This window comes from Herbaspirillum sp. LeCh32-8, assembly GCF_017814915.1.
In the GTDB taxonomy this organism is placed as follows: Bacteria; Pseudomonadota; Gammaproteobacteria; order Burkholderiales; family Burkholderiaceae_D; genus Herbaspirillum.
In genome coordinates this window covers 1-57,420 of sequence record NZ_JAGIPZ010000016.1, presented here as the reverse complement: position 1 = coordinate 57,420, position 57,420 = coordinate 1, and the positions used below count along the sequence as shown (strand labels likewise).

Annotated in this window: 50 protein-coding genes (1 of these 50 only partly in view); 24 read left to right on the top strand and 26 right to left on the bottom strand. The window is 64.4% G+C overall.

Annotation, left to right across the window (positions count from 1 at the left end):
• Together J8I26_RS20795 and J8I26_RS20790 are read right to left on the bottom strand one after the other, a co-directional pair.
• A protein-coding gene (locus J8I26_RS20795; RefSeq protein ID WP_209609021.1) for a pirin family protein crosses the window boundary here: on the bottom strand, positions 1 to 169 show its start. Its footprint begins 686 nt before the window's first position; the window shows 169 of its 855 coding nt (coding positions 1–169); it begins with the start codon at positions 167 to 169; its stop codon lies off the left edge, out of view.
• A gap of 78 nt (positions 170 to 247) precedes the next feature.
• Positions 248 to 643 (bottom strand): DoxX family protein, encoded by a 396-nt coding sequence (locus tag J8I26_RS20790; protein WP_209609020.1) that lies wholly within the window; start codon positions 641 to 643, stop codon positions 248 to 250.
• Between the two features lie 232 nt (positions 644 to 875).
• Between J8I26_RS20790 and J8I26_RS20785 the strand changes: the two genes are divergently transcribed.
• Positions 876 to 1,796 carry a LysR family transcriptional regulator gene (locus J8I26_RS20785; protein WP_209609019.1) on the top strand — a complete coding sequence of 307 codons (921 nt, stop codon included), beginning with the start codon at positions 876 to 878 and terminating at the stop codon, positions 1,794 to 1,796.
• 18 nt (positions 1,797 to 1,814) lie between these two features.
• Here the strand turns inward: J8I26_RS20785 and J8I26_RS20780 are convergent, their stop codons facing one another.
• Together J8I26_RS20780 and J8I26_RS20775 are read right to left on the bottom strand one after the other, a co-directional pair.
• Positions 1,815 to 2,861, bottom strand: coding sequence for a GlxA family transcriptional regulator (locus J8I26_RS20780; protein WP_209609018.1), 1,047 nt, complete (start codon positions 2,859 to 2,861; stop codon positions 1,815 to 1,817).
• Between the two features lie 51 nt (positions 2,862 to 2,912).
• Positions 2,913 to 4,190: an MFS transporter gene (locus J8I26_RS20775; RefSeq protein WP_209609017.1), complete on the bottom strand. Its 1,278-nt coding sequence runs from the start codon at positions 4,188 to 4,190 to the stop codon at positions 2,913 to 2,915.
• Between the two features lie 134 nt (positions 4,191 to 4,324).
• On the opposite strand from J8I26_RS20775, the gene J8I26_RS20770 reads away from it, so the two are divergent.
• The 5 genes from J8I26_RS20770 (at position 4,325) to J8I26_RS20750 (ending at position 8,594) form a co-directional block, all read left to right on the top strand.
• Positions 4,325 to 4,855, top strand: a complete 531-nt coding sequence (locus J8I26_RS20770) for an isochorismatase family protein (protein WP_209609016.1) — start codon at positions 4,325 to 4,327, stop codon at positions 4,853 to 4,855.
• Positions 4,856 to 5,025: 170 nt separating this feature from the next.
• Complete coding sequence (fnr, locus tag J8I26_RS20765; RefSeq protein WP_209609015.1) at positions 5,026 to 5,808, top strand: fumarate/nitrate reduction transcriptional regulator Fnr; 783 nt, start codon at positions 5,026 to 5,028, stop codon at positions 5,806 to 5,808.
• 76 nt (positions 5,809 to 5,884) lie between these two features.
• Positions 5,885 to 6,646 carry a phosphatase PAP2 family protein gene (locus J8I26_RS20760; RefSeq protein WP_209609014.1) on the top strand — a complete coding sequence of 254 codons (762 nt, stop codon included), beginning with the start codon at positions 5,885 to 5,887 and terminating at the stop codon, positions 6,644 to 6,646.
• Between the two features lie 62 nt (positions 6,647 to 6,708).
• Positions 6,709 to 7,713, top strand: a complete 1,005-nt coding sequence (locus J8I26_RS20755) for a diacylglycerol kinase family protein (protein WP_245200436.1) — start codon at positions 6,709 to 6,711, stop codon at positions 7,711 to 7,713.
• On the top strand, positions 7,713 to 8,594 hold the full coding sequence (locus J8I26_RS20750) for a metallophosphoesterase family protein (protein ID WP_209609012.1): 882 nt from the start codon (positions 7,713 to 7,715) through the stop codon (positions 8,592 to 8,594). Before J8I26_RS20755 ends, J8I26_RS20750 begins: the two co-directional genes overlap by 1 nt.
• Here J8I26_RS20750 and J8I26_RS20745 read toward each other — a convergent pair.
• Both J8I26_RS20745 and J8I26_RS20740 read right to left on the bottom strand, forming a co-directional pair.
• On the bottom strand, positions 8,536 to 9,957 hold the full coding sequence (locus J8I26_RS20745) for a PepSY-associated TM helix domain-containing protein (protein WP_209609011.1): 1,422 nt from the start codon (positions 9,955 to 9,957) through the stop codon (positions 8,536 to 8,538). The genes J8I26_RS20750 and J8I26_RS20745 overlap by 59 nt on opposite strands.
• Positions 9,958 to 10,166: 209 nt before the next feature.
• Positions 10,167 to 10,391, bottom strand: a complete 225-nt coding sequence (locus J8I26_RS20740; RefSeq protein WP_209609010.1) for a hypothetical protein — start codon at positions 10,389 to 10,391, stop codon at positions 10,167 to 10,169.
• 218 nt (positions 10,392 to 10,609) lie between these two features.
• Here J8I26_RS20740 and zigA point away from each other — a divergent pair, with 218 nt between their 5' ends.
• From zigA to J8I26_RS20725, 3 genes are all read left to right on the top strand, one after another.
• On the top strand, positions 10,610 to 11,830 hold the full coding sequence (gene zigA, locus J8I26_RS20735; RefSeq protein ID WP_209609009.1) for a zinc metallochaperone GTPase ZigA: 1,221 nt from the start codon (positions 10,610 to 10,612) through the stop codon (positions 11,828 to 11,830).
• On the top strand, positions 11,827 to 12,753 hold the full coding sequence (folE2, locus tag J8I26_RS20730; protein ID WP_209609008.1) for a GTP cyclohydrolase FolE2: 927 nt from the start codon (positions 11,827 to 11,829) through the stop codon (positions 12,751 to 12,753). Before zigA ends, folE2 begins: the two co-directional genes overlap by 4 nt.
• A gap of 108 nt (positions 12,754 to 12,861) precedes the next feature.
• Positions 12,862 to 13,830 carry a succinylglutamate desuccinylase/aspartoacylase family protein gene (locus tag J8I26_RS20725; protein ID WP_209609007.1) on the top strand — a complete coding sequence of 323 codons (969 nt, stop codon included), beginning with the start codon at positions 12,862 to 12,864 and terminating at the stop codon, positions 13,828 to 13,830.
• Between the two features lie 432 nt (positions 13,831 to 14,262).
• Here the strand turns inward: J8I26_RS20725 and J8I26_RS20720 are convergent, their stop codons facing one another.
• From J8I26_RS20720 to J8I26_RS20695, 6 genes are all read right to left on the bottom strand, one after another.
• Positions 14,263 to 14,748: a GNAT family N-acetyltransferase gene (locus tag J8I26_RS20720; RefSeq protein WP_209609006.1), complete on the bottom strand. Its 486-nt coding sequence runs from the start codon at positions 14,746 to 14,748 to the stop codon at positions 14,263 to 14,265.
• Between the two features lie 53 nt (positions 14,749 to 14,801).
• Positions 14,802 to 15,215: a GNAT family N-acetyltransferase gene (locus J8I26_RS20715; RefSeq protein WP_209609005.1), complete on the bottom strand. Its 414-nt coding sequence runs from the start codon at positions 15,213 to 15,215 to the stop codon at positions 14,802 to 14,804.
• A 128-nt stretch (positions 15,216 to 15,343) separates the two neighbouring features.
• Entirely contained in the window at positions 15,344 to 16,123 is a 780-nt protein-coding gene (locus J8I26_RS20710) for an enoyl-CoA hydratase (protein ID WP_209609004.1), read from the bottom strand.
• Positions 16,124 to 16,151: 28 nt separating this feature from the next.
• On the bottom strand, positions 16,152 to 17,312 hold the full coding sequence (locus J8I26_RS20705) for an acyl-CoA dehydrogenase family protein (protein WP_209609003.1): 1,161 nt from the start codon (positions 17,310 to 17,312) through the stop codon (positions 16,152 to 16,154).
• A gap of 273 nt (positions 17,313 to 17,585) precedes the next feature.
• Positions 17,586 to 21,191, bottom strand: a complete 3,606-nt coding sequence (locus J8I26_RS20700; protein ID WP_209609002.1) for an indolepyruvate ferredoxin oxidoreductase family protein — start codon at positions 21,189 to 21,191, stop codon at positions 17,586 to 17,588.
• 262 nt (positions 21,192 to 21,453) lie between these two features.
• Positions 21,454 to 22,800 (bottom strand): amidohydrolase, encoded by a 1,347-nt coding sequence (locus J8I26_RS20695; protein ID WP_209609001.1) that lies wholly within the window; start codon positions 22,798 to 22,800, stop codon positions 21,454 to 21,456.
• A gap of 676 nt (positions 22,801 to 23,476) precedes the next feature.
• On the opposite strand from J8I26_RS20695, the gene J8I26_RS20690 reads away from it, so the two are divergent.
• Complete coding sequence (locus tag J8I26_RS20690; protein WP_245200435.1) at positions 23,477 to 24,421, top strand: sensor domain-containing diguanylate cyclase; 945 nt, start codon at positions 23,477 to 23,479, stop codon at positions 24,419 to 24,421.
• Between the two features lie 278 nt (positions 24,422 to 24,699).
• Positions 24,700 to 25,590: a PhzF family phenazine biosynthesis protein gene (locus tag J8I26_RS20685; RefSeq protein WP_209609000.1), complete on the top strand. Its 891-nt coding sequence runs from the start codon at positions 24,700 to 24,702 to the stop codon at positions 25,588 to 25,590.
• 16 nt (positions 25,591 to 25,606) lie between these two features.
• Here the strand turns inward: J8I26_RS20685 and J8I26_RS20680 are convergent, their stop codons facing one another.
• Complete coding sequence (locus tag J8I26_RS20680) at positions 25,607 to 26,530, bottom strand: LysR family transcriptional regulator (protein ID WP_209608999.1); 924 nt, start codon at positions 26,528 to 26,530, stop codon at positions 25,607 to 25,609.
• Between the two features lie 182 nt (positions 26,531 to 26,712).
• Between J8I26_RS20680 and J8I26_RS20675 the strand changes: the two genes are divergently transcribed.
• From J8I26_RS20675 to J8I26_RS20650, 6 genes are all read left to right on the top strand, one after another.
• Positions 26,713 to 27,489 (top strand): SDR family oxidoreductase, encoded by a 777-nt coding sequence (locus J8I26_RS20675; RefSeq protein ID WP_209608998.1) that lies wholly within the window; start codon positions 26,713 to 26,715, stop codon positions 27,487 to 27,489.
• Positions 27,490 to 28,121: 632 nt separating this feature from the next.
• A complete protein-coding gene (locus J8I26_RS20670; protein WP_245200440.1) occupies positions 28,122 to 28,898 on the top strand; it encodes an ABC transporter substrate-binding protein in 777 nt (258 codons plus the stop codon).
• Complete coding sequence (locus tag J8I26_RS20665; RefSeq protein WP_209608997.1) at positions 28,895 to 32,008, top strand: EAL domain-containing protein; 3,114 nt, start codon at positions 28,895 to 28,897, stop codon at positions 32,006 to 32,008. The genes J8I26_RS20670 and J8I26_RS20665 overlap by 4 nt, the downstream gene beginning before the upstream one ends.
• Positions 32,009 to 32,017: 9 nt before the next feature.
• Positions 32,018 to 32,722: a glutathione S-transferase N-terminal domain-containing protein gene (locus tag J8I26_RS20660; protein WP_209608996.1), complete on the top strand. Its 705-nt coding sequence runs from the start codon at positions 32,018 to 32,020 to the stop codon at positions 32,720 to 32,722.
• Between the two features lie 134 nt (positions 32,723 to 32,856).
• On the top strand, positions 32,857 to 33,909 hold the full coding sequence (locus J8I26_RS20655; protein ID WP_209608995.1) for a PHB depolymerase family esterase: 1,053 nt from the start codon (positions 32,857 to 32,859) through the stop codon (positions 33,907 to 33,909).
• 64 nt (positions 33,910 to 33,973) lie between these two features.
• Positions 33,974 to 34,129, top strand: coding sequence for a hypothetical protein (locus tag J8I26_RS20650; RefSeq protein WP_209608994.1), 156 nt, complete (start codon positions 33,974 to 33,976; stop codon positions 34,127 to 34,129).
• Positions 34,130 to 34,232: 103 nt separating this feature from the next.
• Here the strand turns inward: J8I26_RS20650 and J8I26_RS20645 are convergent, their stop codons facing one another.
• On the bottom strand, positions 34,233 to 34,634 hold the full coding sequence (locus J8I26_RS20645; RefSeq protein WP_209608993.1) for a YXWGXW repeat-containing protein: 402 nt from the start codon (positions 34,632 to 34,634) through the stop codon (positions 34,233 to 34,235).
• 167 nt (positions 34,635 to 34,801) lie between these two features.
• On the opposite strand from J8I26_RS20645, the gene J8I26_RS20640 reads away from it, so the two are divergent.
• Positions 34,802 to 35,623: an AraC family transcriptional regulator gene (locus tag J8I26_RS20640; protein ID WP_209608992.1), complete on the top strand. Its 822-nt coding sequence runs from the start codon at positions 34,802 to 34,804 to the stop codon at positions 35,621 to 35,623.
• 82 nt (positions 35,624 to 35,705) lie between these two features.
• On the top strand, positions 35,706 to 36,086 hold the full coding sequence (locus J8I26_RS20635) for a cupin domain-containing protein (RefSeq protein WP_209608991.1): 381 nt from the start codon (positions 35,706 to 35,708) through the stop codon (positions 36,084 to 36,086).
• A 57-nt stretch (positions 36,087 to 36,143) separates the two neighbouring features.
• On the opposite strand, the gene alaC is transcribed toward J8I26_RS20635, so the two are convergent.
• The 8 genes from alaC to J8I26_RS20595 form a co-directional block, all read right to left on the bottom strand.
• Positions 36,144 to 37,421 (bottom strand): alanine transaminase, encoded by a 1,278-nt coding sequence (gene alaC, locus J8I26_RS20630; protein ID WP_209608990.1) that lies wholly within the window; start codon positions 37,419 to 37,421, stop codon positions 36,144 to 36,146.
• Positions 37,422 to 37,699: 278 nt separating this feature from the next.
• A complete protein-coding gene (locus J8I26_RS20625; RefSeq protein ID WP_209608989.1) occupies positions 37,700 to 38,971 on the bottom strand; it encodes an AMP-binding protein in 1,272 nt (423 codons plus the stop codon).
• 23 nt (positions 38,972 to 38,994) lie between these two features.
• Positions 38,995 to 39,852, bottom strand: a complete 858-nt coding sequence (locus tag J8I26_RS20620) for an ABC transporter ATP-binding protein (protein ID WP_245200434.1) — start codon at positions 39,850 to 39,852, stop codon at positions 38,995 to 38,997.
• Positions 39,853 to 39,932: 80 nt separating this feature from the next.
• Complete coding sequence (locus J8I26_RS20615) at positions 39,933 to 41,255, bottom strand: ABC transporter substrate-binding protein (RefSeq protein WP_209608988.1); 1,323 nt, start codon at positions 41,253 to 41,255, stop codon at positions 39,933 to 39,935.
• 100 nt (positions 41,256 to 41,355) lie between these two features.
• A complete protein-coding gene (locus tag J8I26_RS20610) occupies positions 41,356 to 42,432 on the bottom strand; it encodes a branched-chain amino acid ABC transporter permease (RefSeq protein ID WP_209608987.1) in 1,077 nt (358 codons plus the stop codon).
• 170 nt (positions 42,433 to 42,602) lie between these two features.
• Entirely contained in the window at positions 42,603 to 43,517 is a 915-nt protein-coding gene (locus tag J8I26_RS20605; protein WP_209608986.1) for a branched-chain amino acid ABC transporter permease, read from the bottom strand.
• A gap of 58 nt (positions 43,518 to 43,575) precedes the next feature.
• Positions 43,576 to 44,469 carry an ABC transporter ATP-binding protein gene (locus tag J8I26_RS20600; protein ID WP_209608985.1) on the bottom strand — a complete coding sequence of 298 codons (894 nt, stop codon included), beginning with the start codon at positions 44,467 to 44,469 and terminating at the stop codon, positions 43,576 to 43,578.
• 66 nt (positions 44,470 to 44,535) lie between these two features.
• Positions 44,536 to 46,497, bottom strand: a complete 1,962-nt coding sequence (locus tag J8I26_RS20595) for an AMP-binding protein (RefSeq protein WP_209608984.1) — start codon at positions 46,495 to 46,497, stop codon at positions 44,536 to 44,538.
• 260 nt (positions 46,498 to 46,757) lie between these two features.
• Here J8I26_RS20595 and J8I26_RS20590 point away from each other — a divergent pair, with 260 nt between their 5' ends.
• On the top strand, positions 46,758 to 47,414 hold the full coding sequence (locus J8I26_RS20590) for a Crp/Fnr family transcriptional regulator (protein ID WP_245200433.1): 657 nt from the start codon (positions 46,758 to 46,760) through the stop codon (positions 47,412 to 47,414).
• Between the two features lie 82 nt (positions 47,415 to 47,496).
• Here J8I26_RS20590 and J8I26_RS20585 read toward each other — a convergent pair whose 3' ends face one another.
• From J8I26_RS20585 to J8I26_RS20570, 4 genes are all read right to left on the bottom strand, one after another.
• Entirely contained in the window at positions 47,497 to 47,973 is a 477-nt protein-coding gene (locus J8I26_RS20585; protein WP_209608982.1) for a response regulator, read from the bottom strand.
• Positions 47,974 to 48,341: 368 nt separating this feature from the next.
• Complete coding sequence (locus tag J8I26_RS20580) at positions 48,342 to 48,992, bottom strand: response regulator transcription factor (RefSeq protein WP_209608981.1); 651 nt, start codon at positions 48,990 to 48,992, stop codon at positions 48,342 to 48,344.
• 2 nt (positions 48,993 to 48,994) lie between these two features.
• Positions 48,995 to 50,458 (bottom strand): ATP-binding protein, encoded by a 1,464-nt coding sequence (locus J8I26_RS20575; RefSeq protein WP_209608980.1) that lies wholly within the window; start codon positions 50,456 to 50,458, stop codon positions 48,995 to 48,997.
• Positions 50,459 to 50,524: 66 nt separating this feature from the next.
• Entirely contained in the window at positions 50,525 to 52,309 is a 1,785-nt protein-coding gene (locus J8I26_RS20570; RefSeq protein ID WP_209608979.1) for a CHASE3 domain-containing protein, read from the bottom strand.
• Positions 52,310 to 52,862: 553 nt separating this feature from the next.
• Here J8I26_RS20570 and J8I26_RS20565 point away from each other — a divergent pair.
• The 4 genes from J8I26_RS20565 to J8I26_RS20550 all read left to right on the top strand — a co-directional run bounded on the left by J8I26_RS20565 (position 52,863) and on the right by J8I26_RS20550 (position 57,099).
• Positions 52,863 to 53,330 (top strand): spore coat U domain-containing protein, encoded by a 468-nt coding sequence (locus J8I26_RS20565; protein WP_245200432.1) that lies wholly within the window; start codon positions 52,863 to 52,865, stop codon positions 53,328 to 53,330.
• Positions 53,331 to 53,585: 255 nt separating this feature from the next.
• Entirely contained in the window at positions 53,586 to 54,314 is a 729-nt protein-coding gene (locus J8I26_RS20560; RefSeq protein ID WP_348635351.1) for a fimbria/pilus periplasmic chaperone, read from the top strand.
• Between the two features lie 53 nt (positions 54,315 to 54,367).
• Positions 54,368 to 56,605: a fimbria/pilus outer membrane usher protein gene (locus J8I26_RS20555; RefSeq protein WP_348635350.1), complete on the top strand. Its 2,238-nt coding sequence runs from the start codon at positions 54,368 to 54,370 to the stop codon at positions 56,603 to 56,605.
• A gap of 23 nt (positions 56,606 to 56,628) precedes the next feature.
• Positions 56,629 to 57,099, top strand: coding sequence for a spore coat U domain-containing protein (locus tag J8I26_RS20550; RefSeq protein ID WP_209608976.1), 471 nt, complete (start codon positions 56,629 to 56,631; stop codon positions 57,097 to 57,099).
• Positions 57,100 to 57,420: the final 321 nt, after the last annotated feature.

Below are 57,420 nucleotides of genomic sequence, written 5' to 3'. Positions count from 1 at the left end.
CCAGGTAGTCGCTGGGCTCGTCGGAGTGGAAGGCGTCCAGCATCAGGAACGGGTCCAGGCGGCGTTGCAGGTCATGGGTCAGCACGCGGGTGAGGCTGACGCCGGCGCCATCCTGGGTGGGGATGCCGTTGACCAGGCGTTCGATCTGGCGGGTGTAGGTGGTGCTCATGCTTATCTCCTTGGTTTGGCCCGCTCCTTGTGGGAGCGGGCCCGGGGGTGATTCGATATCGTTATTGCACAGCGAGGATCAACGGCGTTGTTCCGGCTCGGCTTCGGCGTCGATGGCCGACACCAGCAGCAAGGCGCCGATGATCGACACGTTCTTCAGGAAGTGGGTCAGCTGCGCTTGCGCGGCGGCGCCGTCCAGGGTCCAGAAGTGGTGGGCCGACAACGTCGCGCCGACCGTGAACAGCGCGATGATCAGCGCCACCGGCTTGACGCCGCGACCGGTCATCAGCAGCAGGCCGCCGCCGACTTCCACCAGGATGGTGACCAGCACCGCGACGGTAGGCGCCGGCAGGCCCAGGCTGTCAAAGTAACCGACGGTGCCGGCAAAGCCGATGACCTTGAAGATGCCGGAAATGACGAACAGCGACGCCAGCAGGACGCGGCCGATGCGGAAGATATTGGTGTTGGTGATCATGATGTGCCTCTCTCTTTCGTAAGTGGGTATGAAGTGTTCCTTCGATTTGTCTTGTACTGCCGCTTTTGTATTGCCTGTGTTCAACTGCGCCGGCTTTTGCTGTTTTGCTGATGTCGTTTGCGCATTTCGCTGAGCCAGTGACGACAGAATAGGCAAAATCGTCGAGACAAAAAACTGATTATCTTTTTATAATCAATATCTGATTATTAGATAGTGTTTGGATCAGCCCGCCATGAATATCGAACGCCTCTCGCTGGACCAGCTCCGCGTCTTCGTCCAGGTCGCCGACAGCGGCAGCTTCCTGGCCGCCGCCCGCAAGCTCACGCGCGCGCAATCGGCCGTGAGCTATGCCATCGCCGCGCTGGAAGACCAACTGGGCGTGCTGCTGTTCGACCGCAGCGGTTACCGGCCGCAACTGACCGACCCGGGCATGGCGCTGCTGGCCGACGCACGCCAGGTGCTGGACCATGTGGATTCGCTGCAGGTGCGGGCCAACTCCTACGCCAAGGGGCAAGAGCTGGAGGTGGCGCTGGCGGTGGACGTGTTCTTCCCTACCGGCTGCCTGGTGGATCTGCTGCAGCGCTTTCGCGACGCCTTCCCGGCGGTCACGGTACGGCTGGAAATCGAGGCGCTGGGCGCAGTGGCCGAGCGCGTGCTGGACGGGCGCGCCATGCTCGGCATCCTCGGCACGCTGCCGACCACGCCGCCCAACCTGTTGCGCATTTCGCTGCCAAGCGTACGGCTGGTGGCGGTGGTGGCGCCGCATCACGCGCTGGCCAAGGTCAAGGGTCGGGTATCGGAAAAACTGCTGTCGCAGCAGACGCAGCTGGTGCTGTCGGACCGCAGCGAGCTGACGGCGCGCCAGGACTTCTCGGTGCATTCGCGCCTGACCTGGCGCATGAGCGACCTCGGCACCAAGCACGCGCTGCTGCGCGCCGGCATGGGTTGGGGCAACATGCCGCTGCACGTGGTGAAGGACGATCTCGAGGCCGGCCGGCTGGTCACCATCTCCACCACCCACCATCCGCCGCAGGGCTCGGACCTGCCGGTGCAGTGCGTCTACAAGCCGGATCACAAGGCCGGGCCTGCGCTGTCGTGGTGGCTGGATTCGCTGGCGGAATTGAAGTCGCTGGATCAGGCGCTGCGCGCCTGACGGCTCGGGCGCACCGCTTCAATGCGCCGAAAAGCGCTCGCGATATTGCGCCGGACTGACGCCCAGCTGGCGCTGGAATACGCGGCGCAGGTTTTGTTCTTCTCCATAGCCGGCGGCGCTGGCGATGCGCTTCAAGGGCAATGAGGTTTCCTCCAGGGCGCGCCGCGCCGCTTCCAGCCGCATCAGCTCGACCGTGCGTGCCGGGGTACGTCCGGTCTCGGCCACGTACAGGCGGGCGAAGCTGCGCGGGCTCATGTTGACGCGGCGCGCCAGGCTTTCCACGCGGAGGTCTTCTCCCAGATTGGCGGCAATCCAGGCGTGCAGTTCTGCGAAGCGGCCTGCGCCGGCGCTCTGCGACGCCAGCGGCGTACTGAACTGAGACTGCCCGCCCGGACGCTTGATGAACATCACCAGCTGGCGCGCAGTGGCGATCGCCGCCTTGTGACCGAGGTCTTGCTCCACCAGCGCCAACGCCAGGTCGATGCCCGCAGTCACGCCGGCCGAGGTCCAGATCCGGCCCTGGCGGATGAAGATGGGGTCGGCCTCCACCTGCAGTTGCGGATAGTGGCGCCGCAGCTCGTCGGCCCAGTCCCAGTGCGTGGTCACGCGCAAGCCATCCAGCACGCCCGCCTCGGCCAGGTGGAAGGCGCCGGTACAGACCGAGCACACCCGCTGCGCCTGCGGCGCACGACGGCGTATCCACCGCACCAGCGCCTGGTCGAGAGTAAAACTGTCGCCCACGCTGCCGCCGGGCGAGATCAGGGTATGGATGGCCGCTTCGTCCTGCGCCCGTCCCTCCTGTGAAGCGTCCAGCAGCATGTCCAGCGCGGCCAGCGACTCGGTCGCCACCGGCAGCCCGGCGTTGGTGAGAATGCTGCCCCCATGCGCCGACGCCACATGCAGCTGGTACGGCGGGAGAGCCTGCGGCCCTGACGCCTCCCCCTGCAACCGGTTGGTGGTGGCGAACACCTGCAGCGGACCCGACAGGTCGAGCAGGTTCATGCCGTCATAGGCCAGCAGCACGATGCGGCGCGCCGCCCTGGCCGGGGATCGTTGCGGGTTCATGCGTCGCGCCCCGGGTCGGAATGATTCGGATAGTGGACCATGGCAGCCATGTTATCCCATGCTCCCCGCAGCCTGCGCCCGGGCCGCGCGCTGCCCCAGCATCCAGCGCGCGGTGGCCAGCGCGGACAACAGCAGGATCGGCAGGATCGCGGCATTGAGCGTCTCCCAGCCGAAACGCGCCAGCAAAGGGCCGGCGCCCAGCGTGGCCAGCGCTGTGGCGGCATAGCGCAGCAGCTCGGAGAAGCCCTGGGTCTTGGCGCGTTCGGAGGGCGTATAGGACTGCGCCAGCAAGGTGGTGCCGCCGACGAACATGAAATTCCAGCCGATGCCCAGCAACAGCAGCGCCGCATAAAAAGCCGGCAGGCTGGGCGAGGCCATGGCGATCAGCGCGCAGCCCAGGTTCAGGCCGAGGCCGGCCAGCAGCACCGGCCCCAGGCCGATCCGCCTGATCAGCGCGCCGGCGAAGAAGGATGGCGCATACATGCCCACCAGGTGCCACTGGATGATGGCGGCGCCGTCGTCGATGCCGTGGTGGCAGGCCACGGCGGCCAGCGGCGCGGCGGTCATGATGAACATCATCACCATCGAGCCGGCCACATTGTTGGCCACCGAGGCCATGAACACCGGCGTGCGGGCAATGGCGCCCAGCGGACGCGGCGGGGACGCGGCGACGCTGGCGTCAGCCGTTGCCTGCGGCGCATCGAGGTCGCGATAGAAGGCCAGCAACACCAGCACCGACAACAGGCCCATCGCAGCCACCACCAGATAGGCGCCGGCGAACAGCGCCGTCGGGAACAGGTCGCGGCTCCAGGACGCCAGCGCCGGCCCGACAATCGCTGCAATCACGCCGCCGGCCAGCACAGTGGAGATGGCGCGGCTCTTGAATTGCTCGGCGACCGCATCGGCCGCCGCCAGCCGGTAATATTGGGCGAAGGCCTGGAACACCCCGACCATTGCGGTGCCGACGCAAAAGCTCCAGAAATGCGCGTTGAATACCGACCACACCGACACCAGCCCGCCCACGCAGCAACTGCCCGCGCCCAGGGCGAAAGACAGGCGGCGGCCGAGGCGCTGGATCAGGAAGGCGGCGAACCAGGTCACCACCGCGCCGGCCACGGTGATGAGGGCAAAGGGCAAGGTTGCCAACGCCTTGTCCGGCGCCAGCTGCCAGCCGGTCAGCGCGGTCAGCGTGAGGTCGATGGAGATGGCGCAGGTGAACAGGCCCTGGCACACCGCCAGCACGGCGGCATTGCGCTGGCCGGCGACGGCAGAGGCATAAGCCTGCGGTAAGGAAGCGGTCTTATCATCGTGGCCTTGCAAGCTCGACATGTTTTTCCCCGGAAGATTTGGCGATGGAAAAATTGTCGAATTGGCGCAAAATGGCGTCAATGACACAAACCGGTCAATTCCTGCCAGCGCGGGAATGACTGTCAGCGTTCAGTTCAGCTCAGGGAGGTTAAGAGATGCTCATCAATGCCAGCGACTCCGCACTGCTGGTGGTCGACTTGCAGCAAAAGCTGCTGCCCGCGATCCACGACCACGAGGTCGTCCTGGCGCAAGCGGTGCGCATGGCCACCATCGCGGGTCTGTTAGGCGTGCCGGTGATCGGCACCGCGCAAACGCCCGACAAGCTCGGCCCCAACCATCCCGACGTGGCCCGGTTGTGCGACAAGATCCTGCCTAAGAGCCACTTCGACGCCTGCGCCGAAGGCTTGCTGCCGGCGCTGCCGACGGCGGTGCGGCAAATCATTGTGACCGGCTGCGAGGCGCATATCTGCGTGCTTCAGACCTGCCTGTCGCTGCTGGAGCGCGGCTACCGGGTGCTGCCGCTGCTGGACGCCTGCAGCTCACGCAAGGCGACCGACCGCGATGCCGCCTTCGAGCGACTGCGCCAGGCGGGCGCCACGCCGGTCACGGTGGAGATGGCGGCCTATGAATGGATGCGCGACAGCCGCCATGCGCAATTTCGCAATGTGCTCAAGCTGATCAAGTAAGCTTGCGTGACCGTGAATTACGTCGCGGCCTGAACAGATGAAAGTTTCGCGAAGCGTTATCCGGAAGACATTCCGGCCGGCGGAACTGTGGTACAAGAGAAGGTACGTCCGGTCTGATCGCATCCCGCTGCGTCAGATTGCATAACATCAAGAAGGAACACGAACCACCCATGTCCAGCTTACCGTCCCCTGCTCCCGCCAGCCTGCCCGCTTCCCGCCAGGGACCGGCCGTCAACGTGCAAGCGCTGCGCGCCAGCTGCTCGGCCTGCAGCATGCACCAGCTGTGCCTGCCGATGGGACTGGACCAGGGCGACATGCAGCGGCTGGAACAGGTCATCAACCGCCGTCGCAAGGTCAAGCGCGACGAGACGCTGTACCGCCTCGACGACAAGTTCGACATGCTGTACGCCATCCGCCTGGGCCACTTCAAGACCTTCCAGCACAACCCCAACGGCGGCGAGCAGATCACCGGCTTCCAGATGGCCGGCGAACTGCTGGGCATGGATGCCATCGGCGCCGGCCACCACCTGTGCGAGGCGGTGGCGCTGGAAGACAGCGAAGTCTGCGAGATTCCCTTCGCCAGCCTGGAAGACCTGTTTCGCGATATGCCCACGCTGCTGCGCCAGTTCCATCGCATGATGAGCCTGGAGATCTCGCGCGAGCAACGCGTGATGTTGACGCTGGGCAGCATGACGGCGCAGCAGAAAATGGCGGCCTTCCTGCTCAACCTGTCGACGCGCTACGCCAGCCGCGGCTATTCCACCACCCGCTTCCAGCTGCGCATGACGCGCGAGGAAATCGGCAATTACCTCGGCCTGGCGGTGGAAAGCGTGAGCCGCCTGCTGTCCAACTTCAAGAAGACCGGCGTGGTCGACGTCGCCCACCGCGACATCGAGCTGCTGGACCTGCCGTCTCTGCGCGCCATCGCGCTGGGCAACGATCCCTGCGCGTGATCGTCCGGCACGTTCGGCTGATCGGGCCCCGGCACGCAGGGTAGGAAGCCGCGCCGACGCGCGTTAGAATCGCCGGATGACAGAACCCTCACTTTCACAAGCCGCCGCTGCTTCCCCCGGCTTCCTGCGCGCGCGCTTCGTGCGCGACCACTACCTCGGCCTGCCCCTGACCACCGGCGTGCTGGCCGTGCTGAGCACCCTGCTGCTGTTTGCGCTGATCGCCGCTGAAGTCACCAGCGGCGGCGCACTGACGCGACTGGACCAGCAGCTGGCGGACTGGTTCAACCGGCACGCCTTTTCCCCCATGACCGAGTTGGTGCTGGGCTATACCCACCTGCACGGCACCGTCGGCGTGCTGGCCATGGGCGCGCTGCTGCTGTGGCACATGTGGCGTCGCCGCCAATGGCACTGGGTGGCCGACCTGCTGGTGGTGCTGCCGGGCGGCATGCTGTTCAATTTCGGGCTCAAGCATGTCTTTGCGCGCCTGCGGCCCAGTTTCAACGATCCCATTCTGGTGCTGCACAGCTATAGTTTCCCCAGCGGCCACACCATCGGCGCCACGCTGCTGTATGCGATGCTGGCGGCCTATGTCCTCAATCAGCCGTCCCTGAACGGCGCGCTCGCCTCCCGGCCCGGTTCAGCCTGCGCGCGCATCGCGGTGATCGGCGTTGCGCTGCTGCTGGTGGCGCTGACCGCTTTCAGCCGCGTCTATCTCGGGGCGCATTTCCTGAGCGACGTGCTGGGCGCCATGCTGCTGGGCACGGCCTGGTTCGCCTTCTGGACCACCGCGCTTTTCACCACCCGACGGCACTATTCGGCACGGACGCGCTCCAACTGATTTTCCAACCCAGGCAACCGCGTTGTTGGCGGCTGCCCATGACAAGAAATCGGACGGAAGAATTGCCTGAAAGCAAACAGGAACACCCATCCCATGGCGAGCGTCCCGATGTCGTCGCCGCCATCAATGCCAAGGCCGGCGGCGGGCACGCCCAGGAGCTGGCCGCCCATATCACCGCCGAATTCGCGCGCCACGGCTTGCGCGCCGAGGTGCACCTGGCCCGCAGCGGCGAAGACATGCTGGCCGCCGCGCGGCGCGCGGTGCGCGACAAGATCGCCATCGTCGCCGTCGGCGGCGGCGACGGCAGCGTCAACGCCGTCGCCTCCACGCTGATCGCCGACGCGCACTGCGAGAGCGCGCTGGGCGTACTGCCGCTGGGTACGCTCAACCATTTCGCAAAGGATCTGAACATCCCGCTGGTGCTGGAAGACGCGATCGCCAACATCGCCACCGGCCGCCGCCTGCGGGTCGACAGCGGCGAAGTCAACGGCGTGCCCTTCATCAACAACTCCAGCCTGGGTTTGTACCCCGACATCGTGCGCGAGCGCGAGAAGCAGCAGGCGCGGCTGGGCCGCGGCAAATGGCTGGCGTTCTCATGGGCGGCGATGGGCGCGCTGCGCCGCTATCCCTTCCTGCGCGTGCGCATGCGCATCGGCGGCCAGGATCACTGGCGGCGCACGCCTTTTGTCTTCATCGGCAACAACGAATACCTGATGAGCGGGCTCGACATCGGCAAGCGCTCCACGCTGATGGACGGCAAACTGAGCCTGTACGTATGCCACCGCACCGGCCGCTTCGGCCTGCTGCGACTGGCGCTGAATGCGCTGTTCGGTCGCCTGCGCGAAGCGCACGACTTCGATGCGCTGACCGCCACCGAGATCCTGATCGAGACCCACAAGAAGCGCCTGCGCGTGGCCACCGACGGCGAGGTCACGATCCTGCAGACGCCGCTGCAATACCGCATCCGCCGGGCCTCGCTGACGGTGATCGTGCCGCCTGAGGAGCAACCGGCGGCGCCGCAAGACGCGCAGCCGACCATCCTCGCCAAGCTGTGGGGGGACGACTGATGCGCACCGTGATCCATCTGTCCGACCTGCACTTCGGCCGCACCGATCCGGACATCATCGCGCCGCTGATCGCCCAGGTGCATGAGTTGAATCCCGATCTGGTGGTGGTCTCGGGCGACCTCACCCAGCGCGCGCGCAGCGCCCAGTTCCAGGAGGCACGGGCCTTCCTCGACGCGCTGCCGCATCCGCAGCTGGTGGTGCCGGGCAACCATGACGTGCCGCTGTTCAACGTCGCCGCGCGCATGCTGCAGCCGCTACGCAAGTACCGCCGCTACATCGGCGAGGATCTGCAGCCGGTCTACATGGACGATGAAATCGTGGTGGTCGGGATCAACACCGCACGCTCGCTGACCATCAAGGACGGTCGCGTCAACGATCGCCAGATCGAGATGGCGCGCCGCCAGCTGGCGGCCGTGGGCGAGAACATGGTCAAGATCATCGTCACCCACCACCCCTTCGACCTGCCGCCGGGGCCGCAGCATCACGACCTGGTCGGCAAGGCGGTGCCTGCCATGCGCGCCTTCGCGCTGTGCGGCGCCGACCTGCTGCTGGCCGGGCATGTACACACCAGCTCGGCCGTCAGCAGCGCCGGGCGTTATGACATTCCCGGCTATTCGGCACTGGTGGTGCAGGCAGGCACGGCCACCTCGACGCGCGGACGCGGCGAGAGCAATTCATTCAATGTCTTGCAGGTGGAGGCGCACCAGATTGTGGTGCACAGGCTGGGCTGGGAGCCCGAGCAGAAGTCTTTCGCGCTGGCCGCGTCGCAGACGTTCGTGCAACGCGGCAGCGAATGGTTCGAGCTGGAAAGCGACGGCAGCCTCAGCGCCGAGCCAGCCGCCAGCGGATCACGTCCACCAGCAGGAACAGCAGCAGACTGAGGCCCATCAACGGCAGGTTCCATCCCAGCAGGATGGCCAGCACGCCGACCGTGACGCGCTGCGCCGGCGCCAGCCGCATGAAGGCTTCGGTCAGCGGCGCCAGGCCAGAACCGGCGGCCGGGCGACGACGCCACCACATCACGTAGCCCAGCACGATCATCGCGGTGAGCGCGATGCCGAAGGCGGCCATCATGATCTGGTTGGCCACGCCGAACAGGATGCCCATGTGCGCATCCACACCCCAGCGGATCAGCTTGGCGATCAGCGGGAAGGTGGCGAAGTCGGCGCGGCTGGTGATGGCCATGCGGTCCGGATCCACCGCCACGGTGTCGACCTGGGTCGGCCATGAACGATCGGTCTCGCGCACCATCCAGGCCTGGTTCGCCGCGCGCGGCGGACGGATTTCGATCTCGGACGAATCGATGCCGCCGGCGCGGGCGATCGATTGCACCAGGTCAAAGCGCGCCGGGTCGCCGGCGGCCGGCATGGGCATGGCCATACCGGCGTGCTGGTGCGCCATGGTCATGTGCTCGGCGTGCTCACCCATGTCCATGCCCTCCATGGATTTGGACGGCTGCAGCTGCATCGAGGCCGACGGCGTGATCCAGCCCAGCTCGGCGCGCAGCATGTTCACGCGCGCCCCGGCCCACTTCGACCAAGTCAACCCGGTGGCGGAGAAGAACACCAGCCCGACCACGATCCAGATCCCCAGCAGCGAATGCAGGCGACGCGCATTCATCGGCTTGCGCGCCTTCTGCACCTCCGGCCGCGCCCGGCGACGCGCGTTCCACCATAGCCAGACGCCGCCCAGCGCACCCAGCCACAGCCAGGAGGCGGCCAGCTCGCTGTAGTTGCGGCCGAGGTCGCCCAGCATCAGGTTGCGGTGCAGGTAATCGAGCGTGGTGCGAAACGGCAGCGTGCCGCTGGTGCCGTAGACCAGCAGCTCGCCATGCACCTGCAGGTTGACCGGGTCGACGAACACGGCGCGGCTCTGGTCGCCCAGGCCTTGCTGGCTGAACATCACGCGGGTATTCCAGCCCTCGGCCTTGGACGGCCGCACGGCGAACAGGCGCGGCTTGTCGCCCGGATGGTTCAGGCCATCCATATAGGCCTGCGCGGCCTTGATCTGCGCGGCCAGCGGCTGGATCTCGCCCTGCGACTGGTTGAACAGTTGCCCGGCGTACACGCGCTCCTCGATCTGCGGCGTCAGCACGAACAGCGTGCCGGTCACGGCGGCCACCATGATGAAGGGGCCGACGAACAGGCCGATGTAGAAATGCAGGCGCAGCAACAAGGCGGTCATGGCCGAGGCGGCCTTGCGCGGGACGGCCGCCGCGGCGGCCGGTTGGTAGGTGGTGGTCATGGCGGGAGGCCCGTGTGGAGAGGACCGGGCGTGGCTTGGACAAGGCGCGTATTGTAGGCGCGGGAGGACGCGCTGCGAATGTGGCAATTTGTCGCACTGGAGGGGGCGGCCTGCACAATAGGCAATAAAAAAAGAGCCGCATCGCGCGGCTCTTTTCGTTTCCGGTCATTCTGCAGGTCCGGGGCTGCATGGCCTGCCGACGAGTCGGCTTACAGGGGATTCTGGTCGATCCAGTCGCCCGAGAAATCCAGGATGTAGGCGATCGCCTCGTCCTCGGACTCGAATTCATTGGTGGGCGCCTTGCGCTGGTAGCGCAGCTTGCCTGCGCCGTCCTTGCCTTCGTGAATCACGAAACAGGCCATGAATTTTCCGCTGTCCAGTTGGCGAACTTCTGGAATAACTGCGTTTCCCTTGTAGGGGAAGATCTGGGACATGAAAGAGCCTCCTTGTTGCGAGGCGCAATGCTAGCACAAGCGGCCGCTTCCTTCTTCGGACGGCCCGGCGCGCGCATAATTTGCAACTTTGTTGCATTTATGAGATATTCGCAACTAAGTTGCATTTATCGAACCAAGCGGATGGCCGTCGCCTTCTCGCGCAAGCGCCCTCCACTGCTATTCACCGCCAACCTCCCGCTCGTCCATCAGGTTCATTCATGTCCACCACCTCCCGCCCGCCCGCTGACCGCCGGCTTCCCGTCACCGTGTTGTCCGGTTTCCTCGGCGCCGGCAAGACCACCCTGCTCAACCACATCCTGAACAACCGCGAAGGCCGCCGCGTGGCGGTGATCGTCAACGACATGTCGGAGGTCAACATCGACGCCGCGCTGGTGCGCGACGGCGGCGCCGAGCTCTCGCGCACCGACGAAAAGCTGGTCGAGATGAGCAACGGCTGCATCTGCTGCACGCTGCGCGAAGACCTGCTGCTGGAAGTGCGCAAGCTGGCGCGCGAGCGCCGTTTCGACCAGCTGGTGATCGAGTCCACCGGCATCTCCGAGCCACTGCCGGTGGCCGAGACCTTTACCTTCAGCGACGAAGACGGCGCCAGCCTGTCCGACGTGGCGCGACTGGACACCATGGTCACCGTGGTCGACGCCTTCAATTTCCTCAAGGATTACAGCTCGCAGGACAGCCTGGAGCAACGCGGCGAATCGATGGGCGAAGAGGATGAGCGCACCGTGGTCGACCTGCTGGTCGAACAGGTCGAGTTCTGCGACGTGCTGGTCGTCAACAAGCTGGATCTGGTCGCGCCCGAACAGCGCGAGCGCCTGCAGGCCATTCTGCGCGGCCTCAATCCGCGCGCGCGCATCGTCGGCGCCGAATTCGGCCGGGTCGCGCTGAACCAGGTGCTGAGCACCGGCCTGTTCGACTTCGAGCAGGCCAGCCAGGCGCCGGGCTGGTTGCAGGAGCTGCGCGGCGAGCATGTGCCGGAGTCTGAACAATACGGCATCGCCAGCTTCGCCTGGCGCGCGCGCCGGCCCCTGCACCCGCAACGCTTCTTCGCGCTGATCAACTCGGAATGGCCGGGCGTGGTGCGCTCCAAGGGTTTCTTCTGGCTGGCCAGCCGGCCGGCCCAGGCCGGTTCCTGGTCGCAGGCCGGCGGCGTATGCCGTCACGGCCTCGCCGGCAAATGGTGGGCTGCCGTGCCGCGCGAGCGCTGGCCGCAGGATGCCGACTCGGTGCAGCTGATCATGGAGCACTGGGATGAAAACGTCGGCGACGCCCGCCAGGAACTGGTGCTGATTGGTATGGCCATGGACGAGGCGGCGCTGCGCGGCCGTCTCGACGACTGCTTGCTGACGGATGCCGAAATGGCGCAAGGCCCGGTCGGTTGGATTCGCATGGCCGATCCATTCCCGCTGTGGACGCAAGAATGACAGCGGTGAACGCCGCCGCGCACAGCCTTCCGGATGTCGCCCGCAATGAACGCGCGAGCATTGCGCTGCCGTTGAACAGCGTCGGCATGCGCGGCATCGCCGCCATGCTGCAGCTGGAATCCGGCCTGCGCCTGCCGGCCACCGCGGCGCTGGCGGTCGACCTGCCCGATGCGCACACCAAGGGCATCCACATGTCGCGCCTGTATCGGTTGCTGGACCAGCAAATGCAGGAGCAGACGCTGTCCCCGCGCGCCCTGACGCAGTTGCTGGGCAAGATGCTGGACAGCCATGCCGACTGCGCATCGCGCAGCGCCCGGGTGGAACTGGAGTTCTCGCTGTCGATGCGCCGGCCGGCGCTGCATACGCCCGGTCTGGAAGGCTGGCGCAGCTATCCCGTCTCGGTGTACGCCAGCTTGCGGGACGGCCGCACGCGCCTCTGGCTGAGCGCGCGCGTGCAGTACTCGTCGACCTGCCCCTGCTCGGCCGCCTTGTCGCGCCAGGCCATTCAAGACGCTTTTCTGGACGACTTTGCAGACCGACAGGAGATTGCCCGCGAGCAGGTGCTGGCATGGATAGAACGCAACGCCAGCCTGGCCACGCCGCACAGCCAGCGCAGCGAAGCGACCCTCTGCATCACCGTCGATCCCAGCGCCGACGCCCTGCCCCTGCATGTGCTGATCGACGTCGCCGAGGCCGCGCTGGGCACGCCGGTGCAAAGCGCCGTCAAGCGCGCCGACGAGCAGGCCTTCGCGCTGCGCAACGGCGCCAACCTGATGTATGTGGAAGATGCCGCGCGCCGCCTGCGGCTGGCGCTGGAGGCGCGCTTTGGCGCCTGCTCGGTCGAGGTCAGCCACTTCGAGAGCCTGCACGCCCACGATGCCGTGGCAGCCGCGTTCACGCCCGGCTGGGAGCGGCCTGACTGAGCGCACCTGAGCGCACCTGAGCACATGACGGGCCGCACCTGCCGGCCGCTGGCGGGCTTGGACGAAGCAAGGTATCGTTCATGCTTGGCCAGCCTGCACAAGCTTCTTATGACTTCAAGCGAATTTCCCCTCTCCCTGCAACGCCACCAGTTCGCCGCACTGGAGCCCGGCCCGCGCCTGCTGGTGCTGGGCGCGGTCCACGGCAACGAAACCTGCGGCACGCGTGCCATCGAACGCCTGCTGCGCGAGCTCGACAGCGGTGCGCTGGCGATCAGGCGCGGCCTGCTCACGCTGGTGCCGGTGACCAATCCGCTGGCCTATCAGAAGAAGCAGCGCCAGGGCGAGCGTAACCTCAACCGCAACATGCGCATCAACCCGGCGCCGGCCAACTTCGAGGACCGCATCGCCAACGTGCTGTGTCCGTGGATTGCAGAGCACGATGTGCTGCTGGACCTGCACTCCTTCCACACCGGCGGCGTGCCCTTCGCCATGCTGGGCCCGGAAGACAACCGGGGCGATATCGAAGCCTTCTCCCACGCCGCGGCGGAGCAGCGGATGGCGGCGCACCTGGGCACCACCCGCATCGTGGAAGGCTGGATGACGACCTACGCGCGCGGGGTCGAACGCCGCCGCAAGGAAGGCAAAGTCAGCGCGCCCGACCTGCTCGATCAAGGCTATGGCGTGGGCACCACCGAATTCGCACGCACCCGGGGGGCCTACGGCATCACGCTGGAATGCGGCCAGCACGAGGACGCGCAGGCGCCGGAAGTGGCCTACCGCGCGATTCGCCAGACACTGGCGCTGCTGGGCATGGCCGACATCGCCCTGCAGCCGCCGCAGGCCGACATCGAGATCATCCGCCTGGTCGACGTGATCGACATGGAACATGCCGACGACCGCTTCACCCGCGACTGGGCCAGCTTTGACAAGGTGCAGAAAGGCGACCTCATCGGCCACCGCCAGAGCGGCGCGGCGGTGACGGCGCCGGACGACGGCTACATCGTGTTCCCCAATCCCAGGGCGCTGACGGGCAACGAGTGGTTCTATTTCGGGGTGAAGAGCGACCGGCGGCTGTGACGCCGACTGGCAGCATCAATAGTGCGTGCATCCGGAAACCTGAAAGACTCGCCAACGTAGGTATCACCTCCGGTCATCCCGGCGAAGGCCGGGATCCAGCGACGTTCGTTGCGCTCAAAGACGACCGTGAGGCATGGCAAACGCCACTGGGTCCTGACCTTCGTCAGGACGACGCAAGCAGGATCACGCCGGGGCATATCTCCTACCCGCTGTGACTGGTTCTATTTCGGAGTGAAAAGCGACCGGCGGCTGTGAGGGCAGATCTCCCTGACCCCATCGTCGTCCCGGCGAAGGCCGGGACCCAGTGACTTTTGTGGCGCCACACCAGCGACGGCGGAACACGACGAACGCCACTGGATCCCGGCCTCCGCCGGGATGACGGAGATAACGAGAAAATCAGCCGACACAGCGACCGCCGTACCGCAGGCCAACTCAGGCGCAATCCAGCGCGTAAAAGCGCGTATCCACCACCATCACCGGAAACGCCTGCGGCAGCTCGGTCTTCTCGACCAGCCTGAAACCGTTCTTCTCGTAGAAGCGGTGCGCCGCCAGGAACTTGGCGGTGGTGCCGAGGTAGATCTGCGTCACGCCCTTTTCCTTGGCCCAGCTCACCGCGCCGTCGAGCAGGCGCTTGGCGGTGCCGTGCTCCTTGCCGCGATGGGTGGCGGCCACGAACATCTTGCGCAGCGCCACCTGGCCGTTGCCGATATCCAGCAGCGATACGGTGCCCACCACCTTGCCGCCGTCCAGCGCGATCCAGAAATTGCCGTTGCCCTTCTGGTAGAAGCCGGGGATGTTGTTCAGGTCGGGCTGGCCCTCCAGCGTGATGGGGATCTCAAACTCCTGTTGCTGGATCGGCAGGATGACGTCGACCACGCCGGCGGCGTGTTCGGAAGAAAACGGGCGAATCTCGATCATGGATGTGTGCGTATTGTCGTTGAATCGGGTACAGCTACAAATATCCGTGCGGCTTACTTGAGCTCGACGCCCGGCGTCAGCTCCCAGCAGCGCGGGCTGTGCACGAAGCCGATATGGCCGTAGTAGTCGGCGGCATCCGGTGCGGCCAGCAGGCGCAGGCGGCAACGCGGGCCAAGCCGGCTGCGCGCATGGCGGATCAGCTCCTTGCCGATGCCGCGACGCTGGTAGTTTTCGTCGACCGCCAACTCGGACATGTAGCAGGCATAGGCGAAATCGGTCACGCAGCGCGCCACGCCGACCAGCAGCTCGCCGTCCCAGGCGGTGGCGACCAGGTTGGCGTTGGCGATCATGGCGCTCATGCATTCGAGGTCGTCCAGCGGACGGCGCGGGCCCAGCGAAGTGCGGGAGAGGACGTCGATGAACTGCTCGACGGTGAGGGAAACGTCGGTCTTGTATACGATGCTCATGTTGCCGTTCGGACGGTGATGGAAGACAACATCATACCGAAAGCGGGGACGATCATTTGCGTCCCGGCGATGTAAAGAAAATCGCCGGCGTAAGGCCGGCGACCGATCCTCGCGCCACGGGAAAATCCTCAGGCGTTTTTCCACTCCGGGCTGCGTTTGCCGAGGAAGGCGTTGACGCCCTCCTTCTGGTCCTGCGTGTCGAACAGGTCGACAAACAGCTCACGCTCGCTCTGCAGAATGGTGCCCAACGGATTGTGGCGGGCGCCCTGGATCAGGATCTTGCTGGCCGCCACCGAGGACGGGCTCTGCTTTTCCGCCTGCAGGGCCAGCTCCAGCGCACGCGCCTTGGCCTGGCCTTTGGCAACAACTTCCTCCACCAGGCCGATGCGCAGCGCGGTCTCGGCATTGACCCGCTCGCCGCACAGGATCATGCGCTTGGCCCAGCCCTCGCCGACCAGCCACGGCAGGTTCTGGGTACCGCCGGCGCACGGCAGAAGACCAACTGCGGCTTCCGGCAAGGCCATCTGCGCCTGCTCCTCGGCGATGCGAATGTCGCAGGCCAGCGCGCATTCCAGACCGCCGCCCATAGCGTAGCCGTTGATGGCGGCGATCGACACGCCGCGGAAGCCCGACAAGGTTTCGAAGGCCTCGCCGAAGCGGCGCGCCATCTCGCGCGCCATGGCCTTGTCGCCGTCGGCGAAGAGCTTGAGATCGGCGCCGGCCGAGAAGAACTTCTCGCCCTCGCCGGTCACCACCAGGGTGTAGATATTGCGGTCCGCGTTCAGGTCTTGCACCAGCCGCGTCAGGTCGGCCAGCGCCTCGCGCGTCCAGGTGTTGGCGGGCGGATTGGACAACGTCAGCACTGCGGTGTGGTGGGTCTTTTCCAGCTTGAGATTGGTGTAAGTCATGGCGTCCCTTGTGATGAGCGGATATCGGTCAACGGATGTCGTCGAGGTTGTCGCTGTTCAGGAGCTGGCGCGAGACGATCACGCGCATGATCTCGTTGGTGCCTTCCAGGATCTGGTGCACGCGCACGTCGCGGAAGTAGCGCTCCAGCGGGTATTCACGGATGTAGCCGTAGCCGCCGTGCAGCTGCAGCGCCTCGTTGCAGATCTTGAAGCCGAGGTCGGTCGCCAGGCGCTTGGCCATGGCGCAATAGGTGGTGGCCTGCGGCGATTTGCTATCCAGCTTGACCGCCGCCAGCCGCACCATCTGGCGCGCCGCGACCAGCTCGGTCTGCATGTCGGCCAGCTTGAATTGCAGCGCCTGGAAGTCGGCGATCGGGCGGCCGAACTGCTTGCGTTCCTTCATGTAGGCGTGCGCCGCGTCCAGCGCCGCCTGGGCCGCGCCCACCGAACAGGTGGCGATGTTGATGCGGCCGCCGTCCAGGCCTTTCATGGCGAACACGAAGCCCTCGCCCTCGTTGCCCAGCAGGTGGCTGGCCGGCACCTTGACGTTGTCGAAGCTGATGGTGCGGGTGGGCTGGCTGTTCCAGCCCATCTTGGTTTCCTTCTTGCCGTAGCTGATGCCCTCGGCATTGCCCGGCACCACGAAGGCCGAGACGCCGCGCGCGCCTTCGCCGCCGGTGCGCGCCATCACCACCAGCACATCGGTCGAGCCGGCGCCGGAGATGAAGGCCTTGGAACCGTTGATCACGTAGTGGCCGTCCACCAGTTTGGCGGAGGTCTTCAGCGATCCGGCGTCGGAGCCCGAGCCAGGCTCGGTCAGGCAATAGGAGCCTATCTTGCGGCCGGCGGCCAGCTTCTCGCACCACTCATCCTTGATCGCCGGCGTGCCCCAGGAGGCGATCATCCAGCTGACCATGTTGTGGATGGTCAGATAGGCGGCGGTCGACGGACAGGCGCGCGCCAGCTCCTCGAACACCACGGTAGCGTCCAGCCGCGTCAAACCGAGGCCGCCCAGCTCCTCGGGCGTGTACAGACCGCAAAAGCCCAGCTCGCCGGCCTTGGCAATCACATCCAGCGGAAAATGCGCCTCCTCGTCCCACTTGGCGGCATGCGGCGCCATCTCGCCGGCGGCGAAATCGCGCGCGCTTTGCTGGAAGGCCAGTTGATCCTCGTTAAGTTCGAAGTCCATGTGCGTCTCCTGATCGTTGTTGTTGTGCCGGGCGGTGGCGCCCTTATGTGGCATCTAGATTAATGGAATTTGAGATGACGGGTTGTCGCCGGCGCGACATTGGACGCTGCTTGCCTTACCGGCAACTTTAACGTCGCCGGGTCCCTGCTTGCGCAGGGACGGCAGGCATGCGCCAACTCCTCACGCCGTCGCTCCTGCGAAAGCAGGAGCCCAGCGTCGTTTCATGTCGGCAGCTTAGGTCGCTCGCTTGTTTTGCACACTCACGTTGCCCACTCATGCGGCCCGATCCAGCGCCGGCTTGTCGAACCGCGCCAGCAACTCGGCGCGCCGCGCCTGCATTGCCTGCACCGCGCGCTCCTTGACGTGGCCGTAGCCGCGCACCTGCTCCGGCAATTGCGCCAGCTCGACGGCCAACGCGTGGTTGGAGGCATCCAGCTTGCGCAACAGGATCAGCACCATGTCGCGGTAGTCGACGATCAATTGCCGCTCCATCTTGCGCTCTGCGGTGCGGCCGAACACATCCAGCGCGGTGCCGCGCAGGCCCTTCATCTTCGCCAGCAGCTTGAACGCTTTGAACATCCAGCTGCCGTAACGGGCCTTGACCAGATGGCCCTGGGCGTCCTTCTTTGCGAAGACCGGCGGCGCCAGGTTGAAGCTGAGCGAAAAATCTCCTTCGAACTGCTGGGCCAGTTGGCGCGTGAAGTTGCCATCGGTGTACAGGCGCGCGACCTCGTATTCGTCCTTGTAGGCCATCAGCTTGGAGAGATTGCGCGCCACCGCCATGGCCAGCCTGTCGCCGCCCAGCGGCGCCTCGGCCGCGCGCACTGCCTCCACCACCTCGGCGAACTGCGCGGCGTAGGCGGCGTTCTGATAGTCGATCAGGAAGGCGACGCGGCGCTTGACCAGCTTGTCCAGCGACTCCGGCATGCGCAGCACCATCGGCTGCGCCGGCAAGGCGATGCGTTCCACCCTGGCCAGGTCGACCGCTGCGCGGCGGCCCCACAGGAAGGCGGTCTTGTTGGACTCGACCGCCACGCCGTTCATCTCGATGGCGCGCAGCAGCGAGGCCTCGCTCAGCGGCAGTTCCCCGCGCTGCCAGGCGTAGCCCAGCATGAACAGATTGGTGGCGATGGAGTCGCCCATCAAGGCCGTGGCCAGGCGGGTGGCATCGATGAAGTCGGCCTGCTGCCCGACCGACTCCACGATCAGCGCCTTGACTTCCTCGAACGGGAATTGCCAGTCCGGGTTCTTGGCGAACTGGCCCGGCGGCTGCTGGTGTACGTTGACCACCGCACGGGTGCGCCCCGGGCGCATCTTGGAAATGGCGTCGAAGGAGCCGGCGGTCAGCATGTCGCAACCCAAAATGAGATCGGCCTCGCCGGTGGCGATGCGCTGGGCGCGGATGCCGTCGCGCGTACGGGCGATGCGCACGTGCGAGGTGACCGAACCGTTCTTCTGCGACATGCCGGTCATGTCCAGCACCGACGCGCCCTTGCCTTCCAGGTGCGCGGCCATGCCCATCAGCGCGCCGATGGTGATCACGCCGGTGCCGCCGATGCCGTTGATGAGGATATTGAACGGCGCGTCGCACGAGGGCAGCGTCGGCTGCGGCAAGGCGCCGAAGTCGTCCGTCGCGTCTTTCCTTGCCACGCCGGTCTTCGATGTCTTCAGCTTGCCGCCGGTCACGGTGACAAAGCTGGGGCAAAAGCCCTTCACGCAGGAATAATCCTTGTTGCAGGAGGACTGGTCGATGGCGCGCTTGCGGCCGAATTCGGTCTCCAGCGGCAGGATCGAGGTGCAGTTGGATTGCACGCCGCAGTCGCCGCAGCCCTCGCACACGGCTTCGTTGATGAACAGCCTCTCATTGGGATCGGGAAATTCGCCCTTCTTGCGGCGACGGCGCTTCTCGGCAGCGCAGGTCTGGTCGTAGATGATGACGCTCACGCCCGGCAGCTCGCGCAGTTCGCGCTGCACGGCGTCCATCTCCTTGCGGTCGTGCACGGTGACGGCCGTCGGCAGGCTGGAGCGGTCGGTATAGCGGGCAATGTCTTCCGACACCAGCGCAATGCGCCGCACGCCTTCGGCCGCCATCTGCTGCGCGATCATCGGCACCGAGACCGTGCCGTCTACCGGCTGCCCGCCGGTCATCGCCACTGCGTCGTTGTAGAGGATCTTGTAGGTCATGTTCACGCCGGAGGCGACCGCCGCGCGGATGGCCAGATAGCCGGAGTGAAAGTAGGTGCCGTCGCCCAGGTTGGCGAACACGTGCGGCACCTGCGAGAACGGCGCCTGGCCGATCCAGGGCGCGCCCTCGCCGCCCATGTGGGTGGTGAGCTTGTTGTATTCAGGATAGATGGCGGTGGCCATCACGTGGCAGCCGATGCCGGCCAAGGCGAAACTGCCCTCCGGCACCTTGGTGGAGGTGTTGTGCGGGCAGCCCGAGCAATAGTAGGCCGGGCGCGGCGGCGTGTTGACCGCCTTGGACAGCACCGCATCCTTGGCGTCGAGGAAAGCCAGGCGCGCCTTGATCAGGTCGCTGGTGTGGAAACGCGCGATGCGCGCGGCGATCACGCGGGCGATTTGCGCCACCGAGAAATCGGCCTTGGAGGTCAGCAGCCATTCGCCGCGCGGCGCCACCCACTCGCCCTTCTCGTCGAACTTGCCGATCACGCGCGGGCGCACGTCGTCGCGCCAGTTGTAGAGCTGTTCCTTCAACTGGTATTCGACCATCTGGCGTTTTTCTTCCACCACCAGGATCTCGTCCAGGCCCTGCGCGAACTCGCGCACGCCTTCCGGCTCCAGCGGCCAGGGCATGGAGACCTTGAACAGGCGCAGGCCGATCTCGGCCGCAAAGGCCTCATCGATGCCCAGTTCGGACAAGGCTTCCAGCACATCGAGATAAGACTTGCCCGAGGCGATGATGCCCAGTCGCGCCCTGGGGCTGTCGATCATCACACGGTTGAGCTTGTTGGCGCGCGCATAGGCCAAGGCAGCGTAGATCTTATAGTCCTGCATCAGCGCTTCCTGCTTGCGCGCCTGCAGTCCCAGTGTGTCGGTCGACAGGCGGGCGTTCAGGCCGCCGTCCGGCATGATGAAGTCGGTCGGATAGTTGATGTCGATACGGAAGGGATCGGCGTCCACCGAGGCGCTCGACTCAACCGTGTCGGCCAGCGCCTTGAAACCCACCACGCAGCCGGAATAGCGCGACATGGCCCAGCCGTGCAGGCCGAGGTCGAGGTATTCCTGCACGTTGCAGGGATAGAGCATCGGGATCATCGATGCCGAGAAGATATGGTCGGACTGGTGCGGCAGCGTCGAGGAATAGGCGCCGTGGTCGTCGCCGGCCACCAGCAGCACGCCGCCACGCTGTGAAGTGCCGGCGTGGTTCATGTGCTTCAGCACATCGCCGCAGCGGTCCACGCCCGGCCCCTTGCCGTACCACATGGCGAACACGCCGTCGTATTCGGAAGGCCCGATCAGCTTGACCTGCTGGGTGCCCCACACCGCAGTGGCGGCCATGTCCTCGTTCACGCCCGGCTGGAATTTGACGCCATGCGCGGCCAGGTGCGGCTGGGCCTTCCACAGCGCCTCATCCAGCCCGCCCAGCGGCGAGCCGCGATAGCCGGAGATGAAGCCTGCCGTGTGCAGGCCGGCGCGCTGGTCACGGATCTGCTGCAGCATCGGCAGGCGCACCAGGGCCTGGATGCCGGAGAGATAAATCGAACCTGCGGTGGCGGTGTATTTGTCGTCCAGGCTGACGGGGGCCAGCGGGACGGGGGAAGCGGCGTTGCCGGAGGGGGTGGCGTCAGGCCGGCGCGCGTGCGCCGGATGGTCGGCGGCCAGCGCTCCGGCAGCGTCGGCTGCCGAACGATGTTCCATGTCTGTCTCCAAAATTATTATTCAGATATCGCCCGCCATTACCGCATCGGATATGACGCGTCACTGCCGGAAGAAAAGGCCGTGGTAACGGCCCGCGCCGCCGCCCCATTGCGGGACTTCAGCCAGTGCAGTCTATTCCTTATGGAAAAGCTGCGGAAATATGGATTGTCGATGGGGCCATCGTTTTTTCATATGGCCGCGGCGCGCCCTTCCGGGCCCTCTTCTCGGCCCCCTTCCCGGCCGCGCCGTCCTGCCTGCCGGCTTACTGCAGCACGTTCAGCAACGCCAGCGACATGGCGGTCATGCTGGTCTTGAGCGCAGGCTCCAGCACAGGCGCGTACTGCGCCGAATGCTGGCCGGGCAATGGCGTGCCGTTCGGCCCGATCGAGGCCTGGTACTGCGCGGGATCGTCGAGGCCGACGAAGAAGTACATCGACGGCACTCCGGCATCCACGAAGAAGGAATAGTCCTCGCTGGTGGTCGCCGGCGGCGTGCGCAGCACGTGGTCGGCGCCGAAAGCGGCCTGCAGCACGGGTTCGATACGCCCCACCACGGCGGCATCGTTGCGGATCGCAGCGGCGCCCGGGATCAAGTGAAACTCGGCCGCGGGCGCGCCGGCCATCTCGGTCACGCCTTTGGCCGTGCGCTGGATGCCGTCGATGATCTTTTGCCGCACGTCAGGCTTGAACGAACGTATCGTCCCGCGCAGCAGCACGCTCTCCGGGATGATGTTGCTGGCGCTGCCGCCCTGGATGGCGCCGATGCTGACCACGCCGAACTCCTGCGGATCCTTCTCACGGCTGATCACGCTTTGCAGGTCGACCACGAAGCGCGCGGCCATCATCACCGGGTCGATGGTCTTGTTGGGCGCCGAGCCATGGCCGCCGCGGCCCTTGAAGGTGATTTCCATCGTGTCCAGGTTCGACGAGATCGGACCGACGTTGTAGCTGATGACGCCGTAGGGGCCGGGAATGGTGTGCAGCGCGAACGCATAATCCGGCTTGCCGAAGCGCTGGAACAGGCCGTCGTCGAGCATGCGTCTGGCGCCGGTGCCCAGCTCCTCGGCCGGCTGGGCGACGAACATCAGCGTGCCGCGCCAGCGATCCTTCATGGACACCATCGTCTGGGCGGCGCCCACCCACGCAGCCATGTGCACATCGTGCGCGCAACTGTGCGCCACACCGACCTTCTCACCCTGCCATTGGGCGCGCACCCGGCTGGCGTAGGGCAAGCCGGTCTTCTCTTCTATGGGCAGGGCGTCGAGTTCGGTGCGCACCATCACGGTGGGGCCGGGGCCGTTGCGATAAAGCGCGACGATGCCGGTTTCGCCCACCTTCTCGGTCACCTCGAAGCCGAGCTTGCGCATTTCGCCGGCCAGGCGCGCGGCGGTGCGGGTCTCCTGGAACGCCAGTTCCGGGTGCGCGTGGAGCTCCTTGTACAGCGCTTCGAGCCGGCCATAACCGGCATCGACCAAAGCATCCACTTCCGGTTTGACCCGGGCCACGTCGGATGCGGCGACCGGATTGGTTTGCGCCGGCGCCGGAGCGATGCCGCCGGCAATCAGGCAGGCTAAGACGATGCGTCTGGAAGACGTAGAGAGAAGGTTCATGCGTGGGCCCCGGGGAAGATGAAAGGGAGCTCAGGCTAACCAAGAACCCTCCCAGCGAGAATCGCATTTCTACGATTTGACCGGGCAATCCGGGATGACTGCACGTGCGTGGCCGAGCCGCACCGCGACATGGGAAAATCGACGCTGTCCGACCACAGACGGATCGGCGGATCAACGAATCGGCGGGGCGATTATCGAGAGATTTTGCAACGGCGGTATGCAAGCCGCCGGTCGCGTAAGGGTAAGAGGCCGGTGGGACCGGCAAGTGAGCGCTCACTTTCGGGGTCGCAAGCCTGGGTCGGACACGGACGCCTTCTACGGTTGGCGCCGGTGCTGCGACAGGCTCAGCGGTCGGACGGATTGCCTTGCTTATCTTCAAACTTTTGCCTTGAATAGCGTCTTGCATCACCGCGCCGGGTACGGCGCATCACTGCCAGACACTTCGACCGTGGTAGCGGTCAACACAACAATCTCCGTCTCGAAAACTGCTGTGACTGAAGTCTATCCCCATGCCGTCGCGACAAGGAAATACCGATTGAGGATGGGGTCATAAGAAAAAACGATAGCCCTCATCTTTCATCACCTGATACGGCGTGTCGTTGCAGCGCGCGATCCGGGGTATGCTTGCCGCCAGCCGTTTCACTTCATTTCCTCACCGACCACTCTCCCTTTACCCATGAGCGACCTGATCAGACAACAGATGGAACCCGACAGCGCGGTCTACAAGACCTTGCTGGAATCGACCAAGGCGATTCCCTGGAAGATCGACTGGAGCACGATGAAGTTCGCCTACATCGGCCCGCAGATCGAGGAATTGCTGGGCTGGACGCCGGAGAGCTGGCAAAGCGCCGAGGACTGGGCGATGCGCATCCATGCCGAAGACCGCGAGGCGGTGGTCAATTTCTGCATCTCGCAATCGAAGTCGGGGGTGGATCACGAGGCCGATTACCGCGCGCTCACGCGCGACGGCGAGCACGTCTGGATCCGCGACGTGGTGCACGTGGTGCGCAACCCGGACGGCAGCCCCAATGCGCTGATCGGCTTCATGTTCGACATCACCGAGCGCAAGAAGACCGAGGCGCGCCTGATCGAGCTGCAGAAGGAACTGGAGGCGCTGTCCTATCGCGACGGCCTGACCAACGTGGCGAACCGCCGCATGTTCGACTCCGCACTGGAAGTGGAGTGGGCCAACGCGGTGAACAACCGCACGCCGCTGTCGCTGGTGATGCTAGATATCGATTACTTCAAACAGTACAACGACCACTACGGCCACATCCGCGGCGACGAATGCTTGAAGCGCGTGGCCGAGGTGCTCAGCGGCGCGGCCACCCGCTCGCGCGATTTCCTGGCGCGCTTCGGCGGCGAGGAGTTCGTCCTGATCCTGCCGGAGGCCGATGCCAAGGCTGCGCTGCAAGTAGCGCAGCGCTGTCGCAAGCTGGTGCAGGACGCCGCCATCCCGCACGGGAAATCGCAGGTGGCCGAGGTCGTCACGATCAGCCTGGGCGTGTCCACCATCGTGCCGTCGGCGCAGGATCACCGCATCGCCTTCCTCGAACGTGTGGACCAACGGCTGTACAAGGCCAAGCAGCTCGGCCGCAACTGTATCGCCGTGGACGAGTGAACTGTATCTGTCGCTCCCGATGACGGACTTCTAAAATCCCGGTTCGTTTGACCAGGGTTGAGGGCGGCGTTGTTCAACCAGCGCCGTCGGATCGCTCCGGCAAATGCAGAGGTCGCCACATCGCCGTCGTTCCTGCGACAGCAGGAACCCAGTGTCGTTCAACCACCGTTGAGGCAGCAAAAACGCCGCTGGATCCCGGCCTTCGCCGGAATGACGGGATGACGAATGACTTGCTGAACGACCGCCCTCAGAACCGTCCATTATTTCCAGAGAGAGACATGTCCACCACCTACGCCTACCGCCTGCTCAACGTCTTCGCCGAATCCACCTTCGGCGGCAATCCCCTGTGCGTGTTCGAAGACGCGCGCGGCATCGATGACGCCACCATGCTGGCGCTGGCGCTGCAATTCAACCTCTCGGAAACCACCTTCATCCTGCCGTCGTCGGTGGCCGATGCGCGCGTGCGCATCTTCACCACCGGCTATGAGATGCCCTTCGCCGGCCACCCCACGCTGGGCACGGCGCACGTGGTGCGCGAACTGATGGGCACCGGCAATGCGCTAAAGCTGGAGTTCAAGGCCGGCGTGGTGCCGGTGACGGCCGAGGGCGATGTCTGGACCTTCACCGCGCCCACCAGCGGCGCGCCGAAAACCGCACCGTCGCCATTACCGGCGGCCGAGGTGGCGGCATTGATAGGCCTGTCGGCCGACGACCTGGCGGGCGAACCGATCTGGGTCGACACCGGCGCCGACCAGTTCCTGATCCCCGTGAAGTCCCCAGAGGCAGTGCGCCGCGCGCAACCCGACAGCGGCTCGCTGGATCGCTGGCCGGTCAGCAGCCTGGGCCGCAAGACGGCCTACGTGTTCGCCTTCGACGAGAACGAACCCGGCAATGTGCTGGCGCGCTACTTCTTCACCAAGCAAGGTGGCGGCGTGGCCGAAGATCCCGGCACCGGATCGGCCTGCGCCAACCTGGGCGGCTGGCTGCGCGCCACCGGCCATGCGCTGCCGGCGCGTTATGCGATCGACCAGGGAGCGGCGGTGGAGCGCCCGTCGCGCCTGCACCTGGCGGTGTCGGCCGACGGCGCCATCCAGGTCGGCGGACGCGTCATCGAGATCGGGCGCGGCACGGTCACCATCGACCCGGTAGGCCGCACGCAGCAGGCCTGAGCTTCTTCATCCCGCATCACACCTTCATGCCGCCCTCCTGCGTCAGCGGGAGGATCAGCGCATGCAGCCAATCCATGAACTCCGCCAGCCGCGCCGGCACGTGGCGCCGGCTGGCGTAGAGCATCGACACCGGCATCGGCGCCGGGCGATATTCGGGCAATACCTCGACCAGTGAATCCTGCGCCAGCGCGCTGCGTTTGCGCACGCCCACCAGCGGCAGCTGGATCATGCCCAGGCCGGCCTGGCAGGCGGCGTAGTAGGTCTCGGTGCTGTTGACGGTGACGCCGCCGCCCATCTCCACGTAGTGCGTTTCCTTGCCGTCGAACCACTCCCATCCGGGCGAGCGCCCGCCTAGCGTCTGGCGGTAGTGCACCAGCTTGTGGCCGGCCAGGTCCTGCAGCGTGCGCGGCACGCCATGGCGCGCCAGATACGCCGGACTGGCGCAATTGACCTGCACCAGGTGCCCGATCGGGCGCGCCACCAATGAAGAATCATCCAGCGCCCCGGTGCGCAACACGCAGTCGAAGCCCTCGCTGACCAGATCGACCCGGCGGTCGCTGGCCGAGAGCTCAACTTCCAGCTGCGGATGACGCTCCAGAAAATCCGGCAGTTCCAGCAACACCACTTCACGCGCCATGGCGCTGGACATATCCACCCGCAGCTTGCCGGTGAGCGCCTTGCCGCCCGAGCGGAACATGGCGCGCAGCGACTCGAAGTCGTCCAGCAGCTCCTTGCTGCGCTGGTAGAACGCCTCGCCGTCGCCGGTCATCTGCACCCGGCGCGTGGTGCGCTGGAGCAAGCGCGTGCCCAGCATCTGCTCCAGCTGCTGCACCGCCAGCGACACCGTGGCGTTGGGCAAGCCCAACTGGCGCGCCGCGCCGCTGAAACTGGCCAGTTCGGCCACGCGCTGGAAGATCTGGAGGGTGTCGAGCTGGTTCATCGCAGGCCCTGATTATTAGTCAATATTGAAAAGTCTAATATCAAATCCGAAATTTATTAAGTAAATCCTGCTCAATATACTGAGCTCCGTAGTCCACACAACGTGCCAGACCAACCGGGACGCGTCGACGCCAACCAACACCCACACGGCGGCGCGGCGCAACCACCAGACAGGAGCCAGACATGACCCAAACCAATGCAACCTCTCCCCGCATCGCCCTCATCACCGGCGGCAGCCGCGGCCTCGGCAAGAACGCCGCGCTGCAGCTGGCGCGCGAAGGCGTCGGCATCATCCTCACCTACGTCGGTAACCGCGCCGCCGCCGAACAGACCGTGGCCGAGATCGCCGCCACCGGCGCCAAGGCCGTGGCGCTGCAGCTGGACCTGGCCAAGAGCCGCAGTTTCCCCGACTTCGCCGACACCGTGCGCGAGACCCTGAAGAGCACCTGGAACACCGAGCGCTTCAGCTATCTGGTCAACAACGGCGGCATGGGCATGCACGCCTCGATTGCCGAAACCAGCGAAGAGGTCTTCGACGAGCTGTGCAATGTGCACCTGAAGGGCACCTTCTTCCTGACCCAGGCGCTGTTGCCGCTGATCGCCGACGGCGGGCGCATCGTCAACACCTCCAGCGGCCTGGCCCGCTTCTCTCTGCCCGGCTATGCCGCCTATGCGGCGATGAAGGGCGGCGTGGAAGTGCTGTCGCGCTACATGGCCAAGGAGTTCGGCGCGCGCGGCATCGTGGTCAACACCGTGGCGCCGGGCGCGATTGAAACCGATTTCGGCGGCGGCCGCGTGCGCGACAACGCCGAGCTGAATGCCTTCGTTGCCAGCCAGACCGCCCTGGGCCGCGCCGGCGTGCCGGACGACATCGGCGCTGCGGTGGTCTCGCTGCTGCGTCCCGAAAACGGCTGGATCAACGCGCAGCGCATCGAAGTGTCGGGCGGCATGTTCGTCTGATCCGCACGCTGATCGCCGGCGCCTGCGCACGACGACCGAGGCGTCGTCGTGCGCAGCTCCGCCGGGCGGCATGTTTGGTTTCAGTTGTATGACAATCCTTCATCCGGCTTTCATCCCTCCGCGCGGACCACGACCTCTGCCTGTTCCCGCTCCCCACCTGCGTTTGCGACCGCCTCTCCGCTGCGAACCGGCCTTTGTCGGCGCTCCTTTTTCAGCTGCGCTTACAACCCCGTTTTCATCCCGGTGTGCACCTTCGATCACAACGAGTGCAAAGGCCTGGACATTGTGTTGCGGATTGCATTGTGCTCGGGTAACATCGCTCGGCGTTGTTCGAAAAATTCCTCGAAAAATCAGTGAGTTCCGTCGACTTATATGTCCACCAAATGGTCATACCAATTCACCCGGAATGCGCAAGAAAATGAGGATGACGACGCAAGAAAATACGACCGCGCACGCGCGGCCGACAGGGAGAGACGCCATCGCAATGGCTGCAATCGCAAGCTCCGCGCGCCTGAGCGCAACGGGCACGCAGCGCATTGGGGTGTCCACATGGCGAAGTACGAATAGGGGGCGGTATTTTCAATCTGATTTTTCGCAATCGCGCATCGCGCTCATGCCTCGGCGCCGCGTCCCTGCTGATTGCACTGTGCGGTTTCTCTTCACCCGCTTCCGCTGCCGCCGGCCCCGATTGCTCCCGTCCCTACACTCTGGCCCTGCATGACCACGGCCTGCTGTATTCGGCCGCCACCGACACCGGCATCGACAAGGATTTCGCCGACGAACTGATCCGTCGCAGCGGCTGCAAGGTCAACGTCAGCCTGATGTCGCGCGCGCGCATCTGGCAGCTGATCGAGTCCGGCGCGCTGGATTTCAGCCTGTCGGGCATCTCCAACCGCGACCGCGAGCAGTTCGCCTCCTTCGCCTGGTACTTCAGCAACAAGTATTACCTGCTGGTGCGCAAGGATTCCGGCATCACGCGGCTGGAAGACTTCACCCGCAACGAACGCTTCCAGTTGGGCGTGATCCGCAGCTTCCGCTACAGCGACAACGCCAACAAGCTGGTCGACCGCCTCAGCGCCGCCAACCGCGTCAGCTTGGCCGGCGGACTGGAGCCGCTGTATGAGGCGCTGCTGCTGAACCGCATCCAGGGCATGATCATGGAGCCCTTCGACTACCCGGCCGTGCAGGAAAAGCGCATCCGCGACGTCACCTCCATCATCAGCTTCAACGACCCCTCGGTGCCGCACGGCCTGATCATGTCCAAGAAGGCGCTGCCGCCGGCCGAACAGGAAAAATGGCGCGCGCTGGTCGACGCCATGCTGGCCGACGGCACCGTGCGCAAGATCTTCGAAAAATATTTCAACCCGGAGCTGGCGGCATCGATGGTTGAGTTCCAGAGCAAGCCGTGAACTGGATCCGCCTGATTCTGCTGCCGCTGCTGATCCTGACCACAGGACTGGGCGTGACCTGGGTGGCCTGGGACCATGAGCGCCAGGCCTCCAACAAGGAATTGCATTCGCAATTCGCTTCGGCGCTGCGCGAGACCGTCAGCCGCATCGAGCAGCGCATGGCCTCCTACGAGCAGATGCTGCACGGCGTGCAAGGCCTGGTGTCGGCCACCGGCACCTTCGACCGCAGCGATTTCCACGACTACGTCGCCGCGCTGAACCTGGACGCCAACTTCTCCGGCATCCAGGCCATCAGCGTGGAGGAATGGATCCCGGCCGCCGGCATGGATGCCCATGTGGCGCGCATGACCAAGCTGGCCGGCGCCGACGGCTACGAGATCCGCCCGTCCGGCGCGCGCAACGCCTACGCGCCCATGGTGCTGCTGGAGCCTTACGTCGGCCGCAACCGCATTCCCTTCGGCTTTGACCACTGGTCCGACCCGGTACGCCGCGCCGCCATGGAAAAGGCGCGCGACTCCGGCATGGCCGCCATTTCCGGCAAGATCGAGCTGGAGCTCGAGAGCGGCGGCAAGACCGAACCTTCCTTCCTGATGTACCTGCCGCTGTATGAACGCGGCAAGCCGCAAGGCACCATCGCCGAGCGCCGTACCAGCCTGGTGGGCTGGGTGCATGCGGTGTTCCGCATGAACGACGTGATCGCCAGCCTGTACGGCGAGAGCACGCGCGGCGTGTCCTTCGCGCTGTATGACGGCGTCGAGGCCAGCCCGGCCTCGCTGCTCTACCGCTCGCACGACGACGGCGCGCATGCTCTGCCGCTGCAGCTTTCGGCCAATGAATACCTGGTGGTGGCCAACCACAACTGGACGCTGACCATGCGCACCCAGGACAGCTTCATCACGCAGTTCGGCCGCAACGCCGAGCACCTGATCGCCGCCACCGGCATCGGCATGAGCGTCACGCTGGCGCTCCTGGCCTGGCTGATGATGTCGTCGCGCGTGCGTGCGGTGAGCCTGGCGCAGAAGATGACCGCCGAGCTGCGCGCCAGTGAAGAGCAGTTTCGCGCCATCGCCGACTGCACCGTCAACTGGGAAGTCTGGTGGGGCCTGGACGGCCGCCCGCGCTGGGTGAACCACGCGGTGCGCGACTACACCGGCTACGGCGTCGAAGAATGCCTGGCGATGAAGGATTTCATCGGCACCATCGTGCATCCCGAGGATGAGCACCGCATCCGCGCCGAACTGGCCCGCTGCATGGACGGCCAGAAGCGCGAGGACGTCGAGTTCCGCTGCGTGCGCAAGGACGGCTCGGTATTCTGGCTGGCGCTGTCGTCGGCCCCGATCACCGACGCCCACGGCGCCTTCACGGGTTTCCGCACCAGCAGCCGCGACATCACCGAACGCAAGCAGATCGAGGCCGAGCTGCGCATCTCGGCGGTGGCCTTCGACTCGCGCGAAGGCATGCTGATCACCGATGCCGGCAGCAAGATCCTGCGCGTGAACAAGGCCTTCACCGAGATCACCGGCTACAGCGCCGAGGAGATTGTCGGCAAGCATCCCAACCTGCTGCGCTCGGACCGCCACGGCCCCGCCTTCTTCCAGGAAATGCGCGAGAGCATCCGCCGCTTCGGCAAATGGCAGGGCGAAATCTGGGACCGCCGCAAGAACGGCGAAGTCTATCCGGAGTGGCTGACCATCTCGGCCGTGAAGAACAAGGACGGCAACGTCACCCATTACGTCAGCACCCACCACGACATCAGCGACCGCAAGCTGGCCGAGGAGCGCATCCGCGAGCTGGCCTTCTTCGACGCGCTCACGCGCCTGCCCAACCGCACCCTGCTGCTGGACCGCCTGAAGCAGGCCATCGCCCTGTCCGGCCGCACCAAGAGCTGCGGTGCGCTGCTGTTCATCGACCTCGATCACTTCAAGACCTTGAACGACACCGTGGGCCATGAGAAAGGCGACCTCCTGCTCAAGCAGGTGGCCCAGCGCCTCGTTGCCAGCGTGCGCGAAAACGATACCGTGGCGCGTGTGGGCGGCGATGAGTTCGTGGTGGTGCTGGAGGGCCTGAACGAACATCCGCAGGAGGCCGCCAACCAGACCAAGGCCGTCGGCGAGAAGATCCTGACCTCGCTGGGTTGCACCTACCAGCTTGACGAGGTCGAATACCGCACCACCGCCAGCGTCGGCGCCACGGTGTTCCGCGGCCGCCAGGCCTCGGTGGATGAACTGATGAAACAGGCCGACCTGGCCATGTACAAGGCCAAGGAAACCGGCCGCAACTCGCTGCGCTTCTTCGACCCGGCGATGCAGACCGTGGTGCTGGAGCGCGCGGCGCTGGAAGCCGGTTTGCGCAAGGCCATCGAGGGCGACCAGTTGCTGCTGCACTACCAGCCGCAGGTGGTCGAGGGCGGCCGCGTGACCGGCGCCGAAGTGCTGGTGCGCTGGCAGCATCCGCAGCGCGGCATGGTGCCGCCGGGCGACTTCATTCCGCTGGCCGAAGAAACCGGCCTGATCCTCTCGCTGGGCAACTGGGTGCTGGAGACTGCCTGCCGCCAGCTGGCCGGCTGGGCCGAGACGCCGCACACCGAACACCTGACCATCGCCGTCAACGTCAGCGCGCAGCAGTTCCGCGAGGCCGACTTCGTGCAGACCGTGCTGGACACGATCGAGCGCACCGGCGCCAATCCCAAGCGCCTGAAGCTGGAGCTGACCGAGAGCCTGCTGGTGGACAACGTGGAAGACATCATCCAGAAGATGTTTGCGCTGAAGGCCTACGGCGTGGAGTTCTCGCTGGACGATTTCGGCATCGGCTACTCGTCGCTGTCCTACCTCAAGCGGCTGCCGCTGAATCAGCTTAAAATCGACCAGTCTTTCGTGCGCGACGTCTTGATCGATCCCAACGATGCATCGATCGCCAAGACCATCGTCAACCTCGCCCAGAGTCTGGGCCTTGGGGTCATCGCCGAAGGGGTGGAGACCGATGCCCAGCGCAGCTTCCTGGCCGATGCAGGATGCCATGCATACCAGGGCTACTTCTTCTGCCGCCCGGTGGCCGTCGATGCTTTCGAAAAGTTCGCGCAGGAATTCGATCCCCGATTCACTGCCGCATAGGACCCCAACATGAACGCATTGACGAGTTTCGCCATCAACAACAAGTGGCCGGCCCAGCACCCCGACCGCATCCAGCTGTACTCGCTGCCCACGCCCAACGGCGTGAAGGTGTCGATCATGCTGGAAGAGACCGGCCTGCCCTATGAGCCGCACCTGGTCAGCTTCGAAACCAACGACCAGATGTCGCCGGAGTTCCTGTCGCTCAATCCGAACAACAAGATCCCCGCCATCATCGATCCCGACGGCCCCGGCGGCAAGCCGCTGCCGTTGTTCGAATCCGGCGCGATCCTGCTCTACCTGGCCGAGAAGAGCGGCAAGTTCCTGTCGGCCGATCCGGCTGCGCGCTACCAGGTGATCCAGTGGGTGATGTTCCAGATGGGTGGCGTGGGCCCGATGTTCGGCCAGCTCGGCTTCTTCCACCGCTTCGCCGGCAAGGAATATGAAGACAAGCGCCCGCGCGACCGTTACGTCAACGAATCCAAGCGCCTGCTGGGCGTGATGGACAAGCGCCTGGCCGAGAGCCGGTGGCTGGGCGGCGACGACTACTCCATCGCCGACATCGCCACCTTCCCGTGGATTCGCAACCTGGTCGGCTTCTACGAGGCCGGCGAGCTGGTGGGCTTCAAGGACTTCCCCAACGTGCAACGGGCGCTGGACACCTTCGTGGCGCGCCCGGCCGTGGCCCGCGGCCTGAACATCCCGGCGCGCGGCTGAGACCAGCCAGCCCTGCAGCGTCGCCGGCCGGCATGCGGATGGCCGGCGACGCTGTGTAAATCCCCTTTTCGGCACAGCCTGCACGCGTTAACATCGCGTCAACATCCTACGCCCGTATCGACCCACGCTTGCCCATGACAATCCGCCTCATTCCAAGCCTGTCCCGACTTTCCCTGCTGGCCGCCCTGTGCGGCGCCCTCACCTGCGCCCATGCGGTGGACCTCTCGCTGAAAACCATCCGCATCGGCAACCTGTCGCGCGCCTACTTCTCGGAACGCGGCGGCCAGGGCGAGCCCAAGCCGCTGCTGATCGCGCTGCACGCCAGCGGCTCCAGCGGCTCGCTGATGGCGCGCAATACCGGCCTGAGCGAGGTAGCGGAAGCGGCAGGCTACATGGTGGTCTACCCCAACGGCACCGGCCTGGCGATCGACGCCCGCACTTGGAATTCCGGTGGTTGCTGCGGCTATGCGCAGATGCACAAGGTGGATGACGTGGCCTTCCTGCGCGCGCTGATCGACAAGCTGGCCGCAGATGGCCTGGCCGACCCCAAGCGCGTCTACATCGCCGGCCTGTCCAACGGCGGCATGATGGCTTACCGCGTGGCGGCCGAGGCGCCGGAATTGTTCAAGGGCGTGGCGGTGGTGAGCGCGGTGCTGGACATCCCGCCCGAGGTGGTCAAGACCGGTGTGCCGGTGCTGCACATCCACGGCAGCGACGACCCCTTCATCCCCTTCCTCGGCGGCGTCGGCAGCAAGGAACCGTCACAGGTCCCGCGCCTGTCGGTGGCCAAGACCGTTGAAGCCTGGGTCAAGGCCAACGGCGCCGATCCCCGGCCCGACGTGAGCGACATTGCCGACACCGCCGGCGACGGCACCTCGGTGCGCCGCTACACCTACCACAGCAAGACCGATCCGCAGGCGGTGGTGCTGTACGAAATCAAGGGCGGCGGCCACAATTGGCCCGGCGGCATCGCGCCCATGATCAACGGCGGCAAGTCCTCTCAGAACCTGGACACCTCGCGCACCATCGTGGATTTCTTCAACCACCATGGCGGCGGACGCCCCGCTGAAGCGGAAGACCCCAACCTGCCGCCGGGAGCCACGCCGCTCAAGCCCTCAGTCCCGGCCGCAGCAGCGCCGGCGGCTCCGGCCGCCACGCCAAAACCCGCGCCTGTCCCCGCAAGATGATTGACCGCCGGCAAGGAAATCGCACTATCATTACGAGCAGCGTTCAACCCTCACCGCCATGACAATGAAAAGACTCATCACCAGCATCCTGATCGCCGTCGTGCTGTATTTCCTGCTGCCCTTCGTGACCAAGTTCATTCCGCAATACCGGCTCGCGGTGTACTGCATCAGCGCCGGCATCGTCTCCTTCGCGGTATCGGCGCTGATGGACAAGGTCTGACGCCGCAACGACCAGGCGCCCACCCAATGAAAACGGCCGCAACGTGCAAGACGTTGCGGCCGTTTTCATTGGCAGGCGGGCAAATCTTCCGCTGCCCGCTTGCTTACCAGCACTCGCCCTTACGCGCGTGACCCGGCGGGCAGTGATCAGGACCGTGCCCGCGCGGGCCGCGGTCATGATGGCGATCGCGTGGCGGCGGCCCGCCGCGCCAACCGCCGCGATCGAGTTCCCAGCCGCGCGGGCCTTCATGCCACGCCGGTTGCGCATAGCTGTAGCCTGGGCGTTCACGCACCCAGCGACCGCCGCGCCAGACGTGACCGTGACCGTTCCAGTCCCAGTAGCCCGGCACCCAGACGTAACCGTGACGCGGGGGCGGCAGACGTTCGGCACGCGGCGGCGGCGGCGCGCCGATGTTGATGTTGACGGAAACCTGGGCTTGCGCCTCAGGCAGCAGCGCGGCCGACGAAGCGGCGGCAAGCACGACGGCGAGTATTATTTTTTTCATGATGATGTTGTTGCGGGGTGAAGACAAAGATGAGACCGATCAACGCGCCGCGCAGTTCCTGATGAGTTGCGCCGCGCGTTGCCGCGAGACAATACCATCCTTCGCCCTGATCTGCAGGCTTGCACTACAATGGCCGTCATACCGTTTTTTATTGCGCATCTGCCGTTATGGCTTCGATCCGACATTCTTCCCGTGACTGGGTGCTGCATGCGCCACCGTCCTCGCGCATGGAGCGCATCGAAGCCTATTTCAGCGGCCGCGGCTACGACTTCCATCGCCACGACACCTACGCCATCGGCCGCACGCTGGCCGGCGTGCAGAGCTTCCACTATCGCGGCGAACTGCGCCACAGCCTGCCGGGCGGCTCCATCATCCTGCATCCGGATGAACTGCACGACGGCCAGGCCGGCGGCCGCGACGGTTTTCGCTACCGCATGATCTACGTGCAACCCGCTTTGCTGCAGCAGGCGCTGGGCGGCCGCGCACTACCCTATATCGACACCGGGCTGTCGCAGGATCCGCGCCTGTTCCATACCATCGACGCCTTGCTGCGCGGCATGGACCGTCACCTGGACGACCTCGAGGAAGAAGATGCCCTCTACGACCTGGCCCAGGCCATGAGCGCGGTGGCCGGCGGGCGGCGGACAAGGCGCGCCATCGACTTCAGCGCCGCCGAACGTGCGCGCGAATTCATCCTGGCGTCGCTGGAAGGCAAGCTCACGCTGGAACAGCTATCCAGCGTCAGCGGCAACGACCGCTGGAGCCTGTCGCGCGACTTCCGCGCGCTGTACGGCACCAGCCCCTACCGCTACCTGACCATGCGCCGGCTGGAACTCGTACGCCGGCTGGCCGCCGGCGGCGCTGACCTGGCGTCGGCCTCCGCAGCCGCCGGCTTCGCCGACCAGAGCCACATGACGCGCCACTTCGCAAGCGCCTACGGCCTGCCGCCCGGCGCGTGGCTGCGCATGCTGAGAGCGCGCAGCCGCTAGCGCCCAAGCCTGCACAATCGTTCAAGACGCGGCCACCCTCGTCGCCTAGACTGGGCGCTTTCCACCAGAGAGGGAGTGCAGCATGCCTGCCACAACATCCGCCTATCAAGCAGTCAATCTCGCCCAGAAGTTTTCGCTGTTCAGCGAACACTGGTCGCAAAAGATCATCGCCCAGATGAACGACTACCAGTTCAAGCTGGCGCGCCTGCAAGGTGAATTCATCTGGCACACGCATGCCGATACCGACGAAACCTTCATCGTCGTCGACGGCGAGCTGCGCATCGAGTTTCGCGATGGCGCGGTGACGCTGCAGGCAGGCGAAATGTACGTCGTTCCCAAGGGCAAGGAGCACAAGCCGGTGGCCGAACGCGAAGTGAAGCTGCTGCTGGTGGAGCCGAGCGGCACGCCCAACACCGGCGACCAGGGCGGCGCACGGACGACGCCGGGCGACGTCTGGATCTGAGGCGCCCATGAAAAACGGCGCGATGCCCGCGCCGTCTTTCAGTGCATCAACCCTGCATCAGCCGCCCTTGGCCGCCTTGAACATGGCCTTGATCCCGCGCACCGCCTGGCGGATGCGCGACTCGTTTTCGATCAGGGCGAAGCGCACGTACTCGTCGCCGTATTCGCCGAAACCGATGCCGGGCGAGACGCACACCTTGGCCTGCTCCAGCAGGATCTTGGAAAACTCCAATGAGCCGAGCGCGCGATACGGCTCGGGAATACGCGCCCAGATGTACATCGACGCCTTGGGCACGTCCACCATCCAGCCCGCCTCGTGCAGGCCCTTGACCAGCACGTTGCGACGCTTCTCGTAGTTGCTTCGGATCTCTTCCACGCAGGACTGGTCGCCTTCCAGCGCCGCGATCGCCGCCACCTGCACCGGCGTGAAGCTGCCGTAGTCGTGATAGCTCTTGATGCGCGCCAGCGCCGCCACCAGCTTGCTGTTGCCGACCATGAAGCCGATCCGCCAGCCGGCCATGTTGTAGCTCTTGGAGAGCGTGAAGAATTCCACCGCGACCTCGCGCGCGCCCGGCACCTGCATGATGGACGGCGCCTTCCAGCCGTCGAAGGTGATGTCGGCGTAGGCCAAATCATGCACCACCAGGATGTTGTGCTCGCGCGCCAGCCTGACCACGCGCTCGAAGAACTCCAGCTCCACGCATTGCGCGGTCGGGTTGGACGGGAAACCCAGCACCATCATCTTGGGCTTGGGATAGCTTTCGCGCACAGCGCGCTCCAGCTCGTCGAAGAAATCCACGCCCGGGCTCATGCGCACCGAGCGGATGTTGGCGCCGGCGATCACTGCGCCGTAGATGTGGATCGGGTAGCTGGGATTGGGCACCAGCACGGTATCGCCCTTGTCCAGCGTGGCCAGCATCAGGTGCGCCAGGCCTTCCTTGGAGCCGATGGTGACGATGGCCTCGCTGTCGGGATCGAAGTCGACCTCGTAGCGCGACTGGTACCAGTGCGTGATGGCGCGGCGCAGGCGCGGGATGCCCTTGGAAGAGGAATAGCCGTGCGTGTCCGGCCGCTGGGCCGCCTCCACCAGCTTGGCCACGATATGCGGCGGCGTGGCGCCGTCCGGATTGCCCATGGACATGTCGATGATGTCCTCGCCGCGACGACGCGCGGCCATCTTCAGTTCGGCGGTGATGTTGAAAACGTAGGGCGGCAGCCGCTCGATGCGCGGAAAACTGACCGGGATGGATGCGGAGGAAGCAGAAGAAGCGGAAGAAACCTGGGTGGATGCGTCTGGCGTGCGCGAAGGATCGCGCGAATCTGCGGATTGCGTCATGTCGGCTTTCACGTAAGCGCCCGGAACCGTCCGAGCGACGTTGGAGCGGAAGCTCCGCGGACGATTCTATGCGTGAATGCGCGCAGGCACAATACGCCGCGGAAAAATTCTGCAGGGAAGTTCAGCGCCGGCAAGGCAGCGGCACGACGTCGACGCCAGCCCCGGCGTCGACGTCGTGCCTGTTCCATCTATCTGCCATCCCCGCTTCCACCCCTGCCGTTGCCCCCCCCGTGTGCTCAACGCGGCCTGCTCAATAGCAGCGCCACGCGCTCCCGCACTCATTCGTACTTGCGCGCATCCTCGATCACCTTGCCGTCGTTGGGCAAGCTCCCCGGGCTCACCAGCAGCACCTCGCCGCGCAGCTTGGTTACCTCGCGCAGGCTGCCGGCGATCGCCGACACGTCGAGCGCCGGATTTTCAGGATCGCCGACTTCGCAATGCAGCGTCATCACGTCATTGGCCATCTCGCCGCTGACCACCAGGCGCGCGCGGAGCAAGTCGCCGTGCCGGCGCAGCACGTCGGCCACTTGCGAGGGATGCACGAACATGCCGCGCACCTTGGTGGTCTGGTCGGCGCGTCCCATCCAGCCCTTGATGCGGGTGTTGGTGCGCCCGCAGAGCGAAGCGCCGGCCACCACCGCCGACAGGTCGCCGGTGCCGAAGCGGATCAGCGGATAGTCCGGATTGAACGAGGTCACCACCACCTCGCCCACCTCGCCCGGCGCCACCGGGTCGCCGGTACCGGGGCGCACGATCTCCAGGATCAGTTCCTCGTCCAGCACCATGCCCGGATGCACCGCGCCTTCGCTCATGGTCTCGTAGGCAATGTTGCCGATGTCGGCCGAGGCGTACAGCTGCAGCACCTGCGGTACGCCATGTTCGTAGAACCAGGCGCGCAACGACGGCGGCAAGGCTTCCGCGCTGACCAGCGCGCGCTGTACGCTGGAAATATCGGCGCCCATCTCGCGCGCCTTCTCGATGATGATCTTGAGGAAGGACGGCGTGCCAACGTAAGCGTCAGGCTTGAGCGCCGCCATTGCATTCACCTGCAGCTCGGTCTGGCCGATGCCGGCCGGGATCACCGCGCAGCCCAGCTTGGCCGCCGCACCCTCGACCATGAAGGCCGCCGGCGTGAAATGATAGGCGAAGCAATTCTGCAAAATGTGACCCGCCTGCAGGCCGAGCGCTTTCATCGGACTGGCGAAGCGCCACCAGTCGGCGCCGTGCCCTTCGGGGTCGAAGATCGGCCCGGGCGAGACGAACAGGCGCCGCAGCTGCTGCGCCGGCGTCGTGTTGAGGCCGCCGAACGGCGCCTCGCGGGTCTGCAATTCCTTCAGGTCGGATTTGCGCGTGACCGGCAATGCGGCCAGGTCCGCGCGCGAACGCACCGCCTGCGCATCGACGCCTTTGAGGATGCGCGCCCAGCCGGGCGCAGACTGCGCGCGCGCCAGCAGGGCCGGCAGACGCTGCATCAGCTGTTCTTCGCGCTGTTGCGGGTCGCGCCGCTCCAGCGCATCCAATTCTTGCAGCACCCGCTTGGGATCAGCCATGTTGCCCATGATGTCCCCTCGCCTCAGGCCAGCCAGCGCTTGCGGCGGCGATAGAACTTCATGTCGCGGAAGTTCTTGCGGCCGGCGGCCGAGACGCCGAGGTAGAACTCCTTGACATCCTCGTTATCCGACAGCTCCTGCGCCGCGCCTTCCATCACGACCCGGCCGTTCTCCAGGATGTAGCCGAAGTCGGCGTAGCGCAGCGCCACCATGGTGTTCTGCTCGGCCAGCAGGAAAGACACCTTTTCCTTGGTGTTCAAGTCCTTGACGATCTCGAAGATCTCTTCGACGATCTGCGGCGCCAGCCCCATCGAGGGCTCGTCCAGCAGGATCATCGAGGGCTTGGCCATCATGGCGCGGCCGATCGCCGTCATCTGCTGCTCGCCGCCGGAGGTGTAGCCCGACTGCGACTTGCGCCGCACCTTCAGGCGCGGAAAATAATCGTAGATCTTTTCCAGCTCGTGCTTCACCTCGGCGTTGCTGATGCCGCGCGTGTAGGCGCCGGTCAGCAGGTTCTCTTCCACCGTCAGGTGGCCGAAGCAGTGTCGTCCTTCCATTACCTGAATCACGCCGCGCTTGACCAGGTCATTGGGCGTCATGCTGTCGACCCGCTCGCCGCGAAACTCGATGCTGCCCTTGGTGACGTCGCCGCGTTCGGCGCGCAACAGGTTGGAGATGGCCTTCAGGGTGGTGCTCTTGCCGGCGCCGTTGGCGCCCAGGAGCGCCACGATCTTGCCTTCGGGCACGTCCAGCGACACCCCCTTCAAGACCAGGATCACGTGGTCGTAGATGACCTCGATATTGTTGATCGACAGCGCGGTCGCGACCGGTGCGTTGCTGATTGCTGCCGTATCGATCGCAATATTCGTCGCAGTGTTCATCGCAGTGCTCATGTTCTGTTCGCCATCAAAAAAAGCGCCGGCGGCCGTTGGGAGACGTGCAAGACCGCCGGCGCAAGCGCCTACTTCATGCAGGCAGGAGTAATGCCTTTTTCTTTTGCGTATTTGGCAGCGGAGGCTTTGAACAGCGGGTGGATCAGGTTCTTGTTGCCCTCGATCCAGTCAGACACCAGCACCCACTTGCTGCCGTCCCATTGCTGGATCTTCACCATGCCCGAGCCCTCATGGTTTTCGCAGGAGGTCTTGATCTCCGGCAGCAGGCCGGTCGCGCCCAGTTGCTGCAGGCGGGCGTTATTGATGTTCAGGTTCTCCAGGCCCCAGCGCACCTGCTCGCCGCTCATGACCTTGCCTTTGCCGAACTTGGCCTGCGCGGTGCGCACACCCTCGACGGTGGCGATCGCCGCCGACACGCCGCGGTTATAGAGCACCGAGCCCACCTTGTTCTTGTCCTGCATATTGCCCTTGCCTGCGCCGTAGACCACCTTGTCGATGTCGGCGATCACCGGCACGTCGCGGCCGGCCACGTTCCAGGTGGCCGACAGGTAGCCCTTGGCGGCGTCACCCGCGGGGATGGTGTCCTCTTCCGAACCGGCCCACCAGGAGCCGACGATCTTGTCGCGCGCGAAGCCGACCTTCTGCGCCGCCTTCAGCGCGGTCTGGTTCATCACGCCCCAGCCCCAGAAGATCACGTAGTCTGGATTCTCCTGGCGGATGCGCAGCCATTGCGCGCCCTGCTCGTTGCCGGGGTGCGCCACCGGGATTTCCACCAGCTTGAACTTGCCGATGGAAGACTCGGCCTGCAGCGCCACGATGGGCTCCTTGCCGTAGGCAGAGTCGTGGTACAGGAACACGATCTTCTTGCCGGCCAGCGAGCCGCCGTTCTTGCCGGCGAGATACTTGACGATGGCCGAGACCTGCATCTGGTAAGTCGTCACCAGCGGGAAGGCGTACGGAAATACCGAGCCGTCCACCGCGTCGGTGCGGCCGTAGCCGATCATCAGCAGCGGCACCTTGTCTTCCGCGGTCTTGTCGATCAGCGCATAGGAGATGCCGGTGGCCATCGGATTGATGGCGGTGCCCTTGGTCACGGTGTTCTTGTTCTTCATGCGCTCGTAGCACTCGACGCCCTTGGCGTTGTTGTACTCGGTCTCGCACTCTTCCCACGACAGCTTGACGCCGTTGACGCCGCCGTCCTTCAGGTTGACGTAGTTCAGGTAGTCCACGTAGCCGCCGTAGTAGGACTGGCCGTTGGTGCCGTAAGGGCCGACCCGGTAGCTGGGAATGGCGATGAACTGCTCGTTGCTCTGCGCCGCCGCGGGTATCGCGGAGGACAGCAGGCCGGCGGCGCAGGCTGCGGCCAGCATCAGGTATTTGATACGCTTCATGGTCTCGTCTCCTCTTGTGTTGTCGTGTCCGACTTATGTGTCCGACCTATACGTCGCCGGCGTACCGGCTCTTGCAACTCATGAAATCTGTCGACGCCGCTCAGTGCGGGAACGGCCACAGCCGCAGCTTCTCCTTGGCGATCTGCCACAAGCGCGCCAGGCCATGCGGCTCGACGATCAGGAAGAAGATGATCAGCGCGCCGAACACCATCAACTGGATGTGCGACACGGTGGCATTGGTGAACGGCAGGTGCAGCAGCGCGGCCAGCGGCGGCAGGACGTTGTCCAGGAAGATCGGCAGCAGCAGGATGAAGGCAGAACCGAGGAAGGAACCGAGGATGCTGCCCACGCCGCCGATGATGATCATGAACAGGATGCGGAAGGACAGGTCCAGCGAGAAGCCGTCCGGCTCCACCGAGCCCAGGTAGCAGAACGCATACAACGCGCCGGCCACGCCGCAGAAGAACGAGCTCACGGCGAAGGCGGCCAGCTTGGTGCGCATCAGCGGGATGCCGATCACCTCGGCCGCCACGTCCATGTCGCGCACCGCCATCCAGGCGCGGCCGGTGGAAGAGCGCACCAGGTTCTTGGCCAGCAGCGCCATGACGCACACGATGGCCAGCACGAACAGGTATTTCTTCACCGGCGTGTCGATGGCCAGACCAAACAGGTCGATCTTGGGCGTGCTGATCACGCCCGAGGAACTGTTGTTGGAGAACCAGGGAAACTTGGTCAGCGCCCACACCACGAAGAACTGCGCGGCCAGCGTCGCCACCGCCAGGTAGAAGCCCTTGATACGCAGCGACGGCAGGCCGAACACCACCCCCACCAATGCGGCGCAGCCGCCGGCCAGGATGAAGGTCAGCAAGATGGGAATGCCCTCCACGCGCAGCTGGAAGTTATAGGCCGCATACGCGCCCACCGCCATAAACGCGGCCGAGCCGAGCGACAGCTGGCCGGCGTAACCGGTCAGGATGTTCAGCCCCAGCGCCGCCAGCGCGAACACCAGAAACGGGATCAGGATCGCAGAGAACCAGTATTCGCTGCCCAGCAGCGGCACGCCGAGGAAGGCGAAGGCCATGAACAGCGCGAAGACGATACGATCCTGGCGGATCGGAAAGATCTGGCTGTCGGCGATATAGCTTGTCTTGAATTGTCCTGCTTCACGGTACAGCATGGTGGCTCTCCAATCTGGGTACTACCTTATTACTGCCTCGGTCGTCGGCTTGCCAGACCGCCTGTCGTCCCTGCGAAAGCAGAGACCGAGCGTCGTTCAACTTCCGGTGGTGCATCACCTACGCCACCGGGTTCCTGCTTTCGCACGCAGGAACGGCAACCCATCCCCGCTCAAACGCGGTCGATATGCCGCTCGCCGAACAAGCCTTCCGGCCGCACCAGCAAGAACAACAGCGCAAACACATACGGGAACCAGCCCTCGATGCCGCCGAAGTTGCCGCCGAAGGCGTCCTGCATTACGGGCGGGATATAGATCTCGGCCAGCTTCTCGGAGGCGCCGATGATGAGGCCGCCGACGATCGCACCCGGGATCGAGGTGAAACCGCCCAGGATCAGCACCGGCAGGGCCTTCAGCGCAGTCATGGTGAGCGCGAACTGCACGCCGTTGCGCGAGCCCCAGAGCAAGCCGGCGATCAGCGCCACGAAGCCGGCCACGCCCCACACCACGGCCCAGATATGCTGCAGCGGAATGCCCAGCGACAGCGCGGCCTGGTGATCATCGGCCACGGCGCGCAGCGCGCGGCCGACCTTGGTCTTCTGGAAGAACAGCGCCAGCGCCGCCACCAGCGCCACCACCATGCCGGAGGCGAACAGGTCGAACTTGGAGATGCCGATGCCGATGCTGTCCATCACCGACATGATGGGTTCGTCGACGATGCCCAGGTCGATCGGCCGCACCTCGCTGCCGAACAGCAAGGGGCCCAGTCCTTCCAGGAAAAAGGTCAGGCCGATGGTGGCCATGAATAGCGTGATCGGCGGCTGGTTCACCAGCTTGCGCAGCACGAAGCGCTCGGTCGCCAGGCCCACCAGGATCATCACCATGAAGGCGCCGATGATGGCCGCCCACATCGGCATGCCCTTCTCCATCAGCCCCACCACCGCCAGCGCGGCGAAGTAGACCATCGCGCCCTGCGCGAAATTGAACACGCCCGAGGCTTTGTAGATCAGCACGAAGCCCAGCGCCACCAGCGAATACATGAGCCCTGAAAGCAGTCCGCTCAGGGTCACTTCGAAAAAGAATTGCATGTCGTCTCCTTGCTGCGTGGTTCTTGTTGTTCTTGTTGTCGCCTCCGGCGTGCCCGGCTCAGTGCGAGGTGCCCAGGTAGGCCTTGATCACGTCTTCGTTGTTCATCACTTCGTCGGGCGTGCCGTCGCCGATCTTCTTGCCGTAGTCCAGCACCACCACGCGGTCGGAGATGTCCATCACCACCCCCATATCGTGCTCGATCAGCACGATGGTGGTGCCGAACTGGTCGTTCACATCGAGGATGAAGCGGCACATGTCCTGCTTCTCTTCCACGTTCATGCCAGCCATCGGCTCGTCCAGCAGCAGCATGCCAGGTTCGGCCGCCAGCGCACGCGCCAGCTCGACGCGCTTTTGCAGGCCGTAGGGAAGACGTCCCACCGGCGTCTTGCGGATGTGCTGGATCTCGAGGAAGTCGATCACCTCCTCCACCTTGTGGCGATGCTCCATCTCCTCGCGCCGCGCCGCGCCCCACCACATCGCGTTGGAAAGCAGGCCGGAACGCATCTTGGTGTTGCGCCCGGTCATGATGTTGTCGAGCACGGTCATGCCCTTGAACAACGCGATGTTCTGGAAGGTGCGCGCGATGCCCTGGCGCGCGATGGCGCTGGGATGCATGCCGCGCCGCTGCTCGCCGCGATAGACGATGCTGCCCTTTTGCGGGTGGTAGACGCCGTTGATGACATTGATCATCGAGCTCTTGCCGGCGCCGTTGGGGCCGATGATGGCGCGGATCTCGTGCTCCTTCACGTTGAAGGAAATATCGGTCAGCGCCTTCACCCCGCCGAAGGACAGCGAGATGTTTTGCAGGTCGAGAATCACCTCGCCGATGCGGCGGCCGCTGGCAGTCATGGCCGGCGCTGCCGGGTCCTGACTGAAATCGGGACTCGCTACGGGCGGCATCCCGGAGGGGATGATTTCTGCGCTCATGTGTCGTTTCATGGTCGTGTTCATTCAGCGATGGTCTGGATGCTGTTGCGCTGGTGGCCGGATGCTGCCCGGGCGGAGACTGCGAACTGCTCAGGCCGCGCTCTTGAGCGCACCGAAGGTCCTGGCTTCGGCGATCTTCAGGTCGGCCGAGATCATGCCCTGGCGGCCATCCTCGAACTTCACCTGCGTCTCGATGTACTGGTTGCTCTTGCCGTCATACAAGGCATCGATCAGCACCGCATATTTGTCGGCGATGAAACCACGCCGTACCTTGCGGGTGCGGGTCAGCTCCTCGTCGTCCGGGTCGAGCTCCTTGTGCAGGATCAGGAAGCGATGGATCTGTGAATCGGCCAGCAGCGGATCGGCCACCAGGTCGGCGTTCACCTTTTCCACACACTCGCGCACCAGCTCGTACACCGCCGGATTGGAGGCCAGATCGGTATAGCCGCTGTACGGCAGGTTGCGCCGCTCGGCCCAGTTGCCGACCGCGTCCATGTCGATGTTGATGAAGGCCATGCACTGCGCGCGGCCGTTGCCGAAGGTGACCGCCTCCTTGACGAAGGGGAAGAACTTCAGCTTGTTCTCGATGTACTTCGGCGCGAACATGCTGCCGCACGCCATCTTGCCGACATCCTTGGCGCGGTCGATGATCTTCAGGTGGCCGTCGCTGTCGAAGAAGCCGGCGTCGCCGGTGTGGAAGTAGCCGTCGGCGTCGATGGCCTCGGCGGTGGCGTCGGGGCGCTTGAAGTATTCCTTCATCAGGCCGGGCGAGCGCACCAGCACTTCGCCGTTGGCGTCGATGCGTACTTCCACGCCTTTCATCGGACGGCCGACGCTGTCGAGCTTGACGTCACCCGAAGGCTGCATGCACACCGTGACGCAGGTCTCGGTCATGCCGTAGAGCTGCTTCAGGTTGATGCCCATGGAACGGTAGAAGTCGAACAGGTCAGGGCCGATGGCCTCGCCGCCGGTATAGGCCACACGCAGGCGCGACATGCCCAGCACGTTCTTCAGCGGGCCGTAGACCAGCAGGTTGCCCAGCGCATATTGCAGGCGATCGAGCGCCGACACGCCGGGCTTCTTGTCGAGGATGCGCATGCCCACGCGGCGCGCCACGCGCATGAAGCCGTGGAACATCTTGCGCTTGATCCATCCGGCGTCCTCGATGCGGATCATCACCTGGGTGAGGATGTTTTCATAGATGCGCGGCGGCGCGAAATAGTAGGTCGGGCCGATCTCGCGCAAATCGCTCATTACGGTGTTGGGCGACTCCGGGCAGTTCAGGCAGAAGCCCGCCACGTGCTGCTGCGCGAACGAATAGAGGAAGTCACCCACCCAGGCCAGCGGCAGGTAGCAGAGGATGTCGTCGTCCTCGTCCAGATGGTCGAACTCCACCAGCGTGCGCGCGGTGGTGACCATGGCGCGGTGCGAGTGGCACACGCCCTTGGGCTTGCCGGTGGTGCCGGAGGTGTAGAGGATGATGGCGACGTCGTCCGGCGTGCCGGCATTGACCTCGTTCATGAAGAAATCGGGATGCCGGCGGTCGTAGTCGCGCCCCAGCTCCTGCACCCGCGCAAACGACAGCAGCTCGGGCTGGTGGTAGTTGCGCATGCCGCGCTCGTCGTCGTAGATGACGTGGGCAATGCGCGGCAGGTTTTCCTTGATCTCGAAGACCTTGTCGACCTGCTCCTGGTCTTCGGCCATCACGAAGTCGACGTTGGCGTCGGTCAGCACATAGGCCATGTCGGCGGCCGGCGCGTCCTGGTACAGCGGCACCGGCATGCCGCCCAGCGCCTGCGCGGCCGACATCGCCCAGTAAAGCCGCGGGCAGTTGTTGCCGATGATGGCCAGGCTCATGCCGCGCTTGAATCCCAGCGCGGCCAGGCCGCAGGCGAATGCCCGCACTTCGTCGGCCACCTGTTGCCAGGTCGTGGCTTGCCAGATGCCAAGGTCCTTCTCGCGGAAGGCGGCGCGTTGCCCTCGTGTCTGAGCGTGCGCCAGCAGCAGCCGCGGAAACGTCGCCGCTTCCGTGTCGTGTCTCGTCTCCACCATCTTCCCACCTTCTTTTTGTAGGCTCGGAGGATGCTTCCGTGATGCGGAAGTATCCGGTGTCGGATCAGTCTGTGCCGCGTTGCTTACGTCGCTCTTACGCTTGCTGCGATGTCGCTTCGCGTGCCAGCCGTCCTGTCTTTTTCATGACTGCTTTTTTGCGATGATAGTAGTGTCTGTGGTTGCGTGCGGATGTCATCTCACCGACAATTGTCAAACTTTCGATATTGCGACGCATCATCATGGAGACATCAATAAGAAGCATGCTGAAGAAAAGCATCTGGGCGCAAGCGCTGACGGAAGATCAGCTGGCCCGGGTCGAGTCCGAAGTCTTCAGCCGCAAGATCCCCGCCGGCGGTTACGTGTGCCGCAAGGGCGATCCGGTGACGCATTGGATCGGCGTGCACGAAGGCCTGCTGAAGATGAGCAGCGTCTCGCCCGAGGGCAAGACCGTGTCGTTCGCCGGCATGGCCAACGGCGGCTGGCTGGGCGAAGGCTCGCTGCTCAAGGACGAGCCGCGCAAGTACGACGTGGTGGCGCTGCGCGAGAGCGAGCTGATCTACATGCCCAAGGCCACCTACACCTGGTTGCTGGACAACAGCATTCCCTTCAACCGTTTCCTGGTGACGCAGTTGAACGAGCGCCTGGGCCTGTTCATTTCGCTGGTGGAATACGACCGCATGCTGGAGCCCGATGCGCGCGTGGCGCGCTGCCTGGCGGCACTGTTCAATCCCTACCTGAACCCGGGCATCGGCCTGAACCTGCAGATTTCCCAGGAGGAAGTCGGCAACCTGTCCGGCACCTCGCGCCAGCGCGCCAACCAGGCGCTGCAGGTGCTGGAGAAGGCAGGCCTACTGAAGGTGGATTACGGCAGCATCACCATCAATGACTTGGATGGCCTGCGCCAATTCCACGCCTGATTGCCGCCGCCGATGATGGCGACGTCGAAGACGATGGAGGTAAAAAAAGCTGCCTGAGGCAGCTTTTTTTATTGGTCGCGGCTTATTGCCCGGTGGCCAGACGTCCCGGTTGCGGGCCTTCGCCGCCGCGCGCCGGACGATTCCGGTTGAGCCAGTAGACGCCGGTGTCGGCGACCGTGCCCATGAATTCCTTGGGATCGGTGCACTTCACGACGTAGCCGTTGGCGCCCAGCTCATAGCTGTGATCGATGTCGCGCTGGTCATCTGAGGACGAGAACATCACCACCGGAATGTGCGAGGTCGCGGCATTCGACTTGATGATCTTCAGGAAGTCGTGGCCGCTCATCAGCGGCAGGTTCAGATCCAGCAGGATCAGGTAGGGATGCAAGTCCTTGCGATCCGCATATCCGCCCTGGAAGAAGAATTCCTCCGCCAGTTCCGCGTCGGCAAACCAGGTCATGTTGTCCGCAAGCTTGCGGGTACCCAGCGCCAGGCGGGTCAACTCGGCCACTTCCGGGCTGTCGTCGACGAGGATGATGTCATATTGCTCGATATCCATATAAGGATCGCTTTCTTCATTCAGTAAGTTTCAAGCTGGAACTATTGTTGCCGGTTTGACCACGTATCCGATCGCCCCTCTGCATCGCATCGCGCCCTTCGCACAAACGGATCGCTCCGCCCTGCACTGATGTTCACGCCATACTTGCCGTCAGCAATGTTGTCCAACATCGGCGATCCGCTTGAAAACCAGTACCGACGCCGATTTCAGCACTGTGTGGCGATTATTGCACAGGCACTTTTAAAAGAAATCAGAATTTTCCTGAAGACCATGAAAAGCCTCTGAAATGCTGCCCGCAGGAATCTTTTACCTCGTTTGCGCGCCGCTTCTGTTGCTATTGCATCAGCTTCGCGTTGGTGGTTGCAGGCTTACTTGTCCGGCGTGGCAATGCCGGTGCGAATCGCGTAGCGCACCAGGCCCGGCACGTCGCGGATATCGAGGCGCTCCATCAGCTGCGCGCGGTGGGTCTCGATGGTCTTGGCGCTGACGTTCAACTGGTAGGCGATTTCCTTGGTGTTGTTGCCTTCGGCGATCAGCTGCAGGATCTCGCGTTGCCGCGGCGTCAACACTTCCACCGGGGTGCCGTTTTGCGCCACGCGCTTCATATAGTTGTCCAGCGCCTCGCGCGAGATGTGCGAGTCCAGATATTGCCGGCCGTGCTTGACCTCGTAGAGCGCCTTCTCCAGTTCGGTGGCGGCTGAGTCCTTGAACAGATAGCCGTTGGCGCCGGCGTTCAAGGCTTGCATCACGTACTCCTCGCTGCCGTACATCGACAGCATCAGGAAGCGCGTGGTCGGATAGTCGCCGCGCAGGCGACGCAGCGCCTCCAGCCCGTTCATGCCTTTCATGGCGATGTCCATCACCACCAGGTCGGGCTTCAACTGGCCGATCATCTCGATCACCTCCGCGCCGTCGGACGCCTCGCCCACCACTTCCACGCCTTGCATGGCGGCGAGCAAGGCCTTGATGCCGCTGCGCACCAGGGCGTGATCGTCCGCAAGCATGATTCGGGTCAACATGGTCAAATCCTCCTTACGATAGGTGCGACCGGCAAGTGCATGACGATTTCCGTCCCCTCGCCGGGCGCTGATGAAATATCCATGGAACCACCCACCAGCACCGCGCGCTCCTCCATATTGAGGATGCCGAAGCTGGTGCCTGAAATGGCGTTGCTGCGCGCGCGTTCAAGGTCGAAACCCTTGCCGTCGTCGCGGATGCTGAGATAGACCTGCTCCTGCTTGCGCTCGATCTTGACCCAGATGTTCTGGCACTTGGCGTGGCGCAGGATGTTGGTGACAGCCTCCTGCACGATACGGAAGGCCGTGTTCTCGATGTCGTGATGCAGCTCGCCGTCCACGCCGCTGCTCTCGAACCAGCCGTTGACGTTGGCCAGCTTGGACTTCTGCTCGACGTAGGAACGCAGCGCGGCGATCAGGCCGAGGTTATCCAGCTGCGGCGGACGCAGGTCCAGCGACAGGCTGCGCACCTGGGCCAGCACCGCGGTGACGATGTCGATACCGTTCTGCAGCGACGGGCCTTCCAGCGTACCGAGTTTCTTGATGGTTTCGAGATTGATCTTCAGCGCCGTCAGCGACTGGCCGACGTCATCGTGCAGGCCGCGCGCCAGGTGCTGGCGCTCGCGCTCCTGCACCTCGATCACGCGCGAAGACAACAGCTGCTGGCGCTGAATCGCCAGCTCCAGTTCGCGCCGCGACTGTTCGCGCTCGGTGACGTCGATGGCCAGGCCGGCCACCATGTCGCCCTTGCCGTCGCCGTGAATCGGGAAGCGCACGATGTCGAGGATGCGCGCGTTGTGGTTATGGTCGAACACCGTTTCCTGGGTGTGCAGTTCGCACTTCTCCAGCAGCACCTTGCGGTCGTTCTCCTGCGACGCGTCCGCCGCGCCGGTCGACATCAGATCGAAGTCGGTGAGGCCGTCCATGTCGCCCGGGGTCATGCCAAAGAAATTGGACTGGGCCGGGTTGACGTAGTTGTAGCGCAGCTGCGAGTCCTTGATCCAGGTCGGCATCGGCGCGGCGTTCATGAAGGCGTTGAAGCGCGCCTGCATCTCGCGCAGGGCCTGGGCGCTGGCGCGCTGCTTGCGACGCGCCTGGGCGTCGCGCAGCTCGCGGTCGACCGCGTGCGGCAGGCGCGTGATGGCGCTCTTGAGGAAGTAGTCCTGGGCGCCCGCCTTCATCACCTCCACCGCCGTCTGCTCGCCGATCACGCCGGAGACGATGATGAAGGGCGTCTGGTCGTTGTCCTTCTTGACGATCTTCAGGGCTTCGACGCCGCTGAAGGTGGGCATGGAGTAATCGGAAATGACGATATCCCAGCGCTGCTCGCGCAATGCGTCCAGCAACGCCGGCTCATCATCGACCCGTTGCCAGGTCGGCTCGAAGCCGCCGCGCTTGAGCTCGCGCACCATCAGCACGGCATCTTCTTCCATGTCCTCCACAAACAGCACGCGAAGCGGAATACTCATGGGTTCTGACTCTCGTTATGTCATTGAACAATGCGGGCCGACGCCAGCGGCCTGCCCGCCTTACGGTTACTGCGGTTCGATCAGGGTCGGCACCAGGCCCTTGCGCGGCAGCGAGAAGTAGAAGCTTGCGCCTTCCTTCGGCTTGCTCTCGGCCCAGACGCGACCGGTGTGGCGGATCACGATACGCTGCACCAGCGCCAACCCGATGCCGGTGCCGGCATATTCTTCCTGCCGGTGCAGGCGCTGGAAGGTGCCGAACAGCTTGTGGGCGTAACGCATGTCGAAACCCACGCCATTGTCGTGCACGCCGTAAATAATTTCCTCGTCGCTCACCTGCATGGTCACGCGCACCAGCGGATGCTCGCTCTTGCTGCTGAACTTGACGGCGTTGCTGAGCAGGTTTTCCCACACCTGAGTGATCAGGCCGCGATTGGCGACCACGCCGTCCATGAGCGGCACCTCGAAGCGCACGCCGGGGTTCTCCTGCTGCAATCCGGCGATCACCTGTCCCACCAGCTCTTCCATCGAGAAGCGCTCCAGCGTGAGCTCGCCGGTGGTCGACTTGGCCAGTTTCAACAGATCGTTGATCAGCTCGTCCATCTTCTTGACGTTGCGGCGAATCACCTGCAGCTGCTCGCGCCCTTTCTCGTCGATGGCGTCTGCGTAGTCCTCTTCCAGGATCATTGCGTAGCCGGAAATCGCCCGCAGCGGTGCACGCAGGTCGTGCGACACAGAGTAAGAGAAGCTTTCCAGCTCCTTGTTCACACTGTGCAGGTGCAAGGCCTGCCGCTTCAGGTCGGCATTAAGCGCTTCGATCTCATCCTCGGCGCGCTTGCGGTCCGAAATGTCGTACATCACGGTGCGACTGACCAGCTTGCCGGTCTCCTGATTCGCAATCGCGGTGGCGTTGACCAGCGCGGTGAAGATCGTGCCGTCGGCGCGACGATAGTTCAGGTCGATGCCGTTGATTTCACGTCGCAGCAGGAACTGCGGCAGCAGCTCACGCGTGTACCGTTCGGCGCTTTCCGGCGTCAGCAGATCGGTGTGCGACAAGCGGCCGACCACCTGCTCGCGCGTATAGCCCAGCCACTTCAGCTCGGTATCGTTGATCTTGATAATCTTCTTGTCGGTTTCATCGACCGAGTGGTAGCCGCAGGGTGCGTTGTTGTACAGGTCTTCGATATCGTCCGAGTATGCCTGGGCACGCTGCTGCGCCTCCTGGCGCCGCCGCATCTCCCGCCGCAGCTTGCTGTACACCATCACCAGCAAGGCAATGCTAAGCAGGCTGCCGCCCAGCACGGTCAGAATGGTGACGTCGGCACTGGTGGCGGTTTCATGCGACCGCGTGGCCAGCAAGGCGTTCTCGGTGCCCTTCATCTCCGCAAAACCGGCGCGGATGTCGTCGCTCAACGCCTTGCCTTCCAGCAGACGCGCCTGGGCGGTGGTCTGGTTCATGTCCAGCAGGCCGCGCGCCATCATCAGGCGCTGCGTGATCCTGTCTTCAGTCGCCGCGAGTCGCTGCATCTGCTCGGGGTTGTCGCGCATCAGATTACGCAACTCATGCATCAGCGAATTCAACTGGCGCACGCCGGCCTCGAAATTGCCGCGGTATTCATCGTTGCCCGACAAGGCGTAGCCGCGCGCGCTGCTGACCGTGTCGCGCAGGGTGGAATGCGCCTCCTCCAACACATTGAGTACAGAATGCGTGTGCTGCACCCAAACCGCGCGCTGCTCGAAGTCGCGCACGCTGTAGAAGGAAAAGACGGCCACGCCGATCGACAGCAGCAGCGCCAGAAAAAAGAATATGGCCGTGCTGGCGACGGCCAGCTTGGCATTATTGAAGATCGGCATTTTTTCTTTATGCAGCAAGGCTTAACACCATTCGACTCATGCGCGTATCAACAATCTCCCTGAGGGGCTGGACAGAGCCAGACAACGGTACTGTTTCCGGCACGTTATCGCAGCTTATCCAGTCACACAGGGAACTTACTACTTTGTTACCCCCGATGTCGACTGAATAATGCAGCCTTGGCCTCAGGCGAGACACTTTTCAACTTCGCTACTTCGTATTGGAATCCGCCCGCCCGATACCGTCCCGATCATCGTGACCGAAGGCTGAAGCGAACCGCTTCGTATCGTGATCGGTTCGTACATGCATACAAACCGATGTCGGAAATATTCAGGTGGCAATACATTCCGACATGATGACAAGTCCGAATTGCCGCTTGTCATCAAATGTTTTCATTCAGGCAGCAAGTTTCGTCATCGTCCCGCTTTTTTGTACTTGTTGCCTGTTGTGTCTCTGCAGCTTACGGCTTTTTTATTCGAATTTATTCTATAATAGACTCAACCCCAATCTGTTACTAGACGGCATCCTTCAACAATGAAAAAAATACATGTTTTCATGCTTGTCGCCGGATTAGTTTCAACCTTCGGCGCTGACAGCTTCGCAGCATCGTCCAATGCCAACCTGACGATGACGGCGGTGGTCCCGGCGCAGTGTGTCGTGCAGAGCGCCGCCCTGCCCTTCGGTACCTACAGCTCCAGCGCGATTCAGCAAAACGCCCAGATCGGCGTGACCTGCTCCAACGGTACCAGCTACACCATCAGCCTGGACGCCGGCACCGGTAACGGCGCCAGCACCGCGACGCGCAAGCTGGCTACCACCGATGGCAGCGCCACTCTGAACTACGCGCTGTACCAGGACTCGGCGCGTACCAAGAGCTGGGGTAACGCCAACGGCACCGATACGCTCAGCGGCACCGGCACCGGCGCCACCCAAAGCATTCCCGTCTACGGCTACATCCCCGCGGGACAAACTTCCAAGGCCGGCGCCTACAGCGACGTGGTAGCGATCACCCTGTCCTACTGACGTCATTCGCCCGCCAGCTTGACCAGCCAGCAGATGGCGCGCTCCGCAAGGATGCGCGCCATTTTGTTTGATGGCGACGCTCACTTCCGATGACGGTTGCGCTGGAATAATCGAGTCACTGCCAATCACGTGCGTGATTAACTTTCAATCAAATTTTGTGGTGATCGTGCAACCAAAAGCGTTACTAAAATCATATTTCGTTTTACTCTAGAAACATATCGAGATACCTGATAACTAAAACGGAGTTTTCGCACAGTGACGGGAACCATCATTCAGAGACTGGCCCGGGTATGGCCGATAGCCTGCCTGACCGCAGCGGGGGTATGCGGTGCAGCGCACGCATCCAATTTCGAAATCGCTCCGGTGGTATTGGAGCTGTCCTCGTCGCGTACCGCCGGCGTCGTCAAGATCGTCAACAACGACAACCACGACGTGTCGCTGCAATTGCGCGCCTTCGAGTGGAACCAGAGCGACAGCAAGGACGACCTGCAACCCACCCAGAACCTGATCATCAGCCCGCCGGTCTTCAGTCTGGCGCCGGGTGCCTCGCAAGTGATCCGCATCGTCTCCAAGCAGCTCTCCGGCCCCAACGAGATTGCGTTTCGTATGCTGATTGATGAAATCCCGTCGGCTGCCGAAGGCGCGACCATCAACTTCAAATTCCGTATCTCGATGCCGGTGTTCATCGCTGCCAACGCCACCCCAAAAATTCAGCTCGACTACACCCTGCATGCCGGCAAACCGGCCAAGCTGATCGTACGCAACACGGGCAACCGTCGCTCGCGCCTGCTCGACCTTGCTTTCACGCTGCCTAACGGCAAGAAGATCGTCGCGCCGGCCGGCGGCAATCCTTACACTCTTGCCGGCGTCACCCGGCAATATCTGATCGATACCGACACCCCTCTGGCTGCCGGCAGTAAGGTCAAAATGACTGCCACAGGCGACTCGGGGCCGATTGACACCGAACTGACCGTGGCGCCTTGAAACGCCTGACGCACTGGCTTCTCCTCCTCCCCCTGTTCATCCTGAGCGTCACAGTGCGTGCCGCCGAACCGGGAAGCCAGGATTTGCTGCTGGAAGTGTCCATCAACGGCCGTACGACAGACCTGGTGGTGCAGTTCACGCGGCGCCAGCAGGCGCTGTATACGACCGTGTCCGAGCTGCGCAGCCTGAAGCTGAAGGTGGATGGCGCCGACAACGACCTGGTCGCGGTCGCGACCGTCGCCACGCGCATCGAGCTCGACGAGGCCAACGCCAAGGTCAACCTGGACATCCCGGCACGCTTCATGAACACCACCGACATCGACGCCAACGCCGGCACTGCCAACGTCCCGCTGTCTGCAGGCGGGCGCGGGCTGGTGCTCAACTACGACCTGCTGGCAACCTCCAGCGAAGGTCTGCACGCGCTGGGCGGGCTGTTCGACGGCCGCTGGTTCTCCGGCAGCAGCGTGTTCAGCTCCACCGGGCTGGCCTACCTGGGCAACAGCGGCGGCGCCTCGGCGCGCCTGGAAACCACTTACACCTATTCCGAACCGGCGTCGCTGCGGCGCTACCGCATGGGCGACGTGATCAACGGCAGCCTGGCGTGGAGCCGCTCGGTACGCATGGGCGGCTTCCAGATTGCCTCCGACTTCAACCTGCGCCCCGACCTGGTCCGCTTCCCGACGCCGTCGCTGGGTGGCGAGACCGTGGTGCCGTCGACGGTGGACCTATTCGTCAACGGCGTGCGCCAATTGTCGCAGCCGGTGCAGCCGGGTCCGTTCGAGATCCGCCAGCCGCCGATTGCTAGCGGCGCCGGCCAGGTGGCCGTGGCCGTCACCGATGAATTGGGGCGACAGACGCTGCGCACCATCAATTTCTATGCGACCGATCGTCTGCTCAAGGAGGGCCTGATCTCCTATTCGGCCGAAGGCGGCTGGGTGCGCCGTAACTACGGCCTGCGCAGCAACAGCTATGGCGAATTCGCCCTCTCCGGCACCGGCCGGCGCGGGATAAGCGACTGGCTGACCCTGGAGACGCACGCCGAAGCGATGCGCGGACTCAAGCTGCTGGGCGCCGGCGGTGTGTTCAATCTCGGCAATCGCGCGGTGCTGGCCACTGCGGTCTCGGCCAGCAGCTCGGACGCGAACTCAGGCCAACAGCTGTCGGTGGCCATCGAGCGCAATGCAGACCCGATCAGCTTGTCGCTCTCCCGCACGCAATCCACCCGCGGCTACCAGGACATTGGGGCAATCGAAGGCGCGCCCGTGTCGCGCTCCTCGACGATTGCGACCCTGGGCATCAACCTGGGCAGCGCGGGTTCGCTCAGCATGGCCTACGCAATGACCAAGAGCCCGATCCTGTTGAGCGACACCGGCACCATCGGCTTGTCCGACAGCGAGACCGTGACCCTCACCTATTTCAAGTCGGTGGGCACCAGCTCCAACCTCTACCTGACCGCCTTCCGCGACTTCCGCAACAGCGGTTACGGCGCCACGGTGGGCCTGATCATTCCGTTCGGCGGCCGCGATGCGGGCGGGGTCAGCGCGAACAACAACAACGGCCAGCGCACGACGACGGTACAAGCCAGCCGCCCGACCATCGCCATCGGCGACATCGGCTGGCAGCTGCAGGATACCGAAGGCAGCTATAAGCAGCGCCTGGGCCAACTGAACTACAAGAGCCGCTACGGCAGCCTCAGCGCCGCGGCCGCGCAATCCGGCAATGTCTCCAGCCAGCGCCTGGGCGCGCGGGGATCGCTGGCCATGATGGATGGCGGCGTGTTCGCCTCCGACTGGATCGAGGACAGCTTCGCCGTGGTCAATGCCAGCGGCGTAAAGAATGTGGGCATCTATACCGAGAACCGCTACGCCGGCCGCACCGACGACAACGGCCAATTGCTGCTGACCGACCTGCGCGCCTACGACGTGAACAAAATCTCGGTCGACCTGCTGGACCTGCCGCTGACGCTGCAGCTCGACCAGACCGACCAGTACGTGAAGCCGCGCGATCGCTCGGGTGTGTCGGTCAGCTTCACGGCCAAGCGCGCCTCGGACGTGACCATTACGCTCAAGGATGCCGCCGGCAACTACATCCCGATGGGCTCGTCGATCAAGGTGCGCGAGACCGGCTTGCAGGCCCCGGTGGGCTACGATGGCGTCTCGTACCTGCAGGAACTGGCCCCCGTCAATACGCTCGACGTCACCCTGCCCTCGGGCTCGCAGTGCCATGCAACGCTCACGCCGCCCGCCCGATCCGATGGCGGCATGACCAATGAAACCGTGGTGTGTCGCTGAACTCGCCAGATACCGGAGCCGTCATGAAAACGCTCTTCACACTTTTGCTCACGTTCAGCCTCGGAATCGCTTGTAATGCGACCCAGGCGCAGGTCTGTTCAGCCGCTTCCACGTCGCTGAATTTCGGTACTTACAATCCACAGTCCAGCAGCAATCTGGACAATACGGCCACTGTCACCGTCACCTGCCAGGCGACCCTCTCCTTGCTGATGATCTATACCGTCAAGCTGAGCGCTGGCAGCAGCGGTAGTTATTCCCAACGCAAGATGCTCAGTGGCGCCAATACCCTTAATTACCAGGTCTATGGCGAATCCACGCACACCACGATCTGGGGCGACGGAACCTCCAGCACCGGCTACATCTCGGACGGCTATCTACTGCAGGTGCTGACGCCGGTCGTCAAGTCCTATACCGCCTATGGCCGCGCTCCCGGTAGTCAGAACGTCAAGGCCGGCAGTTACACCGATACGCTGACGATTCTCGTCACGTATTGATGAAAACATGGCGCCAAGAAACGAAACATCCTGAAATTGATGCCATTGCGCCGCAACTCAGGTTTTCCCTGATGACTTGCGACTACAGTTTCAGGAATCCCCGGATGCCGCCGCGGCGACCAAAAAATTAAAGTGTCTCCATACCCGCTGCACACAGAAGTTCTCGCACAGGGCGAGGACAGCGCAGGAACCCACTGGAGAGCAACATGTTTTTTGCCAAGAAAAATCGTTTCGTCTGCGCCAGCATCGCCGCCGTCGTCCTGGCTTCCAGCGCACCTGCTTCCTTCGCCGCCACCGCGACCAGCTCGCTGACGATCAGCG

Excerpts from the sequence above, each read along its gene's own strand:
- alaC (WP_209608990.1), bottom strand. The coding sequence starts at position 37,421 with ATGACGCAATCCGCAGATTCGCGCGATCCTTCGCGCACGCCAGACGCA.
- J8I26_RS20645 (WP_209608993.1), bottom strand. The coding sequence starts at position 34,634 with ATGAAAAAAATAATACTCGCCGTCGTGCTTGCCGCCGCTTCGTCGGCC.
- J8I26_RS20640 (WP_209608992.1), top strand. The coding sequence starts at position 34,802 with ATGGCTTCGATCCGACATTCTTCCCGTGACTGGGTGCTGCATGCGCCA.
- J8I26_RS20625 (WP_209608989.1), bottom strand. The coding sequence starts at position 38,971 with ATGGCTGATCCCAAGCGGGTGCTGCAAGAATTGGATGCGCTGGAGCGG.
- J8I26_RS20650 (WP_209608994.1), top strand. The coding sequence starts at position 33,974 with ATGAAAAGACTCATCACCAGCATCCTGATCGCCGTCGTGCTGTATTTC.
- J8I26_RS20680 (WP_209608999.1), bottom strand. The coding sequence starts at position 26,530 with ATGAACCAGCTCGACACCCTCCAGATCTTCCAGCGCGTGGCCGAACTG.
- J8I26_RS20600 (WP_209608985.1), bottom strand. The coding sequence starts at position 44,469 with ATGAACACGACCATGAAACGACACATGAGCGCAGAAATCATCCCCTCC.
- J8I26_RS20715 (WP_209609005.1), bottom strand. The coding sequence starts at position 15,215 with ATGAGCATCGTATACAAGACCGACGTTTCCCTCACCGTCGAGCAGTTC.
- J8I26_RS20585 (WP_209608982.1), bottom strand. The coding sequence starts at position 47,973 with ATGGATATCGAGCAATATGACATCATCCTCGTCGACGACAGCCCGGAA.
- J8I26_RS20720 (WP_209609006.1), bottom strand. The coding sequence starts at position 14,748 with ATGATCGAGATTCGCCCGTTTTCTTCCGAACACGCCGCCGGCGTGGTC.
- J8I26_RS20790 (WP_209609020.1), bottom strand. The coding sequence starts at position 643 with ATGATCACCAACACCAATATCTTCCGCATCGGCCGCGTCCTGCTGGCG.
- fnr (WP_209609015.1), top strand. The coding sequence starts at position 5,026 with ATGTCCAGCTTACCGTCCCCTGCTCCCGCCAGCCTGCCCGCTTCCCGC.
- J8I26_RS20725 (WP_209609007.1), top strand. The coding sequence starts at position 12,862 with ATGACTTCAAGCGAATTTCCCCTCTCCCTGCAACGCCACCAGTTCGCC.
- J8I26_RS20635 (WP_209608991.1), top strand. The coding sequence starts at position 35,706 with ATGCCTGCCACAACATCCGCCTATCAAGCAGTCAATCTCGCCCAGAAG.
- J8I26_RS20705 (WP_209609003.1), bottom strand. The coding sequence starts at position 17,312 with ATGGACTTCGAACTTAACGAGGATCAACTGGCCTTCCAGCAAAGCGCG.
- J8I26_RS20605 (WP_209608986.1), bottom strand. The coding sequence starts at position 43,517 with ATGCAATTCTTTTTCGAAGTGACCCTGAGCGGACTGCTTTCAGGGCTC.
- J8I26_RS20740 (WP_209609010.1), bottom strand. The coding sequence starts at position 10,391 with ATGTCCCAGATCTTCCCCTACAAGGGAAACGCAGTTATTCCAGAAGTT.
- J8I26_RS20580 (WP_209608981.1), bottom strand. The coding sequence starts at position 48,992 with ATGTTGACCCGAATCATGCTTGCGGACGATCACGCCCTGGTGCGCAGC.
- J8I26_RS20745 (WP_209609011.1), bottom strand. The coding sequence starts at position 9,957 with ATGACCACCACCTACCAACCGGCCGCCGCGGCGGCCGTCCCGCGCAAG.
- J8I26_RS20620 (WP_245200434.1), bottom strand. The coding sequence starts at position 39,852 with ATGAACACTGCGACGAATATTGCGATCGATACGGCAGCAATCAGCAAC.
- folE2 (WP_209609008.1), top strand. The coding sequence starts at position 11,827 with ATGACAGCGGTGAACGCCGCCGCGCACAGCCTTCCGGATGTCGCCCGC.
- J8I26_RS20575 (WP_209608980.1), bottom strand. The coding sequence starts at position 50,458 with ATGAGTATTCCGCTTCGCGTGCTGTTTGTGGAGGACATGGAAGAAGAT.
- zigA (WP_209609009.1), top strand. The coding sequence starts at position 10,610 with ATGTCCACCACCTCCCGCCCGCCCGCTGACCGCCGGCTTCCCGTCACC.
- J8I26_RS20550 (WP_209608976.1), top strand. The coding sequence starts at position 56,629 with ATGAAAACGCTCTTCACACTTTTGCTCACGTTCAGCCTCGGAATCGCT.
- J8I26_RS20675 (WP_209608998.1), top strand. The coding sequence starts at position 26,713 with ATGACCCAAACCAATGCAACCTCTCCCCGCATCGCCCTCATCACCGGC.
- J8I26_RS20615 (WP_209608988.1), bottom strand. The coding sequence starts at position 41,255 with ATGAAGCGTATCAAATACCTGATGCTGGCCGCAGCCTGCGCCGCCGGC.
- J8I26_RS20595 (WP_209608984.1), bottom strand. The coding sequence starts at position 46,497 with ATGGTGGAGACGAGACACGACACGGAAGCGGCGACGTTTCCGCGGCTG.
- J8I26_RS20610 (WP_209608987.1), bottom strand. The coding sequence starts at position 42,432 with ATGCTGTACCGTGAAGCAGGACAATTCAAGACAAGCTATATCGCCGAC.
- J8I26_RS20700 (WP_209609002.1), bottom strand. The coding sequence starts at position 21,191 with ATGGAACATCGTTCGGCAGCCGACGCTGCCGGAGCGCTGGCCGCCGAC.
- J8I26_RS20770 (WP_209609016.1), top strand. The coding sequence starts at position 4,325 with ATGCTCATCAATGCCAGCGACTCCGCACTGCTGGTGGTCGACTTGCAG.
- J8I26_RS20690 (WP_245200435.1), top strand. The coding sequence starts at position 23,477 with ATGAGCGACCTGATCAGACAACAGATGGAACCCGACAGCGCGGTCTAC.
- J8I26_RS20750 (WP_209609012.1), top strand. The coding sequence starts at position 7,713 with ATGCGCACCGTGATCCATCTGTCCGACCTGCACTTCGGCCGCACCGAT.
- J8I26_RS20780 (WP_209609018.1), bottom strand. The coding sequence starts at position 2,861 with ATGAACCCGCAACGATCCCCGGCCAGGGCGGCGCGCCGCATCGTGCTG.
- J8I26_RS20655 (WP_209608995.1), top strand. The coding sequence starts at position 32,857 with ATGACAATCCGCCTCATTCCAAGCCTGTCCCGACTTTCCCTGCTGGCC.
- J8I26_RS20760 (WP_209609014.1), top strand. The coding sequence starts at position 5,885 with ATGACAGAACCCTCACTTTCACAAGCCGCCGCTGCTTCCCCCGGCTTC.
- J8I26_RS20695 (WP_209609001.1), bottom strand. The coding sequence starts at position 22,800 with ATGAACCTTCTCTCTACGTCTTCCAGACGCATCGTCTTAGCCTGCCTG.
- J8I26_RS20710 (WP_209609004.1), bottom strand. The coding sequence starts at position 16,123 with ATGACTTACACCAATCTCAAGCTGGAAAAGACCCACCACACCGCAGTG.
- J8I26_RS20775 (WP_209609017.1), bottom strand. The coding sequence starts at position 4,190 with ATGTCGAGCTTGCAAGGCCACGATGATAAGACCGCTTCCTTACCGCAG.
- J8I26_RS20785 (WP_209609019.1), top strand. The coding sequence starts at position 876 with ATGAATATCGAACGCCTCTCGCTGGACCAGCTCCGCGTCTTCGTCCAG.
- J8I26_RS20590 (WP_245200433.1), top strand. The coding sequence starts at position 46,758 with ATGCTGAAGAAAAGCATCTGGGCGCAAGCGCTGACGGAAGATCAGCTG.
- J8I26_RS20570 (WP_209608979.1), bottom strand. The coding sequence starts at position 52,309 with ATGCCGATCTTCAATAATGCCAAGCTGGCCGTCGCCAGCACGGCCATA.
- J8I26_RS20565 (WP_245200432.1), top strand. The coding sequence starts at position 52,863 with ATGCTTGTCGCCGGATTAGTTTCAACCTTCGGCGCTGACAGCTTCGCA.
- J8I26_RS20660 (WP_209608996.1), top strand. The coding sequence starts at position 32,018 with ATGAACGCATTGACGAGTTTCGCCATCAACAACAAGTGGCCGGCCCAG.
- J8I26_RS20685 (WP_209609000.1), top strand. The coding sequence starts at position 24,700 with ATGTCCACCACCTACGCCTACCGCCTGCTCAACGTCTTCGCCGAATCC.